58 protein-coding genes and 2 pseudogenes (2 of these 60 cut by a window edge) are annotated in these 55,593 nt (G+C 71.7%); 31 read left to right on the top strand and 29 right to left on the bottom strand.

Annotation, left to right across the window (positions count from 1 at the left end; all coding sequences use genetic code 11):
- On the top strand, window positions 1-1,045 hold the 3' portion of the coding sequence (locus V1227_RS10290) for a cytochrome P450 (RefSeq protein WP_236218602.1). 272 nt of this gene lie to the left of the window's left edge; only the last 1,045 of its 1,317 coding nucleotides appear in the window; its start codon lies beyond the left edge, outside the window; it ends in the stop codon at window positions 1,043-1,045.
- A gap of 212 nt (window positions 1,046-1,257) precedes the next feature.
- Here the strand turns inward: V1227_RS10290 and V1227_RS10295 are convergent, their stop codons facing one another.
- From V1227_RS10295 to V1227_RS10305, 3 genes are all read right to left on the bottom strand, one after another.
- Window positions 1,258-1,515: a hypothetical protein gene (locus tag V1227_RS10295; RefSeq protein WP_329792279.1), complete on the bottom strand. Its 258-nt coding sequence runs from the start codon at window positions 1,513-1,515 to the stop codon at window positions 1,258-1,260.
- 67 nt (window positions 1,516-1,582) lie between these two features.
- A complete protein-coding gene (locus V1227_RS10300) occupies window positions 1,583-4,075 on the bottom strand; it encodes an FtsX-like permease family protein (protein ID WP_329792280.1) in 2,493 nt (830 codons plus the stop codon).
- Window positions 4,076-4,172: 97 nt separating this feature from the next.
- Window positions 4,173-4,904 carry an ABC transporter ATP-binding protein gene (locus V1227_RS10305; RefSeq protein ID WP_329792281.1) on the bottom strand — a complete coding sequence of 244 codons (732 nt, stop codon included), beginning with the start codon at window positions 4,902-4,904 and terminating at the stop codon, window positions 4,173-4,175.
- A 235-nt stretch (window positions 4,905-5,139) separates the two neighbouring features.
- Between V1227_RS10305 and V1227_RS10310 the strand changes: the two genes are divergently transcribed.
- The 5 genes and pseudogenes from V1227_RS10310 to V1227_RS10330 all read left to right on the top strand — a co-directional run.
- Window positions 5,140-5,346 carry a hypothetical protein gene (locus V1227_RS10310; protein WP_329792282.1) on the top strand — a complete coding sequence of 69 codons (207 nt, stop codon included), beginning with the start codon at window positions 5,140-5,142 and terminating at the stop codon, window positions 5,344-5,346.
- Window positions 5,346-6,410 carry a M20 family metallopeptidase gene (locus tag V1227_RS10315; protein ID WP_329792283.1) on the top strand — a complete coding sequence of 355 codons (1,065 nt, stop codon included), beginning with the start codon at window positions 5,346-5,348 and terminating at the stop codon, window positions 6,408-6,410. Before V1227_RS10310 ends, V1227_RS10315 begins: the two co-directional genes overlap by 1 nt.
- A complete protein-coding gene (locus tag V1227_RS10320) occupies window positions 6,407-7,213 on the top strand; it encodes a GNAT family N-acetyltransferase (RefSeq protein ID WP_329792284.1) in 807 nt (268 codons plus the stop codon). Before V1227_RS10315 ends, V1227_RS10320 begins: the two co-directional genes overlap by 4 nt.
- Window positions 7,210-8,313 carry an o-succinylbenzoate synthase gene (menC, locus tag V1227_RS10325; RefSeq protein WP_329792285.1) on the top strand — a complete coding sequence of 368 codons (1,104 nt, stop codon included), beginning with the start codon at window positions 7,210-7,212 and terminating at the stop codon, window positions 8,311-8,313. The genes V1227_RS10320 and menC overlap by 4 nt, the downstream gene beginning before the upstream one ends.
- 120 nt (window positions 8,314-8,433) lie before the next feature.
- Window positions 8,434-8,744: pseudogene (locus V1227_RS10330) on the top strand (lysine 2,3-aminomutase); the annotation flags it as partial.
- Here the strand turns inward: V1227_RS10330 and V1227_RS40620 are convergent.
- The 5 genes and pseudogenes from V1227_RS40620 to V1227_RS10350 form a co-directional block, all read right to left on the bottom strand.
- On the bottom strand, window positions 8,684-9,454 hold the full coding sequence (locus tag V1227_RS40620; RefSeq protein WP_442916481.1) for a pyridoxal-dependent decarboxylase: 771 nt from the start codon (window positions 9,452-9,454) through the stop codon (window positions 8,684-8,686). The pseudogene V1227_RS10330 and the gene V1227_RS40620 overlap by 61 nt on opposite strands.
- Window positions 9,394-9,891 (bottom strand): annotated as a pseudogene (locus V1227_RS10335) (pyridoxal-dependent decarboxylase); the annotation flags it as partial. The gene V1227_RS40620 and the pseudogene V1227_RS10335, both read right to left, overlap by 61 nt.
- A gap of 16 nt (window positions 9,892-9,907) precedes the next feature.
- Window positions 9,908-10,888 (bottom strand): aldo/keto reductase, encoded by a 981-nt coding sequence (locus V1227_RS10340; protein WP_329792287.1) that lies wholly within the window; start codon window positions 10,886-10,888, stop codon window positions 9,908-9,910.
- On the bottom strand, window positions 10,885-11,196 hold the full coding sequence (locus V1227_RS10345; RefSeq protein WP_236224545.1) for an L-rhamnose mutarotase: 312 nt from the start codon (window positions 11,194-11,196) through the stop codon (window positions 10,885-10,887). Before V1227_RS10345 ends, V1227_RS10340 begins: the two co-directional genes overlap by 4 nt.
- Window positions 11,197-11,203: 7 nt before the next feature.
- Window positions 11,204-11,860 carry a sugar phosphate isomerase/epimerase family protein gene (locus tag V1227_RS10350; protein ID WP_329792288.1) on the bottom strand — a complete coding sequence of 219 codons (657 nt, stop codon included), beginning with the start codon at window positions 11,858-11,860 and terminating at the stop codon, window positions 11,204-11,206.
- Window positions 11,861-11,905: 45 nt separating this feature from the next.
- Here V1227_RS10350 and V1227_RS10355 point away from each other — a divergent pair, with 45 nt between their 5' ends.
- On the top strand, window positions 11,906-12,097 hold the full coding sequence (locus tag V1227_RS10355; RefSeq protein WP_329792289.1) for a hypothetical protein: 192 nt from the start codon (window positions 11,906-11,908) through the stop codon (window positions 12,095-12,097).
- 55 nt (window positions 12,098-12,152) lie between these two features.
- On the opposite strand, the gene V1227_RS10360 is transcribed toward V1227_RS10355, so the two are convergent.
- Window positions 12,153-13,484 (bottom strand): D-arabinono-1,4-lactone oxidase, encoded by a 1,332-nt coding sequence (locus tag V1227_RS10360; RefSeq protein ID WP_329792290.1) that lies wholly within the window; start codon window positions 13,482-13,484, stop codon window positions 12,153-12,155.
- 2 nt (window positions 13,485-13,486) lie between these two features.
- A complete protein-coding gene (locus tag V1227_RS10365) occupies window positions 13,487-14,518 on the bottom strand; it encodes an NAD-dependent epimerase/dehydratase family protein (RefSeq protein WP_329792291.1) in 1,032 nt (343 codons plus the stop codon).
- Window positions 14,519-14,781: 263 nt separating this feature from the next.
- On the opposite strand from V1227_RS10365, the gene V1227_RS10370 reads away from it, so the two are divergent.
- The 3 genes from V1227_RS10370 (at window position 14,782) to V1227_RS10380 (ending at window position 18,121) form a co-directional block, all read left to right on the top strand.
- Window positions 14,782-15,333 carry an NUDIX domain-containing protein gene (locus V1227_RS10370; RefSeq protein ID WP_329792292.1) on the top strand — a complete coding sequence of 184 codons (552 nt, stop codon included), beginning with the start codon at window positions 14,782-14,784 and terminating at the stop codon, window positions 15,331-15,333.
- Between the two features lie 393 nt (window positions 15,334-15,726).
- On the top strand, window positions 15,727-16,179 hold the full coding sequence (locus V1227_RS10375; protein WP_329792293.1) for a hypothetical protein: 453 nt from the start codon (window positions 15,727-15,729) through the stop codon (window positions 16,177-16,179).
- A 349-nt stretch (window positions 16,180-16,528) separates the two neighbouring features.
- Window positions 16,529-18,121 (top strand): PucR family transcriptional regulator, encoded by a 1,593-nt coding sequence (locus V1227_RS10380; RefSeq protein ID WP_329792294.1) that lies wholly within the window; start codon window positions 16,529-16,531, stop codon window positions 18,119-18,121.
- 4 nt (window positions 18,122-18,125) lie between these two features.
- On the opposite strand, the gene V1227_RS10385 is transcribed toward V1227_RS10380, so the two are convergent.
- Window positions 18,126-18,983: a LysR family transcriptional regulator gene (locus tag V1227_RS10385; RefSeq protein WP_329792295.1), complete on the bottom strand. Its 858-nt coding sequence runs from the start codon at window positions 18,981-18,983 to the stop codon at window positions 18,126-18,128.
- 69 nt (window positions 18,984-19,052) lie between these two features.
- On the opposite strand from V1227_RS10385, the gene V1227_RS10390 reads away from it, so the two are divergent.
- Complete coding sequence (locus V1227_RS10390; protein WP_329792296.1) at window positions 19,053-19,643, top strand: short chain dehydrogenase; 591 nt, start codon at window positions 19,053-19,055, stop codon at window positions 19,641-19,643.
- Here V1227_RS10390 and V1227_RS10395 read toward each other — a convergent pair.
- The gene (locus V1227_RS10395; RefSeq protein ID WP_329792297.1) at window positions 19,631-20,212 is read right to left on the bottom strand and encodes a TetR/AcrR family transcriptional regulator; all 582 of its coding nucleotides are present in this window, start codon (window positions 20,210-20,212) and stop codon (window positions 19,631-19,633) included. The genes V1227_RS10390 and V1227_RS10395 overlap by 13 nt on opposite strands.
- Window positions 20,213-20,314: 102 nt before the next feature.
- Between V1227_RS10395 and V1227_RS10400 the strand changes: the two genes are divergently transcribed.
- The 3 genes from V1227_RS10400 (at window position 20,315) to V1227_RS10410 (ending at window position 24,664) form a co-directional block, all read left to right on the top strand.
- The gene (locus V1227_RS10400; RefSeq protein WP_329793996.1) at window positions 20,315-21,838 is read left to right on the top strand and encodes an MDR family MFS transporter; all 1,524 of its coding nucleotides are present in this window, start codon (window positions 20,315-20,317) and stop codon (window positions 21,836-21,838) included.
- A 13-nt stretch (window positions 21,839-21,851) separates the two neighbouring features.
- Window positions 21,852-22,337: a universal stress protein gene (locus V1227_RS10405; protein ID WP_329792298.1), complete on the top strand. Its 486-nt coding sequence runs from the start codon at window positions 21,852-21,854 to the stop codon at window positions 22,335-22,337.
- Between the two features lie 77 nt (window positions 22,338-22,414).
- Complete coding sequence (locus V1227_RS10410) at window positions 22,415-24,664, top strand: glycoside hydrolase family 95 protein (RefSeq protein WP_329792299.1); 2,250 nt, start codon at window positions 22,415-22,417, stop codon at window positions 24,662-24,664.
- 130 nt (window positions 24,665-24,794) lie between these two features.
- On the opposite strand, the gene V1227_RS10415 is transcribed toward V1227_RS10410, so the two are convergent.
- A complete protein-coding gene (locus V1227_RS10415; RefSeq protein ID WP_329792300.1) occupies window positions 24,795-25,799 on the bottom strand; it encodes a LacI family DNA-binding transcriptional regulator in 1,005 nt (334 codons plus the stop codon).
- A gap of 116 nt (window positions 25,800-25,915) precedes the next feature.
- Here V1227_RS10415 and V1227_RS10420 point away from each other — a divergent pair, with 116 nt between their 5' ends.
- From V1227_RS10420 to V1227_RS10440, 5 genes are read left to right on the top strand one after another with little or no spacing between them, the layout of a single operon-like run.
- A complete protein-coding gene (locus V1227_RS10420; RefSeq protein WP_329792301.1) occupies window positions 25,916-27,784 on the top strand; it encodes a discoidin domain-containing protein in 1,869 nt (622 codons plus the stop codon).
- Window positions 27,785-27,826: 42 nt separating this feature from the next.
- Window positions 27,827-29,644, top strand: a complete 1,818-nt coding sequence (locus V1227_RS10425) for a ricin-type beta-trefoil lectin domain protein (protein WP_329792302.1) — start codon at window positions 27,827-27,829, stop codon at window positions 29,642-29,644.
- A gap of 44 nt (window positions 29,645-29,688) precedes the next feature.
- Window positions 29,689-29,814: a hypothetical protein gene (locus V1227_RS10430; RefSeq protein ID WP_275676299.1), complete on the top strand. Its 126-nt coding sequence runs from the start codon at window positions 29,689-29,691 to the stop codon at window positions 29,812-29,814.
- A 27-nt stretch (window positions 29,815-29,841) separates the two neighbouring features.
- Window positions 29,842-30,159 (top strand): hypothetical protein, encoded by a 318-nt coding sequence (locus V1227_RS10435; RefSeq protein ID WP_329792303.1) that lies wholly within the window; start codon window positions 29,842-29,844, stop codon window positions 30,157-30,159.
- Entirely contained in the window at window positions 30,156-30,323 is a 168-nt protein-coding gene (locus V1227_RS10440; RefSeq protein WP_329792304.1) for a hypothetical protein, read from the top strand. The genes V1227_RS10435 and V1227_RS10440 overlap by 4 nt, the downstream gene beginning before the upstream one ends.
- A gap of 30 nt (window positions 30,324-30,353) precedes the next feature.
- On the opposite strand, the gene V1227_RS10445 is transcribed toward V1227_RS10440, so the two are convergent.
- From V1227_RS10445 to V1227_RS10475, 7 genes are all read right to left on the bottom strand, one after another.
- Window positions 30,354-30,626, bottom strand: coding sequence for a hypothetical protein (locus V1227_RS10445; RefSeq protein WP_329792305.1), 273 nt, complete (start codon window positions 30,624-30,626; stop codon window positions 30,354-30,356).
- A gap of 60 nt (window positions 30,627-30,686) precedes the next feature.
- Window positions 30,687-30,980, bottom strand: coding sequence for a hypothetical protein (locus V1227_RS10450; protein ID WP_329792306.1), 294 nt, complete (start codon window positions 30,978-30,980; stop codon window positions 30,687-30,689).
- A 4-nt stretch (window positions 30,981-30,984) separates the two neighbouring features.
- Window positions 30,985-31,236: a hypothetical protein gene (locus V1227_RS10455; RefSeq protein ID WP_090096971.1), complete on the bottom strand. Its 252-nt coding sequence runs from the start codon at window positions 31,234-31,236 to the stop codon at window positions 30,985-30,987.
- Window position 31,237: 1 nt separating this feature from the next.
- Window positions 31,238-31,405: a hypothetical protein gene (locus V1227_RS10460; RefSeq protein ID WP_329792307.1), complete on the bottom strand. Its 168-nt coding sequence runs from the start codon at window positions 31,403-31,405 to the stop codon at window positions 31,238-31,240.
- A 67-nt stretch (window positions 31,406-31,472) separates the two neighbouring features.
- Window positions 31,473-32,087: a hypothetical protein gene (locus V1227_RS10465; protein WP_329792308.1), complete on the bottom strand. Its 615-nt coding sequence runs from the start codon at window positions 32,085-32,087 to the stop codon at window positions 31,473-31,475.
- Between the two features lie 14 nt (window positions 32,088-32,101).
- Window positions 32,102-32,518 carry a phage holin family protein gene (locus tag V1227_RS10470; protein ID WP_329792309.1) on the bottom strand — a complete coding sequence of 139 codons (417 nt, stop codon included), beginning with the start codon at window positions 32,516-32,518 and terminating at the stop codon, window positions 32,102-32,104.
- Entirely contained in the window at window positions 32,505-33,197 is a 693-nt protein-coding gene (locus tag V1227_RS10475; protein ID WP_329792310.1) for a hypothetical protein, read from the bottom strand. Before V1227_RS10475 ends, V1227_RS10470 begins: the two co-directional genes overlap by 14 nt.
- 177 nt (window positions 33,198-33,374) lie before the next feature.
- Here V1227_RS10475 and V1227_RS10480 point away from each other — a divergent pair, with 177 nt between their 5' ends.
- Window positions 33,375-34,145, top strand: coding sequence for an alpha/beta fold hydrolase (locus tag V1227_RS10480; RefSeq protein ID WP_329792311.1), 771 nt, complete (start codon window positions 33,375-33,377; stop codon window positions 34,143-34,145).
- Between the two features lie 4 nt (window positions 34,146-34,149).
- On the opposite strand, the gene V1227_RS10485 is transcribed toward V1227_RS10480, so the two are convergent.
- The 3 genes from V1227_RS10485 to V1227_RS10495 form a co-directional block, all read right to left on the bottom strand.
- On the bottom strand, window positions 34,150-34,329 hold the full coding sequence (locus tag V1227_RS10485; RefSeq protein WP_329792312.1) for a hypothetical protein: 180 nt from the start codon (window positions 34,327-34,329) through the stop codon (window positions 34,150-34,152).
- A 60-nt stretch (window positions 34,330-34,389) separates the two neighbouring features.
- On the bottom strand, window positions 34,390-34,803 hold the full coding sequence (locus V1227_RS10490; protein WP_329792313.1) for a DUF6292 family protein: 414 nt from the start codon (window positions 34,801-34,803) through the stop codon (window positions 34,390-34,392).
- Window positions 34,804-34,918: 115 nt separating this feature from the next.
- Window positions 34,919-35,470: a helix-turn-helix domain-containing protein gene (locus V1227_RS10495; protein WP_329792314.1), complete on the bottom strand. Its 552-nt coding sequence runs from the start codon at window positions 35,468-35,470 to the stop codon at window positions 34,919-34,921.
- Window positions 35,471-35,480: 10 nt separating this feature from the next.
- Here V1227_RS10495 and V1227_RS10500 point away from each other — a divergent pair, with 10 nt between their 5' ends.
- From V1227_RS10500 to V1227_RS10510, 3 genes are all read left to right on the top strand, one after another.
- Window positions 35,481-36,335, top strand: coding sequence for an alpha/beta hydrolase family protein (locus tag V1227_RS10500; protein WP_329792315.1), 855 nt, complete (start codon window positions 35,481-35,483; stop codon window positions 36,333-36,335).
- A 130-nt stretch (window positions 36,336-36,465) separates the two neighbouring features.
- On the top strand, window positions 36,466-40,674 hold the full coding sequence (locus V1227_RS10505) for a SpoIIE family protein phosphatase (protein WP_329792316.1): 4,209 nt from the start codon (window positions 36,466-36,468) through the stop codon (window positions 40,672-40,674).
- Window positions 40,604-40,894, top strand: coding sequence for an STAS domain-containing protein (locus tag V1227_RS10510; RefSeq protein ID WP_329792317.1), 291 nt, complete (start codon window positions 40,604-40,606; stop codon window positions 40,892-40,894). The genes V1227_RS10505 and V1227_RS10510 overlap by 71 nt, the downstream gene beginning before the upstream one ends.
- On the opposite strand, the gene V1227_RS10515 is transcribed toward V1227_RS10510, so the two are convergent.
- Together V1227_RS10515 and V1227_RS10520 are read right to left on the bottom strand one after the other, a co-directional pair.
- Window positions 40,878-41,711: an alpha/beta hydrolase gene (locus V1227_RS10515; RefSeq protein WP_329792318.1), complete on the bottom strand. Its 834-nt coding sequence runs from the start codon at window positions 41,709-41,711 to the stop codon at window positions 40,878-40,880. The two genes, V1227_RS10510 and V1227_RS10515, sit on opposite strands and share 17 nt — an antisense overlap.
- Window positions 41,708-42,694: a hypothetical protein gene (locus V1227_RS10520; RefSeq protein WP_329792319.1), complete on the bottom strand. Its 987-nt coding sequence runs from the start codon at window positions 42,692-42,694 to the stop codon at window positions 41,708-41,710. Before V1227_RS10520 ends, V1227_RS10515 begins: the two co-directional genes overlap by 4 nt.
- A 90-nt stretch (window positions 42,695-42,784) precedes the next feature.
- On the opposite strand from V1227_RS10520, the gene V1227_RS10525 reads away from it, so the two are divergent.
- The 3 genes from V1227_RS10525 to V1227_RS10535 are packed head-to-tail and all read left to right on the top strand — an operon-like array spanning window position 42,785 to window position 45,782.
- Window positions 42,785-43,255 (top strand): (2Fe-2S)-binding protein, encoded by a 471-nt coding sequence (locus V1227_RS10525; RefSeq protein WP_329792320.1) that lies wholly within the window; start codon window positions 42,785-42,787, stop codon window positions 43,253-43,255.
- On the top strand, window positions 43,252-45,282 hold the full coding sequence (locus V1227_RS10530; protein WP_329792321.1) for a xanthine dehydrogenase family protein molybdopterin-binding subunit: 2,031 nt from the start codon (window positions 43,252-43,254) through the stop codon (window positions 45,280-45,282). The genes V1227_RS10525 and V1227_RS10530 overlap by 4 nt, the downstream gene beginning before the upstream one ends.
- A gap of 26 nt (window positions 45,283-45,308) precedes the next feature.
- Window positions 45,309-45,782 carry a MarR family winged helix-turn-helix transcriptional regulator gene (locus tag V1227_RS10535; protein ID WP_236218722.1) on the top strand — a complete coding sequence of 158 codons (474 nt, stop codon included), beginning with the start codon at window positions 45,309-45,311 and terminating at the stop codon, window positions 45,780-45,782.
- A 94-nt stretch (window positions 45,783-45,876) separates the two neighbouring features.
- Here the strand turns inward: V1227_RS10535 and V1227_RS10540 are convergent, their stop codons facing one another.
- Window positions 45,877-46,908, bottom strand: coding sequence for a LacI family DNA-binding transcriptional regulator (locus tag V1227_RS10540; protein WP_329792322.1), 1,032 nt, complete (start codon window positions 46,906-46,908; stop codon window positions 45,877-45,879).
- 239 nt (window positions 46,909-47,147) lie between these two features.
- Between V1227_RS10540 and V1227_RS10545 the strand changes: the two genes are divergently transcribed.
- From V1227_RS10545 to V1227_RS10560, 4 genes are read left to right on the top strand one after another with little or no spacing between them, the layout of a single operon-like run.
- Window positions 47,148-48,404 carry an ABC transporter substrate-binding protein gene (locus V1227_RS10545; protein ID WP_329792323.1) on the top strand — a complete coding sequence of 419 codons (1,257 nt, stop codon included), beginning with the start codon at window positions 47,148-47,150 and terminating at the stop codon, window positions 48,402-48,404.
- Window positions 48,405-48,413: 9 nt separating this feature from the next.
- Window positions 48,414-49,334, top strand: coding sequence for a carbohydrate ABC transporter permease (locus V1227_RS10550; protein WP_090096988.1), 921 nt, complete (start codon window positions 48,414-48,416; stop codon window positions 49,332-49,334).
- Window positions 49,335-49,338: 4 nt separating this feature from the next.
- Window positions 49,339-50,226 carry a carbohydrate ABC transporter permease gene (locus V1227_RS10555; protein WP_329792324.1) on the top strand — a complete coding sequence of 296 codons (888 nt, stop codon included), beginning with the start codon at window positions 49,339-49,341 and terminating at the stop codon, window positions 50,224-50,226.
- A 21-nt stretch (window positions 50,227-50,247) separates the two neighbouring features.
- A complete protein-coding gene (locus V1227_RS10560) occupies window positions 50,248-51,597 on the top strand; it encodes a GH1 family beta-glucosidase (RefSeq protein ID WP_329792325.1) in 1,350 nt (449 codons plus the stop codon).
- Here V1227_RS10560 and V1227_RS10565 read toward each other — a convergent pair.
- A complete protein-coding gene (locus V1227_RS10565) occupies window positions 51,594-51,890 on the bottom strand; it encodes a hypothetical protein (protein ID WP_329792326.1) in 297 nt (98 codons plus the stop codon). The genes V1227_RS10560 and V1227_RS10565 overlap by 4 nt on opposite strands.
- A gap of 178 nt (window positions 51,891-52,068) precedes the next feature.
- Here V1227_RS10565 and ppk2 point away from each other — a divergent pair, with 178 nt between their 5' ends.
- Window positions 52,069-53,028 (top strand): polyphosphate kinase 2, encoded by a 960-nt coding sequence (gene ppk2 / locus V1227_RS10570; protein WP_329792327.1) that lies wholly within the window; start codon window positions 52,069-52,071, stop codon window positions 53,026-53,028.
- 87 nt (window positions 53,029-53,115) lie between these two features.
- Here the strand turns inward: ppk2 and crtI are convergent, their stop codons facing one another.
- A complete protein-coding gene (gene crtI, locus V1227_RS10575) occupies window positions 53,116-54,576 on the bottom strand; it encodes a phytoene desaturase family protein (protein ID WP_442916482.1) in 1,461 nt (486 codons plus the stop codon).
- Between the two features lie 26 nt (window positions 54,577-54,602).
- Window positions 54,603-55,593, bottom strand: partial view of a polyprenyl synthetase family protein gene (locus V1227_RS10580; RefSeq protein ID WP_329792328.1) — the 3' portion only. 86 nt of this gene lie beyond the right edge of the window; only the last 991 of its 1,077 coding nucleotides appear in the window; the start codon falls outside the window, past its right edge; the stop codon is at window positions 54,603-54,605.

The following is a 55,593-nucleotide window of genomic DNA, read 5'->3' on the forward strand; positions in this document are numbered from 1 at the left end:
CGACTCCGAGGCGTTCAGCAACGACTTCGGCCACCTGCGGGAGCTCGGGCTGTTCTCGGACGAGGCGCCGGGCGGGCTCGGGTTCAGCGACCCGCCGGAGCACACGCGGCTGCGCAGGGTGCTGACGCCGGAGTTCACCATGCGGCGGCTGTCGCGGCTCGTGCCGCGGATCGAGCAGATCGTCGCGGACCAGCTCGACCTGATGTCCATGAAGGACGGCGCGGTCGACCTCGTCGAGCACTTCGCGATGACGGTGCCGGCGCTCACGATCTGCGAGCTGCTGGGCGTGCCCGCGAGCGAGCGCGAGGAGTTCCAGCGGCGCAGCGTCTCGCGCTTCGACCTCGGCGGGGCGGCCACGACGTCGTTGTCCGCGGTGTCCGAGTCCATCGTGTACTTCCGCGAGCTCGTGCGGGCGCAGCGGCTCGCACCGACCGACGGGCTGCTCGGTGAGCTCGTGCGCAAGCACGGCGACGAGTTGGACGACGACGAGCTGGCCGGTCTGGCGGACGGGCTGCTGACCGGTGGCTTCGAAACGACCGCCAGCATGATCTCGCTCGGCACGCTCGCGATGCTGCGCAACCCGGTGCTGTGGGAGCAGGCGCTCGGTGACGACAAGGCCGTGAACGGGCTGGTCGACGAGCTGCTGCGACACCTCAGCGTCGTGTCGGTGGCGTTCCTGCGGATCGCCCGGCGCGACATCGAGATCGCCGGGACGAAGGTCAGGGCGGGCGACATCGTGGCGTGCTCGCTGTCGCAGGCGAACCGCGACCCGAGCGTCTACGCGACCCCCGAGCAGATCCTCCCGGAGCGGGCCGCGGGTCAGCACCTCGCGTTCGGCTACGGCGCGCACCGCTGCATCGGGGCCGAGCTCGCCAAGATGGAGCTGCGGATCGCCTACCCGGCGCTCGCCAAGCGGTTCCCGGAGATGCGGCTCGCGGTCGAGCCGGGCGACCTGGCGTTCCGCAAGCTCTCGATCGTCTACGGGCTGCACTCGATGCCGGTCCACCTCGGTCAGCAGCCCAGCCCCATCCAGCAGGTTCTCTGACGGAGTCGCGTGGGGGACGGCCTGATACACCCAACTTCTCCCCGTTGGGGTTGAGGGTCCATCCCTCATGCCTTCTCGCAGCCGTTCGAACAGTCTTGCCTACCAACGCATTCCGCGAACGGAAGGTAAAGACCATGATCCGCCGGGCCATCATCGCCGCCACCCTCTCGACCATCGCGCTCCCGGCCGTCGCCGCTCTACAACGTGCTGCACTACTGGGCCCACGAGAAGAACGCGCCGGTCGGGTGGCTGACCACCAAGGTCAAGAACCTGCGGACCGCGTGGACCATCGCGACCAAGTCGGCGCGGGACGCGGTCACCGACGGCGTCAGCACCCACACCACTCCCGACTTCGGCGGTGAGATGACGAAGAAGCTGGCCCGCGGCCCGGTGCAGATGATCTGCGGCCGGTACTCGGCGGGACCGCGGAACAGCCTGCAGCGCGGCGGTGGCCACATCGTGACCGTCACGGCCGGTCGGCTGACGACACGACGGGGAAGGGCCACCTGGACGTCCAGGTGGCCCTTCCCCGTGTTCCTACTCCCTGATGCCGATGGCGTCGATCGGCTTGGCGCGCAACGACAACCGCGTCGAGATCGCGATCGACACCACGCCGAGCACCGCGGCACCGGCGAGCGCGCCCAGGTAGACGGCGATCGGGCCGGAGGGCAGCGGGGTGCCGGTGAGGCCGACCGCCAGCACGGCCAGCGGGACCGCCGCCACCAGCGAGCCGAGCACGGCGGCCAGTCCGACCGTGAGCAGGGCCTCGGTCCGCATCATCCGCACCACCTGCCGCCGTCCGGTGCCGACGAGCCGCAGCAGGGCGAACTCGCGGCGGCGGGCCGCCGTGGACATCACGAGCGTGTTCGACACCGAGATCGCCACGTAGCCGAGGATCACGCCGACGGCGACGAGGTTCAGCAGGAACTGGGTGCGCTCGGCGTCGCGGTCCTGCGCCGCCACCCGGTCCGTCACCCGCAGGCCGGGATAACGGCCGGTCAGGCCCTGCAGGGCCGTCGTGTCGGCGGCCCGCACCAGGACGGCGCTGTCCATGCCCGCGGTGGTGTGGGCACGGGCGTCGGCGGCCGAGAGCACGTAGTCGCCGAACGCCAGGTCGTGGTCGTAGGTCGCGACCACCCGCAGCCTCGCCGGGCTGCCGTCGGCGAACCAGAACTCGACGGTGTCGCCGATCTTCTTGTCCTCCCAGGAGGCGTGCGAGTCGCTCAGCGCCACGGTGCCCTCGGCGAGGTCGTCGAGGCTGCCGGAGACGACGCCGAGGTCGACCAGCCCGCCCGCCGTCCGGTCGAGGCCGTTGGCCGGGCGGCTCTGCACCTCGACGGTCTCACCGGTCCTGTTCGCGGTGATCACCTGCGTGCGCACCAGCGAGGTGGCGGTGACACCGGGGAGCCGCCGTGACGCGTCCGCGACTTCGGCCGGCACTCCCGCGACACCGGTGACCACGTGGCCCGCGGTGATCGACCTGGTGGTCTCCTGGCCGACGGCGGCGGTGAACGTGGTCTGGCTGTAGTAGTTCACCACCGCGAAGCCGATCGCGAGCATCAACGGCGTCACCGCCGCGGCGAGGCGCCGGGAGTTCTTCAGCACGTTCGCCGCCGCCAGGTAGCCGCTCACGCCGGACGACCTCGCGAGCACCGGGGCGATCACCCGCACCGCCGCCCCGATGACGCGCGGGCCGGTGAGCGCCAGGCCGATGATCAGCACGAGCGCCGCCATCACCGACATCGCGGCGCCGAGCTGGCCGCGCAGGAACAACGGCAGCGTCGTCGCGCCGAGCCCGAGACCGACCAGCGCCCAGCCGATCGCGAGCCTCATCCTCCCGGCGTCGCGCTTCTGCACCGCGGCCTCGCCCAGCGCCTCGACCGGGTTGATCGACGACGGCCTGCGCGCGGCGCTCCAGGCGGCGAGACGTGCCGCGCCGACCCCGATCAGCAGTGCCGCGACCAGCGGGATCGGGCTGATCGAGAGCGCGAAGTCGTCCGGCACCACGCCGATCCTCGCGAACGCGGCGCGCAACCCCTGGCTGACGAAGATGCCCAGCAGGCTGCCGGCCACACCGGCGACCACGGACACCACCGTCGTCTCCACGCCGATGAGCCTGCGGATCTGCCGCGGCGTCGCGCCGACGGCCCGCAGCAGGGCGAACTCGCGGCGGCGCTGCTCGACGGTCAACGCCAGGGTGCTGGCGACCACGAAGATCGCGACCAGGACCGCGTACCCGCCGAACGAGCCGGCCAGGATTGCGAGGATCGACTTGGTCCGGCTGACGTCGTCGAACTCGGCCGCGCTGCGGTCGGCGCCCTCCGACACCGTGACGCGCTGGCCCTTCAGCGCCTCCTCGACCCGGTCCGCGTTCGCGCCGAGCACCCCGATGGCGCTCACCTGGTCCGCACGCCCGGCGAGCTCGGCCGCCTTCGCCTCGCCGAAGAACATCGCCGCCTGACGGGCACGGCCGGGTGCCTCGGCGATGCCGGCGACGCGGTGGGTCACGGGCGCCGAACGGGTCATCACCCGCACCTCGTCCCCCACCGCGACCCCCGCCTCGGCGGCGAGCGCCGAGTCGAGGACGACCTCGTCGCCCCGGGGCGCGTTCCCCTCCTTCAGCGTGAACGGCGCCAGCACGGCGGAGTCCCAGTTGTGGCCGAAGGACGGCTTGCCCGCGAGCGGCTGCCCGTCCGGCCCGACCACCACGGCCTGGAAAGTCCGCTGCGGCACCGCTGCCTCGACGCCCGGCACCGCGGCGATCTTCGCCGCGAGGGCGGCCGGGATGCCCGGCTGCTCGGCGGCGTGTTCGAACGCCAGGACGTCGGCGCCGGGCGGCCGGACGATCCGGTCACCGGTGACGACCACGTCGGCGGCGGCGTAGCGCTGCGTCGGGACGCCGCCGCGCAGGCCGGACTCCATGAGGATCCCGCAGGCCGCGACGAGCGCGGTGCCGCAGAGGATCGCGACGAAGGCCCCGGCGAACCCGCCGGTGCGGGCCTTGACGGTCTGCCAGGCGAGAGTCAGCACGACTTCGCACCTCCCACGAGCCGCCCCACGAGGACCGCCGCGCAGACCGGCAACTCGACGCCGAGCACTCCGCCCGGCTGCGTCAGGTGCAGCACGCTCACCACTCCCCCAGGTGCGTCATCCGCTCGGCCACGCGCTCCGGCGTCGGCCCGGTGAGCTCGCCCGCCAGCCGTCCGTCGGCCAGGAACAGCACGCTGTGCGCGGCAGAAGCGGCGACCGGGTCGTGCGTGACCATCAGGACCGTCTGGCCCATGTCGTCCACAACGGACCGCAGCAGCGTCAGGACCTGGTGCGCGGTGCGCGAGTCCAGGGCACCGGTCGGTTCGTCGGCGAGCACCACCTCGGGCCTCGCCACCAGGGCGCGGGCGATCGCGACGCGCTGCTGCTGACCGCCGGACAGCTCGGAGGGCAGGCGGTCGAGCCGTCCGTCGAGACCGACCCTGCCGACCACCTCGCGCAGCCACCGCCGGTCGGCGGCCCGGCCGGCGAGGCGCAGCGGCAGGGTGACGTTCTGCTCCACGGTCAGCGACGGCAGCAGGTTGTAGGCCTGGAACACGAACCCGATCCGGTCGCGGCGCACGGCGGTCAGCGCGGCCTCCTTCAGGCCACCGAGGTCGGTGTCGCCGAGCAGCACGCGCCCGGACGTCGGCCGGTCCATGCCCGACGCGCAGTGCAGGAAGGTGCTCTTGCCCGAGCCGGACGGGCCCATCACCGCGGTGAAGGTGCCCCGCCGGATGCCGACGGTCACCTCGTCCAACGCCGTGACCGCTCCCGCACCCGAGCCGTACACCTTCCGCACCGCCTGCAGCGACAGCGCGTCTGCCCTCATCACGTTCTCCTTGCTCAGCAACGACTTCCTGAGGCAAGAACGTAATTTCGCCGACCGCGCGGAACGATCACGCAGACTGCCCGGCCGGAGGTGGAGCAGGCTCCACCCGCGACCGGCTTCGTCCGCGCCGACAGATCGCGGAGGCCGGATTCGTCGGCCGGGACGAGGCGTGCGCGGGGGCGCCGACCCTAGCGTTGCCGGTGACCGGAGTCACGTCGACGTGGATGAGGCGCGGATGTCCCAGCTCAACGAGATCAGCGACTGGCTGCAGGAGAACCTGCCGCGACTGGTGGCCGAGCACGGCGTGCCCGGTGCCGCGGTGGCCGTCACGGTCGGCGACGAGGTCGCCGAGGCGGCCGCGGGTGTGCTGAGCAGGAACTCGCTGCCCACCGGGGAGCAGTACGTGCACATGGGTGTCCGCGCGACGCCGAAGGTCTCCTGATGAACCTGTTGAACGACATCGAGCGGCTCGTGACCTGCGAGTCGCCGTCCACCGACCTGGCCGCGGTCGCCCGCAGCGCGGAGGTCACCGCCGAGGTGGGCTCCGCGCTGCTCGGCTCGCCGCCCGAGCGGATCGTGCTCGACGGCCGCACGCACCTGCGCTGGCGGCTGGGCACCGGGCCGCGCAAGGTGCTGCTGCTCGGCCACCACGACACCGTGTGGCCCATCGGGACGCTGGACCGCATCCCGTTCGGCGTACGGGACGGCGTGCTGCGCGGGCCCGGCTGCTTCGACATGAAGACCGGCGTCGTGATGATCTTCCACGCCATCGCCTCGCTCGGGTCCCCCGACGGCGTCACGGTGCTGATCACCGGTGACGAGGAGATCGGCTCGCCGTCGTCGCGCGGGCTGATCGAGACCGAGGCCGTGGAGCACGCGGCCGTCCTCGTCTGCGAAGCCTCGGCGGACGGCGGCGCGCTCAAGACCGAGCGCAAGGGCACCTCGATGTACGAGGTGACCCTGCACGGGCGGGCCGCGCACGCCGGGCTCGAACCCGAGCGCGGCGTGAACGCCACGGTCGAGGCCGCGCACCAGGTCCTCGCGGTCACCCGGCTGGCCGATCCGGCCACCGGGACGACCGTCGTGCCGACCGTCGTCTCCGCCGGCACGACGACGAACACCGTTCCCGCGCGGGCGAGGTTCATGGTCGACGTGCGCGTGCGGACCACCGCCGAACAGCTCCGCGTCGACGAGGACTTCCAGGCGCTGCGGCCGGTGCTCGACGGCGCGAAGGTGGAGGTGGCGGGAGGCCCGAACCGCCCACCGCTCGAGCTGTCGGCGTCCGGCGCGTTGTTCGACCTGGCGTCGGGGTTGCTGCCGGGTCTCACGCAGGCCTCGGTCGGGGGTGCCTCGGACGGCAACTTCACGGCGGGCGTGGGCGTTCCGACGCTCGACGGGCTCGGCGCCGTCGGCGGAGGAGCGCATGCTGAGAGCGAGCACGTGCTGGTGTCGGAGATCGGTCCGCGCACCGAGCTGCTCGCGGCGCTCGTGAGGGAGCTGACATGACCCTGGTGACCCGGAACGTCGTGGTCCGGCAGCTCGCGGACCACGCGGAGCTCCTCGCCACGCAGCGGCTGTACGAGTCGATCTGGCGGCCGACCGGTCCGGGCGGCGCTCCCCCGGTCACCGCGGAGCTGCTGCGCGCCATGACCAAGGCGGGCAGCTACGTCGCGGGCGCGTTCGACGGCGACGACCTGGTGGGTGCCTGCATCGGCTTCTGCTCACCCCCGGCGGCGGGCGCGCTGCACAGCCACATCGCCGGGGTGGCGGCGGGCATGCGCGGCCGCAACGTCGGCTACGCCCTCAAGCTCGACCAGCGGACGTGGGCGCTCGAACGCGGGCTGAGCGAGATCACCTGGACGTTCGACCCGCTCGTGCGCCGCAACGCCCACTTCAACCTGGGCAAGCTCGCCGCCCGCGCGACCGAGTACCTGCCCGACTTCTACGGCCACATGGACGACGACGTCAACGGCGGCGGCGAGACGGACCGGCTGCTGGTCAGCTGGAAGATCGCCTCCCCCGAGGTCGTCGCCGCGTGCGCCGGGCAGCCGCACGCCGTCAGCGCGTCGGGGGTGGTCGGGCTCGGGATCTCCGAGGACGGCCTGCCGGTGCGGGGCGGGTGCTCCGCGGACACGGTGCTCGTCGCCGTGCCGCCGGACGTGGAGGCGCTGCGGGCCACGAACCCGGCCGCGGCGACCGAGTGGCGTTACGCCGTGCGGGAGGTGCTCGGTGGCCTGCTCGCCGCCGGCGCCCGCGTCACCGGGTTCGACAGGTCGGGCTGGTACGTCGTGGAGAGGAGTGGTTCGTGAAGCTGGACGGGGTGGAGATCCGCTGGGTCGAGATGCCGCTGAGGTCGCCGTTCCGCACCTCGTTCGGCACGCAGACCGTGCGGCAGCTGTTGCTGCTGCGCGCCGTCACGGACTCCGGGGAGGGCTGGGGCGAGTGCGTCGCCATGTCCGAGCCGGTGTACTCCTCGGAGTACCTGGAGGGCTGCGCCGACGTCCTGCGGCGGTTCCTGGTGCCCGCGCTGACAGGTCCCGTCGACGGCATCTCGGTGGCGCCGCGCCTGAAGAAGTACCACGGGCACCGGATGGCCAAGGCCGCGCTGGAGATGGCCGTGCTCGACGCCGAGCTGCGGGAGCGGGGGGTGTCGTTCGGCCGCGAGCTGGGCGCCGTCCGCGACCGCGTGCCGTGCGGCGTGTCGGTCGGGATCATGGACTCGATCCCCGAACTGCTGAGCGCGGTCGGCGGGTACCTCGACGAGGGCTACGTCCGGATCAAGCTCAAGATCGAGCCGGGCTGGGACGTCGAACCGGTGCGGGCCGTGCGCGAGCGGTTCGGCGACGACGTGCTGCTGCAGGTCGACGCGAACACCGCCTACGCGCTCGGCGACGCGCGGCACCTCGCGAAGCTCGACCCGTTCGACCTGCTGCTGATCGAGCAGCCGCTGGACGAGGAGGAGCTGCTCGCCCACGCGGAGCTCGCGAAGGTGGTGAAGACGCCGATCTGCCTGGACGAGTCGATCACCTCGGCGTCCTCGGCCGCCGACGCGATCCGGCTCGGCGCCTGCCAGGTCGTCAACGTCAAGCCCGGCAGGGTCGGCGGGTACCTGGAGGCGCGGCGCATCCACGACGTCTGCGCCGCGAACAACATCGCGGTGTGGTGCGGCGGGATGCTCGAGACGGGCATCGGCCGGGCCGCGAACGTGGCGCTCGCGGCGTTGCCCGGCTGCACCCTGCCCGGCGACACCTCGGCGTCGGACCGCTACTACTCGATGGACGTCACCGAGCCGTTCGTGCTCGACGACGGCCATCTGACCGTCCCGACAGGACCCGGGCTGGGGGTGACGCCGCTGCCGGACGCGCTGGACGCGGTCACGGTGAAGACGGAGTGGATTCCTGTGGCATGATCGCTGCACTGACCTGCGGAAATGCAACTCTTGCAGGTCAGTGCGGCTCCGTTCGAATTCGTTCAGGTACGTACTGGCAAGTTCACCGCATGGTTCTGCTCCCGGATCGTGCTCCCACAGCCGCGAGACATGTGCGACATGGTCCCCAACGCAGAACATCGGAGGGTGCCCGTCTGGGAAGCCCAAGAACTTCAGCACGCGATCATGGGCAACCTGCCTGGGTACGCGACGCCACGGATCGTGTGCGACGTGCCGTACGTGGGCAAGCGGTGAGTGCACCAGCTTGCCGAGTACGGCCGTGAGCTGGGCATTTCCCACCGGACCGGATCGAGCTCGAGGACCCCGAGGCGTTGGACCGCCGGTACCCGTACTACGACCCGATCTCCACGCTCGGTGAGGCCGGCCAGAAGTGGTGGTCCGACCAGACCTGACAGGTCACGATGGGGCCATTTTCGGGACATCTTCCGAAGGCGGCCCCATCAGCATGGTCCGCCTCGCCAGAAGGTCCTCGAAGGACAGCATCACCCATCCACATTGGACGGTGGCAGTCGTGGACTGGTCCAGCGCCGGGCGGACACGCCCCAAGCTGACTCAGTCCCTCACCTCGCGGACGAGGCTGAGCAACGAGCGCCAAGTCTTCACCGACGAGCTTGCCGAGTTCTGGGGTTGCTACAGGCGCGGTCGCGAACTCGTCTCCGACCTCATCGAGTGCTCGGACGGTGCCGTGGACCTGGTCGCCGACAAGCCGATGCCGCTGAACCTGAAGGAGGTGATCTTCGGTTGCGGTCGTCGGGCAGCTCACCTGTGGCAGGAGCACCATGTTGATCGAGCTCACCCTGGGCAGCCGGAAGTCCCAGGCCAGCGCGGGGTCCGGGAACGGTGCCACCATCCCGCCGGAGGCCGCGTCGACGTGCACCGGCACGTCCACGCCGTCGCGGGCGCACCGCCGGTCCAGCGCGGCGCACACCTGCCGCACCGGTTCGTAGAAGCCGTCGAAGGTGGTGCCGAGCACGTCACCACGCCGATGGTGTTGTCGTCGCACATCTCGGCCGCGGTGTGCGGGGCGATGCCGGAAGCGCCTTCCCGCACCGGGATCTGCCTCGCCTCGACGTCCCAGCAGGCGCAGAACTTGGCCCAGCACACGTGCACGGCGGTGCTCATGACCAGGTTGGGCCGACCGCGGGAACTGCCGGCGCGGGAGCGCCACAGCATCAGCATCGCGAGCCCGGCGAGCATGCAGGCCTCGCTGGAACCGCCGGTCGACGTGCCCACCGCGCTGTCCGGGTCGGGAGCGTGCCACAGGTCGGCGAGCGCCGCGACGCACCGCTGCGCCAAGTCGGCCGTGTGCAACGGCTGCACGCCGTCGACGGTGTTGTGGTACAGGAAGTCGGTCATCAGCCGTTCGGCTTCCGGTTCCATCCCGGTGGTGATGAACGTCGCCGGGTTCAGCTGCGGCCGCACGTCCGGGCGCAGCTCGTCCTGCACCGCCCGGTACACCGCACCCGCCGTCGTCGGCTCCTGCGGCAGCCGCCAGCCCGTGGAATTTCCTTGGCGCTCAAACAGCACCACACCCCACATGAAGATCGAAGGAACATCAGCCGGCCGCCTTCTCGAAGCCCTTCGGCAGCGGCACGGGAACGGTCGGGGAGAGCAGGTCCTCGGCGCGCAGGTCGGACCAGACACGGGCGGGCACCTCGCCGGCGGCCATCGCGATGTTCTCGGTGACCTCCGCCGCCGACCGGGCACCGACCACGACCGCCCGCACCGCCGGGTGCCCGAACGGGAAGTGCAGCGCCGCCCGCGGAAGCGGGACACCGTGCCGCCGGCAGATCCCGGCGATCCTGCGGGCGCGCTCGACCAGCGCGGCCGGTGCCGTCGTGTAGTCGTGCGTGGCGTCGGCCGGGACCTCGTGGCGGGCCAGCAGCCCGGAGTTGAAGACACCGGCCGCCACGACGGAGACGTCCCGTTCCGCGCACAGCGAGAGGAAGTCCGCGGTCGCGGCGTGTTCGAGCACCGTGTACCGGCCGGCCAGCATGACGTGGTCCAGGGGATGCCCCAGCACGAACCGCTCCGCCACCTCCCACCGGTTCACGCCCACGCCGATCCCGCGGATCACGCCCTGCGCCTTCAGCTCCGCCAGGGCCGGCAACGCCTCGCGCAGGACCTGCTCGCCGTGGTCGTCCGGGTCGTGGACGTAGACGAGGTCGACCCGGTCCAGGCCGAGCCGGGCCAGCGAAGCCTCCAGCGAACGGCGCACCCCGTGCGCGCTGAAGTCCCACACCCGGCGGTGGGTCGCGGGCACGGCGAAGCCCTCGGCCAGGTCGTCGCCGCCGCTGTCGCAGGGCTCCAGCAGCCTGCCGACCTTGGTCGAGATGACGAACTCCGACCGGGGCCGGTCCGCGAGCGCCGCACCGAGCCGCCGTTCCGACAGGCCGAGGCCGTAGTGCGGAGCGGTGTCGAAGTACCGGACGCCGGCCTGCCACGCGGCGTCGACGGTGGCACGGGCGTCCAGATCGGACACGGGGCGGTACAGGTTCCCCAGTGCGGACCCGCCGAGGCCGAGGCGGTCGATCACGGCAGCTCCCACACGAACTTCGCGTCCGAGCGGCCCGAGTCGTAGTCGAGCGGGGCGTCGAGGAACTCGTCCATCCTCTTCTGCCACGGGACGTCCGCCGGGTGCCCGTGCATCTGTTCCATCATGGCCGCGTAGTCGTCCACCTCGACGACGTGGAACAGGTCGAGACCGCTGCGCCAGATCCGCCACGACCGCACCCCCGCCGCGCGCAGCGCCGCGTCGAGGTCGTCGGGAATCCGGGCGTGCGCGGCCTCGTAGGCGGCTTCCTTGCCCGGCTTGAGCCTGGTGTGCAGAGCGACTGTCTCCATCGTGCCGTTACCTTCCGTTCGGGTTGCCGGGCCGCGGTTCAGGGTGCGAGGGTCGTCGCCGTGGACGCGGCGGCGCGTTCGGCGCACTTGCGTGCCACCGGCGGTTTGAGGAACGCGAGCCCGGTCCGCGCGTCGTGGTCGGGGTCGATCCCGCGGCGGTGAACCCCGTCTCGGCCGTGAGGTGGCCGTCGAAACCCGTGTCGAGCGGGGCGTCGACCAGGCCCTCCCGGTCCTCGTCCCCGAGACCGGTGGGCAACCGCGTCTGCGTTCCCCTGGTGTCGGCGCTGTGGATCCGGTGCAGGTCCGCGCCCATCAGGTGGACCTGATCGGTGAGCGACTCCCGCCGGTAGCGGACGTGGCCGCAGTCGAACATCACCTTCACGTTCGGCCGCGTGATGTCCTCCATCAGCTCCATGGCGTCCTCGCCGCTCTCGCACAGGTTCGAGTTCTCCGCGAGCGGCTCGACCAGCACCGTGAGGCCGTACTGCGCCGCGTTGTCGGCGACCCGGGCCAGGCATTCGCGCGACCACGCCCAGGCCTTCCGCCGCCGGGTGCCGAAGACGACCCAGCCGGGCAGGTAGACCACCGCTCCGGCGCCCCGCTCCGCGCACAGTTCGTCGATCGCCCGGTAGTGCTCCACGGTCGCTTCGCGTTCCTCGGCCACGGGAGTGTTCGGGTTGCAACCGGGTCCCCCGGTGGGCGCCGGCCGATGCCCGAGACCTCGATGCCGTGGTCGTCGAGCAGGCTGCGCACCTCGCGCCGCCTGGCCGGGCTCAGGTACGGCGGACAGGCGTGCGGTGCGGCGGCACCGATCTCGACGCCGCCGAAGCCGATCCGCGCCAGTCGCTTGACGGTCTCGTCCGACGGGTACGCGGGGACCCAACTGCCGAAGCTGGAGTAGGACCAGGTGTGGTGGTCGAACTTGATCGCCATGAGCGTCCGCCTCTCGAGAGGGGTCAGCGTTCGAAGAGCTCTCGGAGGTGCCCTGCGAGGAAGACGCCGTCCGGGTCCCAGGCCCTGCGCAGGTCCTGGAACCGGTCCCACTCCGGGTAGCGCCCGGCCAGCTCCCGGCCAGTGCGGAAGTGGACCTTGGCCCAGTGCGGGCGGCCGCCGAAGTCCCACAGCACCGAGTCCACGGCGCGAAGCGGTGCGACCCACCCCTCGGGGTCTCGCACCGACACGGGGTGCGTCACGCCGATGTGGCAGGTGAGTGCCTGCCTGCTCGGGCTGAGCCAGGCGGTGTCCGCGGCGGTGAAGCGGACGTCCACCGGTGCGCAGACGCGCAACCCTCCTCGGCGCACTTCTCGTGCCAGGGCGCGGATCGCGTCGGCCGCCCGGTCGAACGGGACGCTGTACTCGGTGCCCTGCACGGGCGGCGGGAGGTGGTGCAGGAGTGCGTCGTCGCAGCGCATGACCTGCGCACCGCCCCGTCCGGCGGCCACGGCGGCCGCGTAGTGCGCGGCGCCCGCCACCCGCGGCGGCCAGGAGTTGTTGTACAGCAACGAAAGCAGCGCACCGGGCGGTCCCGGTGGCGAGGTCGGTGGCTCGTCCGTCGGCGCGGCCTCCCAGACGATCGCCTGCGAGGTGTGCGGGTACCACCAGAAGCCGCCGAAGCGGACTCCGCGGAACTCGTCGAGGTTCGCCAGCACCTCCGCCAGCGGGCGGCGCCGGACGACCTTGCGCAGCCGGTGGCCGGGCACGACGGCGAAGGTGAGGTCCAGGACCACGCCGAGGCACCCCAGGTGCACGCGGACGCCGTCGAGCTCCGGGTCGTCCTGCGTGATCGTGCGCACCCGGCCGTCCGCGGTGAGGATCCGCGCCGCCACGACGTGGCTGGAGAGCGTGCCGTGCCGGGGACTGCTCCCGTGGGTGGCCGTGGCCACGACGCCGGCGACGGTCTGCTCGTCGATCGCGCTCTGGTTCGGCAGCGCGAAGCCCGCCGCGGCGAGCTCCCGGTTCAGCTCGCGCATCGTCGTGCCCGCCTTCACCGTGACCGTCATGGCCGCCGGGTCGACGGCGACGACACCGCGGTGGTGGCGCAGGTCGAGCAGCGTCCGGCCGGTCGGTGCGACGAGGTTGGCATACGAGTGCCCCGACCCCACCACGCTGATGCCGCGTGCGCGTGCGGTGTCGTCGAGCACGACCTCGCGCAGCCGGTCCGCGGTGTCGGGAGCGAGGAGGCGGTCCGCGATGCCGCGGACCGCCCCGCTCCAGTTGGACCACGCCGTGCGCCGGCGTTCCCCGGCGGTGATCTCCGGTCCTGGTGTCAACCGCGGTGCGTCGGTCATCTCTACCTCGTGGTCAGCCGCTCGGCGAACTCGTCCGTCGTCATCCGCTCCGCCTGCCGCGACTCGAAGTACCACTCGGTGAGCCTCTTGAGGCCGGTGTGGAACGGCACCTCGGGCGTCCAGCCGAGCCGTTCGAGCGCCATGGCCGCGGACGCGACCCGGTTGTAGGGGCCGGTCGGCTTGTCCGGCAGCGGCTTGATCTCCGTGTCGGCCTGGCCGGTGAACTCGAGGATCATCCTGGCCGCTTCCCTGACCTGGATCGGCTCCTCGGTGCCGAGGTTGATCGCGCTGCCGTCGTGGACACGTTCTCCGGCGAGGACCAGACCGCGCACGATGTCCGTGACGTAGGTCCAGTTGCGGATCTGGGTCCCGTCGCCCCAGACCTCGAAGGGCTTCTGCTGGATGAACGCCCGGCCCACCATGGCGGTCAGGGCGTGACTTTCCGGGCAGCGCTCGCCGTAGACCGTGAACAGGCGGCACGACACCGACGGGAACCCGAGCTCGCTGTGGAGCGCGGCGAGCCGCTGCTCCGTCATCAGCTTGGCCCAGCCGTAGATCCCGTCCGCGTGGAAGGGCGGCCCCACCTGGGGTTCGGTGAGCCGCACCTCCTCGTTCACGTCGGCCTGGAGGTCGACCGGGTAGACGCAGCCGGAAGAGGCGAAGACGAAGTTCTCCACTCCCGCGTCGACCGCCGCCTGCGAGACCACGCCGTCCAGGACGAAGTTGCGCGAGCACGCGGCCTGGTGCAGCTCGATGAACCCCCTGCCGCCGTGGATCGCGGCGAGGTGGAAGACGACGTCGACACCGCGCACCACCTCGGCGGCGAGCCGCGGGTCACAGAGGTCGCCCTCCACGAACTCCCAGGCGGACTCCGGAACGGCGCTGAGGTTCTCCAGGCGTCCCGAACTGAGGTCGTCGGCCACGCGCACCCTGGCACCGGCACCGACGAGGTGCTCCACCAGGTGCGATCCGATGAACGAGCAGCCACCGGTGACCAGCACTCGTTTACCGCGCCAGAATTCCTGCTGGGTCATGGGGGTTTCCATTCGTGAGATCGGGCTGTCGTATTTTTCTCCGCAGCTGCCGATGGGAGTTCCCGATCGGCAGCCGCTTGTCGACTGAAGGGAGTGTGGGACATTTGGCACCGATCATTCAGAGCCCGTTCCAATGCGCGGAACGGAGTTCAGGCCGGGCCGGCGGAGCGGAGTTCGTTCCGCCGAACGGGACGGGAGGTGGTCCGATCCGCACCAGGTCCATACCTTCCACCGGGGAGGCGATCACCGGAAGGCGGAGGACGATGCCTGGACCGCTCAACCCCGTGCAGTCGGATGCACTGCCCGCAGCACCCGTGCTCGACTGGCGCGACGGCCGCGGCGCCGGGGGCAACGCCTGGGTGCCGGAGGAGCTCTACCGCGAGATCCTGGAACGGATGCCCGTCGTCTGCGTCGACACGCTCGTCGTCCGCGCCGGCGAGGCGTTGCTCACCCGGCGCACCCAGGAACCCCAGGCGGGTTCCCTGTGGTTGCAGGGCGGCCGCATGCGCAAGGGCGAGCAGCTCGCCGAGGCCGCGGTGCGCACGGCCGAGCAGGAGTCCGGGCTGAGCTTGACCCTGCGTGGTGTGCTGGGGACCTTCTCCACCGTCTTCGAGGCCTCAGCGCACGGCGACTCCTCCACCCACACCGTCAACGTCACCTTCCTCGCCCACGCCGAGCACGACGCCCGGCCGCGGGTCGACAACACGCACGACGACTTCGTCTGGTGGCCGCTGACGGAACCCACCGGGAACGCCTACCTCGACCAGCTCTTCGCGCTGGCGACGAAGCAGCTGGACGTTGCCGGTCGGAGCTGAATTCACTCGTGTCGCTGTTCGGTAGATATGCGCCACATTCCAGGATTCGCCATTTGCGATTCTTCCGGCTGACCCGACGGTTGGAATGCAAGCTTCTGGCTTTGCTGCTGTGTCATCAGCGCGGCCTCCAATTCTGCTCCGCCCGTTCGCGGGCGCGTCGAAACGGAGTCCTCGGTGTTCGCAGTGCATGTCGTTCCAGACGATCTCGGCCGATTCGCTGAAACGAGCGGCGATCTCAACGGTTGCCCCTGGACGCGGACTACGCGTCCAGGAGCGGGTTCGGCGCGGAGGTGGCGCAGGGCGCGCTCACGGTCCTCATGCCTTGGCGGGTCTGTCCGCGCAGGACGCTGCGGACGTGCGGCGTGTCCGGGCGCGCAGACCTGGCAGCACTACGTGGACGCCAAGCGCCGCTGCGAAGAGCCGCTGCGCACGACGATCAGCGAGCACCCCGGCCTCGGCGGGCTCGTCCTGCGGCCCCCGAGGATGGACACCGGGTTCTCACCGACGGTCCGCGGGGTCGTCGACGGGCTCGCCGTCGAAGCGGTCGCCGCCGCGGCGGTGGCCGGACTCGGTCGGGTGAGCGCCGGCCGGGTCGAGGTGCTGGAGTCCTTCGCACCCGCAGCTGAGTCGTCGACGGCGGACGGCGCCGTGCTCGCCGTCGCCGCGACCTTCACCCCCGACCCGCTGGCACCCCCGACGCGATGGCGGAGCCCCTCACCGCGTGGTGCCGCGACCTCGGTCTCGGCCTGCGTCCGGTGCTCGCGCCGTTCGGGCAAGTGTTCCAGGAGCTGCTCGACCCCGCGAGCACCCCCGGGTCCGCGCGGTCGGGATGTGCGGTGGTGCTGATGCGCTTCGACGACTGTCCGGCCGAGGAGACCGAGCGCACCCTGTGCGAGCTGGCCGAGGCCGTGCGGTCGTTCGCCGCTCGGGCACGCGTCCCGCTGCTGCTCCGCGTCTGCCCCAGCCCGTCGGCCCTGGCGTGGATCCGGGCCGGCAACGGCTTTTCGACGGCCTGGGCATCGCGAACGTGTTCGTCACTCGTGCTCCCACACTGCTCCCGATTTGCGCGAACGCTCGGGCACACCCGGAGCCGCTGAAGGACATCTGACCAGCCTGAACGCGCTGGTGGGTCAGTAGACTCCGGTCGTTGAGCACTTAATGGATTCCTCTGTAGACGGTGGGCAGGGTGGTGGACATGAGCCCGCGAACAGGCCTCACCCGCGTGCTGGACGACCTGGGCACCACGCTGATCGACCTCGTGCGCGGCGACCCCGGCCGGTCCTCGGACATCGGCGGCGTCGTGATCCACGACCCGGACGACGACCAGGCGCTGCCGCCGTCCGCGCTGGTGCTGGGCGTCGGCGTGCGCGAGCCGGCCGGGCTGCTCGACCTGCTGGGCGAGCAGGACGCGGCGGCGCTCGTCGTGCGCGGCCCGGTCGTGGTGACCGACGAGGTCGCCGCGGCCGTCGACCGGTCCGGGGTGGCGCTGCTCGGCCTCGCGCCGGGCGCGTCGTGGAACCAGCTCGCGGCGATGCTGCGCTCGCTGCTCGCCGAGGGCGAGGTCGACCCGTCCGAGACCCTCGGCGGCGTGCCGGCCGGGGACCTGTTCGCGCTGGCCAACGCCGTGGCGTCGTTGATCAGCGCCCCGGTGACGATCGAGGACCGCAGCTCGCGCGTCCTCGCGTTCTCCGGCCGCCAGGACGAGGCGGACGCGTCGCGCGTCGAGACGATCCTGGGCAGGCAGGTGCCGGCGCGCTTCTCCCAGCTGCTGGAGGCGCGCGGGGTGTTCCAGCAGCTCTACCGCAGCGACGAGCCCGTCACCGTCGAGGGCCTGCCCGCCGACGACGGCACGTTCTGCCTGCCGCGTGTCGCCGTGGCCGTTCGCGCGGGCGACGAGTTCCTCGGCTCGATCTGGGCCGCCGTGCGCTCCCCGCTCTCGCCCGACAGCTCCGCGGCCTTCCGCGACGCGGCCAAGCTCGTGGCGCTGCACATGATGCGCCAGCGGGCGGGCGCGGACGTCGAACGGCGGCTGCGCGCGGACCTGGTGTCGACGGCGGTGGAGGGCGGTCCGGGCGCGGCGGAGGCGGTCCGGCGTCTCGGACTCGCCGACCAGGCGTGCGTGGTGCTCGCGTTGGCCTTGGCCCACTCGCACGGCGACGACCCGGCCGCCCACGCCCGTCTCCTCGCCGAACGCCAGCAGGTCGCCGACGCGTTCGCCATGCACCTCACGGCCGTGCACCCGCGCGCGGCGGCCGCGTTGATCGGTGACGTCGCCTACGCGATCCTGCCCGCCGAGTCCGAGGACCGGGCGTTGCGGATCGCGGCCGACTTCCGCACCCGCATCGGCAACCAGGTGCTCGTCGGCGTGGGCGAGGTGTCGGACGGCCTGACGCTGTCGCGCTCGCGGGCCGGCGCCGACCTGGTGCTGCGGGTGCTGCGGGCCGGCCGTGCCTCACGTCCGGTCGCGCGGGTGTCCGATGTGCACAGCGAGGGGTTGTTGCTGGAGCTGTCGGACCTGATCGCCGAACGCGGGGACGCGCTGACCGGGCCCGTCGCGCGGCTGATCGCGTACGACCGCAAGCACAACGCGTACCTGGTCGAGACGCTCTCCGCGTGGCTGGACGCGTTCGGGGACGTGGCGGCCGCGTCCGCCGCCGTGTTCGTGCACCCCAACACGTTCCGGTACCGGCTGCGGCGGTTGTCGGAGGTCGGGGGGATCGACCTGGGCGACCCGAACGCGCGGTTCGCGGCGATGCTGCAGCTGCGGTTGTGGCGGCCGGACCGCTGACCCGTCAGGGCTGGGACGTCCGCACGTGCCGTTGTGCCAGCGCCACGAACGCCTCCGTCGACGGGTGCGCCGCCCCGGCCGGCCACGCCAGGTGCACCGAGACGGGGTCGGCGTCGGTCAGCGGCAGGTAGGTGATGCCGGGCTGCGGGTGGTGGTGACGGGTGCCCGCCGCCGTGACGCCGACCGTCGTGCCGGTCGCGATGGACGTCAGCCACTCGACCACGCCGGGCACGTCCACCGTCCGCGGCCGTGCCCCGGCGGGCCAGAGGTCGGCGCTGGTGGTCGCCGCCGTCTCGCACACCGCGACGCATTCGCCCACCAGGTCGTCCAGGACGAGGGCTTCCCGGGACGCGAGCGGGTGGTCGTCCGCGACCGCCGCGATCCGCGGTTCCTCGACCAGCGTCACGTGGCCGAGGCCCGTGTCGGCGGGTTCGGTGCGCAGGACGGCCACGTCGGCCGCGCCGCGCCGCAAAGCCGCCTCGGGGTCGTCGGCCTGCCGGATGCGCACGAGGACGTCCGGGTGCTCCGCGCGCCACTCCCGCAGGAACGGGATCGTGAACCGGCCGAGCGCGGCCCACGCGAACGTCAGCCTGATCGGCTGCGGCTGGACGACCTGCGCCAGCGCCGAGTCGAGCGAGGTGAGGATGCGGTGGCTGTGCTCCCACAGCCGGTGCCCGGCGTCGGTCAGGGCGACGTGCCGGGTGGTGCGGTCGACGAGCCGCACGCCGAGGCGCCGTTCCAGTTGCTCCAGCGTCCGGGAGAGCGCGGGCTGCGTGACGTGCAGCGCCCGCGCGGCCGCGGTGATCGACCGGTGGTCGCCGATCGCGGCGAGCGCCCGCAGGTGACGCAGCTCCACATTCATGACCACCGATCATAAGTGCTGCACGAACGGCATTTCACAGGCGCTTCGAGCGGACCTAGCGTCGACGGCATGAGGATTTTGCTCGTAGGAGCCACCGGCCTGCTCGGCACCGCCGTCCACCAGGCGCTCACCGAACGCAAGCACGACGTCGTGACCGTCTCGCGCACCGGAGGCGATCTGCGGTTCGACGTCACCGACCCGGCGCAGGTCGCCGAGCTCTACCGGACCGCGGGGCAGGTGGACGCCGTCGCGTCGGCCGCCGGGCACGTGCCGTTCAAGCCGTTGCGCGACCTGTCGGTCGCGGACTACCAGGCCGGGGTGACCGGGAAGGTGCTGTCCCAGGTCGCGCTCGTGAGGGAAGGGCTCGCGCACGTCACCGAGTCGTTCACGCTGATCACCGGCGTGCTCGCCCGCGAACCGGTCGTCACGGGCGCCGCCGCCTCGCTGGCCAACGGCGCCGTCGAGGCGTTCGTGCGGGCGGCCGCCATCGAGATCGCGCCGCAGCGGATCAACGCCGTGAGCCCGACCGTGTTCACCGAGGCGCTCGACGTCTACGGCGACTACTTCCCCGGCATGAAGCCGGTGCCGCTGGCCGACGTCGCGCGGGCGTACGTCCGTTCGATCGAGGGCCGGCAGACCGGGCAGGTCTACGTGCCCTGAACCCGCACCCGGCTCAGCAGGCGGTCCACCAGGCCGGGCAGCTGCTGCTCCCCCGCCCCTTCGAGCCACAGCCCGATGCCGGTGCGGATCGTGGTGAGGAACGTCGCCGCCATCAGCCGGGCGACCTCCTCGTCCGGCTCGCGCGGGACCAGTGCGGCGGTCAGGTCGCGTTCCAGCGCCACCTGACCGCCTGCCTGGCGCGCGAGCAGTGACGGGTGCCGGCGCAACAGCCGCAGCTGGGCCATCCACTCGACGTCCGGGAGCGGCCGGACGCGGTACAGCTCGGCCGTGGACGCGCGCAGGGCCTGCCACGCCTCCTCGTCCGCCGGACGCGCCTCGACGAGCGAGATCAGCGCCCTGAGCCGTTCGCGGTCCGCGTCCAGCACCGCGTCCTCCTTGCTCGCGAAGTAGTTGGAGAACGTCCTGCGGGACACCCCTGCCTCGTCCGCGATGTCCTCGACCGTCACCCCGTCGAGCCCGCGTTCCACCGCGAGCCGCAGGGCCGCGCCGGCCAGCGCCCGTCTGGTCACCGCCTTCTTCTGCTCGCGCAGCGTGGTGGGGCTCTCCATGCGGATCAGCGTAGCGGGTGTAAGTTGCTCATTGCGCAAATTTGCACACCGCGCAAGAATTAGGGCGACGAAGGGGCGGACGTGACGATCGAGACTCGGGCGATGGGGCACCGGCAGGTGCTTGAGTCGCTGTCCGGACTGCTGCTCGCGCTGTTCGTGGCCATGGTCAGCTCCACGGTGGTCTCCACCGCGCTGCCGCGGATCATCGGCTCGCTGAACGGCACGCAGACGCAGTACACCTGGGTGGTCACCGCCACCCTGCTCACGGCGACGGCCACGACCCCGATCTGGGGCAGGCTCGCCGACCTGTTCAACAAGAAGACGCTGGTGCAGGCCGCGATCGTGATCTTCGTGATCGGCTCGCTGCTCAGCGGCTTCGCCCAGGACACCGGGCAGCTGATCGCCGCCCGCGCGTTCCAGGGCCTCGGCGTCGGCGGCCTGCAGGCGCTGGTGCAGGTCGTGATCGCCGCGATCATCCCGCCGCGCGAGCGGGGCCGCTACAACGGCTACCTCGGCGCGGTCATGGCCGTCGCGACGGTCGGCGGCCCGCTGCTGGGCGGCCTGATCGTCGACGTGTCGTGGCTCGGCTGGCGCTGGTGCTTCTGGGTCGCCGTGCCGATCGCCGCGCTGGCGTTCGGCGTGCTGCAGGCCACCCTGAAGCTGGAGACCGTGCGCCGCGAGAACGTCAAGATCGACTACCTCGGCGCCGTCCTGATCGCCGCCGGCGTGAGCGTGCTGCTGATCTGGGTCTCGTTCGTCGGCAACTCGTTCGACTGGCTGTCGTGGCAGACCGCGGCCATGGTCGGCGCCGGTGTCGCGCTGCTCGGCGTCGCGGTCGCCGTGGAGCTGCGGGTCGGGGAACCCGTCGTCCCGCTGCACATCGTCGCCCGCCGCACCCCCGCCCTGGCGATCATCGCGAGCCTCGCGGTCGGCATGGCCATGTTCGGCGGCGCGGTGTTCCTCGGCCAGTACTTCCAGATCGGCCGAGGCTACTCCCCGACCGAGGCTGGCCTGCTGACCATTCCGATGATGGCGGGCGTGCTGGTGTCGTCCACGGTCTCCGGCCGCATGATCAGCCGCACCGGCAGGATCAAGCCGTACATCGTCGCGGGCACGATCATCCTGGTGCTCGGCTTCCTGGGCCTGGGCTTCGTCGACCACGCCACCGCGCTGTGGATCGTCGGTGCCGCGATGGCCGTCGTGGGTGTCGGTGTCGGCATGACGATGCAGAACCTCGTGCTGGCCGTGCAGAACAGCGTGCCGCTGAGCGAACTGGGCGCCGCGAGCGCGACCGTCACGTTCTTCCGCTCGCTCGGCGGCACGATCGGCGTCTCGGTGCTCGGCGCCGTCCTCGCCAACCGCGTCACCGCCGACCTCTCCGCCGCGCTGCACGTGCCGGCGGGCCAGTCGACCGGCAGCACCAGCGCCCTGAACCTGCAGGCGCTGCCACCCCAGGTCCAGACGGTCGTGCACACCGTCTACGGCGACGCGACGGCCCACATCTTCCTGATCTCCGCCGCGGTCGGCGTGGTCGGCATCGTCGCGGCACTGCTCCTCAAGCCGATCACGTTGCGCACGACGATCGACCTCGAGGAGAAGGAAGCAGACTCAGCGGTCGCGCGATGACCGAGGAGGAACCATGAGCGCCGGCCCGAACAACGCCTTCCAGTCCGCGGTGGACGAGTTCGGTCCCGCTCCCCTGCCGTCGTCGCGGACCATCATGGTCGGCGTCGACGGCTCGGACACGGCGATGCGCGCCGCGGCCGCCGCCTTCGGCCTGGCCCGCCGCCAGGGAGCCCGGCTGGTCGTCGCCTTCGTGGCGTGCCACTCGTCCCTGGCGGCGTTCAGCCCGGCCGTGGCGTCGGTGTTCGAGCACGAGGCCACGGCCCGGCTGCACGCCGAGCTCAGCGACCAGACCCGTCGCGCCGCCGAGGAACTGGACGTGCCGGTGACGTTCGTGAAGGCGTTCGGCGACCCGTTCACGGTGCTGCGCGACTCGGCGGACCAGTGCCAGGCGGACATGGTGGTCGTCGGGGCGTCGCGGCAGGCGGGACACCGGTTCGCCGGGTCGGTCGCCACCCGGCTGGTCAAGACGGGGCACTGGCCGGTGCTCGTGGTGCCCTGACCCGGTTCCACCCCGGCAGCCACCACTCGGACGACTTTGACCGGGACGGGACAGCCCGTGCGTTAGGACTGGGCGCCATGGTCCTGCCCGCGTTCACCGCGCACCCCGCCCCCGAACGACCGACGAGCGACCCCCTCAACCCCACCCCGGCCACGCTCTGGTACCCGACTCCCGCCGACGAGGCGAAGATCATCGAGCAGGGCCTGCCGATCGGCAACGGCCGTCTCGGCGCCCTGGTCGGCGGTGGCGTCGAGAAGGACTTCCTGTACCTGACCGACGTCACCCTCTGGACCGGTGGCCTCAACGACACCCCCGACGCCGACGGCCAGCTCCCCTACGACTCCCCGCACTTCGGCACGTTCTCGCTGCTCGCCAGGCTCTACGTCGAGATGCCGTCCCACGCCGGCGCCACCGGCTACCGCCGCGAGCTGGACCTCGGCAACGGCCTGGTCACCACGGAGTACGCGCACGGCGGCAAGCGGTACCGCCGCGAGATGTTCTCGAGCCACCCGGACGACGTGGTGGTCGTCCGCCTCACCGGCCCGGACCAGTCCGGCACCGTCACCCTGACGGGCGCGCACGGCGAACCGACCGCCGGCGACACCACGCACACCGCCGCCGTCTTCACCGGCTCGTTCGCGAACGGGCTCGCGTACAGCGGCGTCGTCACCGCGTTCAGTCCGGACGGGACAGTCGCGGTCGACGGCACGAAGCTGACCTTCACCGGCTGCTCGGACCTCGTCGTCCTGTTCTCCGGCGGCACCAACTACGTCCCGGACGCCGCGGCCGGCTTCCTCGACCCGCGGGTCGATCCGGCCCGGACCGCCCTGCGGAAGGCGGCCGTCCGAGCCACCCCCGACGACCTGGTCCGCACGCACGTGGCCGACTACCGCGAGCGGTACGACCGCCAAGAGCTCGACCTCGGCCGTTCCACCGACGCCCAGCGCGAGATGGACACGTGGACCCGCCTGCGGGCGAGGGCGGCCGGCACCACCCCGGACCCCGAACTGGAGGCGAGCTACCTCCAGTTCGGCCGCTACCTGGCCATCACCGGCTCACGCGACACCCTGCCGATCACCCTGCAGGGCCTGTGGCTGTCGGACAACGACCCCGCCTGGCACGGCGACCACCACACCGACATCAACATCCAGATGAACTACTGGCTGGCCGACCGAGCCGCCCTGCCCGACACGTTCGAAGCCCTCGCGAACTACTGCACCGCCCAGCTCCCGGCGTGGACCGGCACCACCCGGTCGGTGTTCCAGGACCCCCGCAACAGGTTCCGCAACACCGGCAACCGCGTGGCGGGCTGGGCGGTCGCCTTCTCCACCAACATCCACGGCGGCAGCGGCTGGTGGTGGCACCCCGGCGGCAACGCCTGGCTGTGCATGTCGCTCTACGAGCACTACGAGTACACCCTCGACCGCGACTACCTGGCCAAGATCTACCCACTGCTCAAGGGTGCCTGCGAGTTCTGGGAGGCCCGCCTCGTCGAAACCCCGCAGGGCCTGGTCGACGACCACGACTGGTCACCGGAACACGGCCCGCAGGACACCCGCGGCATCACCTACACGCAAGAGCTCGTGCACCACCTCTTCGGCAAGTACCGCACCGCCACCGACGTCCTGCGCCGAGACCAGCCCTACGGCCGCAAGATCGCAGCCCTGCGAGACCGCCTGCACCTCCCGGAGGTGAGCCCGAAAACCGGAATGCTGCAGGAGTGGATGTCCCCCGACGACCTGGGCGAGACCACCCACCGCCACCTCTCCGCGCTGGTCGGCTTCTTCCCGGGCGACCGCATCAACCACGACGACTCCCCCACCACCCTGCTCGACGGCGTGCGGCAGCACCTGATCAGCCGGGGCATGGAGAGCTTCGGCTGGGGCCTCGCCTGGCGAGCGGCCTGCTGGGCCCGCCTGAAAGACGCCGACCGCTCCTACGAACTCATCCAGAAGGTCATCCGCCCGTCGATCGACAACGCGAACGGCACAGCCCCGAACTTCTTCGACATGTACAGCTTCGGCGACAGTTCGACCTTCCAGATCGACGCGAACCTCGGCGCCCCCGCCGCCATGCTGGAAATGCTGCTGTACTCCCGCCCCGGCGTGATCGAGCTGCTCCCCGCGCTGCCTTCGGCGTGGAAGACGGGCTCGGCCACCGGCATCGGCGCACGCGGCGGCTTCTCGGTGGACATGGCGTGGAAGGACGGCGAGGTCACCAGCGCGACCGTCCGAAGCGTGGGCGGCACGGAGACCGAGGTGCGCTTCGGCACCTGGCGACGGCGGATCACCCTGCGGGAGGGCGAGTCCACGACCCTGCGCCCCTAGCCGCGAGGCCGAAGGCGAGCAGGCTTGGCTTGGCTTGGCGCGAGGCCGAAGGCTGAGCCGAGCCGCTTCCGGCTTTCAGCAAGGCCTGCCGCACGCACCTGCGCGACAGGAACCCGCACACAGGGGAACGCTACGCAACCGCAGCCGTGGACCCCCGAACCACCAACCCGGTGGCCAGCTCGATGTGCAACGCCTCCAACGCCTGTCCCTCCACCATCCGGATCAACTGGGCCACAGCGATCCGCCCCATCTCCTCCAACGGCTGCCGAACGGTGGTCAACGGCGGCGAGGTCGCCTCGGCCAGATCGATGTCGTCGAACCCGGCGACCGACAGATCGGCAGGCACCCGAAGCCCCAGCTCCCGAGCAGCCTGCAAAGTCCCCACCGCCACCTTGTCGTTGAAGCAGACGATGGCCGAGGGCCGGGGCGAGCCCTGCAACAACTCGGCGGCGGCACGACGGCCATGCGCGGTGGTCGGCTCCACGTGCCGCAACCGATCAGCCCGCAGCAGCACCCCGGCCTGGGCCAGCGCCGCCCGGTGCCCGGCCAGCCGGGCGTCCCCCGCCAGCCACTCCTCCGGCCCGGCGATCACAGCGATGTCCCGGTGCCCCAGCGAGATCAGGTGGTCCGCCACAGCCCGAGCCCCGGCGAAGTGCGCAGCGGACACCGAGGCGATGTCCGGCAACGGCGGCACCCGCGGATCCAGCACCACGAACGGGAACCCGGCCCGGGACAGCGCGAGCAGCTCCTCCCCGTCCTCGGGAGGCAGGATCAAGATCGCCGCGTCCACGTCACCGGTCTCGGGCAACGACCGCAGGACGGAGGATCCCTGCCCGGACTCCCCGGCGTCCAGCACCAGCCGCAGCCCGTGCAGCTTCAACCCTTCGGCGACCGAGGACACGAGCAACCCGAAGTAGTCCGTCAGCACGTACGGACACCGGACGTAAACGGTACGAGTCCGCTGTGAGGCCACCGCGCGCCGCTCCACGGCCTGCAACACCAGGTCACGGGTCCGCTGGGCCACGTTCACGTGGTCGTTCAACACGCGGGAGACGGTCGCGATCGAGACACCGGTCTCCGCCGCGATGTCCCGCAGGCTCGCGCGTTGTTTCACGTTCTCGATCTTGCGTTCCACCAGGTCACTGTACCGGAACTCCACCAGACCATTGACGCTCGCCACGACCGGGTGTTTCATCCTGAAACACAGACGTTTCACAGTGACGAACACCGTTACAAGGCCGAAGGACGGCGATGAGAACTACTGCGATCGTGGCTCTGGTAGCCGCCCTGACGGCTGTGCCGGCCGCTGAGCCCGCTTCGAGCGCACCCGGCTCGGCCCGGGTGCGGGTGTGGGTCACCACGCCGGACCGGGCGGAACTGATGCACGAACGCCCACGCGTCACGTTCGGCAAGCAGCGGTCAGCGCACCCGACGATCGTGGTCGACCCCGGTCGCCGCTACCAGGAGGTCGACGGCTTCGGCGCGTCCATCACCGACTCGTCGGCGGAACTGCTCGCGAACCTCCCGCCCGCCACCAGGGCCGACACGATGCGCAAGCTGTTCGACCCGAAGACCGGCATCGGCGTCAGCTTCCTGCGCCAGCCCGTCGGCTCGTCCGACTTCACGGCGGCGAAGGAGCACTACACCTACGACGACGTGCCTGCCGGGCAGACCGACTTCGCGTTGCGGCACTTCAGCATCCGGCACGACGAGGCGAAGATCCTCCCGTTGCTGCGCGAGGCGAAGCGGCTCAACCCGAGGCTGAAGGTCATGGCCACGCCGTGGAGCCCGCCGGCGTGGATGAAGACCAACAACTCGCTCGTCGGCGGTCAGCTCAAAGACGACCCGGGGATCTACGACGCGTACGCGCGTTACCTCGTGAAGTTCGTCCAGGCGTACGCGAGGGCCGGTGTGCCGGTCGACTTCCTGTCGGTGCAGAACGAGCCGCAGAACCGCAAACCCGACGCCTACCCCGGCACCGACATGCCGGTCGCGCAGCAGGTGCGGGTGATCGAGGCGCTCGGCCCGAAGCTCGCGCAGGCGAGCCCGCGCACCAAGATCCTCGGCTTCGACCACAACTGGGCCACGCACCCCAACGACGGCACGGCGGAGGCCGACTACCCCTACCAGGTGCTGCGCAGCAAGGCCGCGAAGTGGGTCGCGGGCACGGCGTACCACTGCTACTACGGCGATCCGAGCGCGCAGGCCGCGTTGCACACCGCGTTCCCGGACAAGGGGATCTGGTTCACCGAGTGCTCGGGGTCCAGGGGCGCCAACGACCCGCCGGCCAAGGTCTTCAGCGACACGCTGCGCTGGCACGCCCGCAACGTCGTCCTCGGCACCACCCGCAACTGGGCGCGCAGCGCGGTGAACTGGAACATCGCCCTCGACAGCACCGGCGGCCCGCACCTCGGCGGCTGCGGCACGTGCACCGGTCTCGTCACCGTGCAGCCGGACGGCTCGGTCGTCACCGACGCCGAGTACTACACGATCGGGCACCTGTCGAAGTTCGTGAAGCCGGGTGCGCGGCGGATCGGGAGCACGTCGTTCGGCACCACCGGCTGGAACGGGCAGATCATGGACGCCGCGTTCCGCAACCCGGACGGCTCCACGGCCCTGGTGGTGCACAACCAGCACGACGACCCGCGCTCGTTCGCGGTGGACCTCGGTGACCGGACCTTCGAGTACACCCTGCCCGGCGGTGCGCTGGCGACGTTCACCTGGACCACCCAGCACCGGAGCAGGCTCGACCAGGTGCCGCTGACGGGTGCCACCGCGTCGCCCGACGGCGCGGCGGCCATCGACGACGACGTCTCGACCCGCTGGTCCAACGGCGCCGCCCAGGCCCCCGGCCAGTTCCTGCAGGTCGACCTGGGACGTCGCAGGGACTTCCGGCGCGTGGCGGTCGACTCCGGCGGCAACCTCGGCGACTACGCCCGCGACTGGGAGCTCTCGGTCAGCGACGACGGCACGTCCTGGCGCTCGATCGCGTCCGGCGAAGGCACCGGCCAGCTGACCACGATCGACGTCCGCCGCACCACCGCGCGCTACCTGCGCATCACGTCCACCGGGAGCGCGGCCAACTGGTGGAGCATCGCCGATTTCCGCCTCTACAACTGAAAAATCCGCTGTCGGGCGCCCAAACCCCTGCAAGGAGCGCTTATGTCGAAGATGACACAACGGTGGCGCGGCATCGCACTGGCGGCAGTCGCGGTGACGGCGGGAAGCACCCTGGTCTCCCCCGCCGCCACCGCCGCGACCAACGCGAGCGTGTGGCTCACGACCGGTGACCGGTCCGCCCAGCTGACCCGGCAGGCGGACGTGGCGTTCGGCTCGGGCGGCTCCGGGTCGACAATCACCGTGAACCCGAACACCACCTACCAGTCGATGGTGGGCTTCGGTGCGTCGTTCACCGACGCGGCGGCGTGGAACGTCTTCAACTCCCCGCGCCGCAACGAGATCATGAGCAACCTGTTCGACCGGAACACCGGCATCGGCATGAGCTTCATCCGGCAGCCGGTCGGCGCGACCGACTTCTCGCGCAGCTTCTACACCTACAACGACGGCGCGGCGGACCCGTCTCTCTCGCGGTTCTCGATCGACCACGACCGGCCGTACATCCTGCCGCTGCTGCAGCAGGCCAAGCAGATCAACCCGCAGCTCGCCGTGATGGCGACGCCGTGGAGCGCGCCCGCGTGGATGAAGAACAACAACAGCCTCATCCAGGGATCCCTCAACGACGGCCGGATCGGTGTCTACGCCGACTACCTGGTCAAGTTCGCGCAGGCGTACAGGGCCGCGGGCATCCCGATCGACTACCTGAGCGTGCAGAACGAGCCGAACTTCGAACCGCCGGGCTATCCCGGCATGAGGATGTCGGCACAGCAGCAGGTCAACGTCATCAACACGCTGGTGCCGAAGCTGCGTGCGGCCGGCGAGCAGGCAAAGGTCCTCGGCTACGACCACAACTGGGACGACACGACCTACCCGCAGACCGTGAACAGCGGCGCCGGCGGCAACGTGATCGGCTCCGCGTGGCACTGCTACGGCGGCAACCCGAGCGGCCAGTCGGTGGTGAAGAACAACCAGCCGGGCAAGGACATCTTCTTCACCGAGTGCTCCGGCACGAAGTCGGCCAACGACGCGGCGACGTTCCGCGACACGTTGCGCTGGCAGGGCATCAACCTCGCCATCGGCGCGACCCGCAACCACGCGCGCACGGTGACGACCTGGAACATGGCGCTGGACCAGAACAACGGCCCCGTGATCGGCAGCTGCACCAACTGCACAGGCGTCGTCACGACCAGCGGCAGCAACGTCACCTACAACGCCGAGTACTACGTGCTGGGCCACCTGTCGAAGTTCGTGCAGCCCGGCGCGGTCCGCGTCGACTCGACGGGCTACGGCGAGGGCGGCGTCCAGAACGTCGCGTTCCGCAACCCGGACGGCCGGATCGTGCTCGTCGCGCTGAACTCGGGCGGCCAGCAGGACTTCCGCGTCTCCTACGGCGGCCAGACGTTCGGCTACACCCTCCCCGCCGGAGCCATGGCGACCTTCACGTGGCCCGGCACGCTCGACCCCGGCACCCCACCGGCCGGGCGCACCGGCGCCATCACCGGCCTGGGCGGCAAGTGCCTCGACGTCACCGGCGGCTCCACCGCCAACGGCACCCTGCCGCAGCTGTGGACCTGCTTCAGCGGCCCGAACCAGACGTGGACGCTGGCCTCCGACGGCACGGTGCGCGGCCTGGGCAAGTGCCTCGACGTCACCGGCAACGGCACGGCGGACGGCACCGCGGTCCAGCTGTGGGACTGCTTCGGCGGACCGAACCAGAGGTGGACCGCCACCAACGGCACGTTGGTGAACGTCGGCTCCAACAAGTGCCTCGACGTCATCGGCCACAACACGGCCGACGGCGCGAAGCTGCAGATCTGGTCGTGCACGGGCGGGGCCAACCAGAGGTGGACCGTCCCCGCGTAGGTGACGGTGGGCTTGAGGTCGTGCCGTGCGGGTAACCGCGCGGCATGACCGATCCCGTGAACCCCGAAGCACCTCATTCCCCGGGAACGCCGAGCCTCGACGACCTCGAGACCCCGGAGCCGGAGATCCCGCAGGAGACGACCGAGGACGAGAGCGAACCGCCGGACTAGGCCGCCGCGCAGCGGCTATCCCGTGCCATGGACAACGACGAACTCCGGCGCTTCGTCCTCGACCGCCTGGACGAGGACGAGCGGCGCCTGGCCGACGGCGAACTGCCCCTGCTCGACGAGGCCGAGGGCAGGGGCAGGCTGCGCATCACGCGGTCCGACGACGGCGCCGGCCTGCTCCTGCTGCCCGGTCCGATCCAGGCGGCGGAGGAACGACACCCGGTGCCGTTCGGCGAGAAGGTCGCGCTGCTGCGCACCGAGGTCGAGCGCACCGAGGACGAGGCCGCGCTGCGCCTGCTGGCCGAGGCCTTCGACACCCACCACGACTGGCAGGAGGAGTGGCGATGACCGCGCCCGAGCCCGATCGAGTGACCGCGGAGAGCGAGCTGGAGGACGCGGACATCGGCGGCGAGCACACCCGCCCGACGTTCGCCGACGAGAACCCCGGTGGACCGCACCGGGGCCCTGACGAGTCGGAACCCCACGACGAGGGAGGCATGGACCAGCGGTAGGGCCACCCCCGCTCGGTGCGGGGAGTGTCCTCAGGCGCGCGCGGCGACCACGGCCCGGCGACCGGGCAGGAAGCCGCGCGCCGCCGTGAGCAGCGTGCGTGCCTCCATCAGCTCGCCGTATTCGAGGTGTTCGTCGGCCGCCGCGATGTGCGTCAGCGCCTGCCGGGGCGCGTCCGGTGCGTCCGTGACCGCTCGGGCCAGGCACTTGCGCGCCTGCTCGGCCTGGTCGACGAGGTCCGCACCGGGCGTGGTCCGGATGAGGGCGAGTGCGTCGCAGATGGCCCTGTCGAGTGCGCTGTGCATGGGATGGCCGCCTTGGGACAGTCGGGGAGGGGGCGCGCCGGCTGCTTGACGCGGCACCGGCTACCCGGGCCTCCGGCGCGCCAAACGCGAGGGGCGGTCCTTTTTCGGACGGGTCGCCGCGGTGCAGCGGCGGCACAGCCCCATCACGGGGGCGTCGGCGTCCGTCTCGGCCACCCACACCGCGTCGATCCACAGCACTCCGGGGAAGCGGGCGAGCCGCGCGCGGCTCAGCGGCACCCCGCACAGCGTCTGGTTCTGGCCCGGCCACCACGCGTGGACGTCACCCGACGGCATGCGCGTGCCCTCGTCGTCGCGCCAGCTGCTCGACGCGGCCACCGACGGCGTCGCGGGCATCGCGTCACCCTCCCAGGTTGTCCACCGCGGAGCTCAGCGCCGCGGCCGCCTCCTCGAGGGCGCGGTCGGACACCGGGCCCGCGCCGACGCGTTCGACCAGGTCGTCCTTGGTCACCACGGTCAGCGCCCCGCGCAGGGCGTCACCGTCCAGGTCCTCGCCTCCGGCCACCACGTAGTCGCCCTCGACGAGCACCAGCGCGGCGTCCGGGCGGGTCGACCCGAGCAGCCTCTTGAGGTCCTGCACCGGAACGGGCACGTCAGCCGTCCTCGCCGTAGCGGCCGCCGCCGTCCAGGCCGGCGCCGGGACCGGAGTCCCCCTGGCTCGGCGGTCGCTTCGACGCCTCCTCTTCGGTCGGCGTCAGCGGGGCACCGCTCCGCTCCTCCGCCGCACCGCGTTCGACGTGGTCGTGCTCGGGTTCGGTCATCGCTTCCTCCCTCTTGTCCTCGAAGGGGTCCGGGCCGCCCGCGCAACGCGGGCGGCCCGAACCGGTGTCACTGCCCGGAGATCCGCTGTCCGGACTCGCGCGCGTGGCCGCCGACGTCCTGCGCGGCCTCCTTCGTGTGCGCGGCCGTGGTCTGGGCCGCGTCGGCGGCGACCTGCTTCACCTCGCCGGCCGCGTCGCTCACCGAGGACTGCAAGTCCTCCTTGAGGCTCTGCGCCGACTCCGCCACCGCTTCCTTCGCCGGCTCCAGCACGTCCGAGAAGCTGTCGGAGAGCTGTTGCACCGCCTGCTGTTCCGCGTCGGTGCGGGGCAGCAGCGCCGCGAGCAGCAGGCCGCCGCCGAACGCGATCAGGCCGGCCGCCAGGGGGCTGCCCTGCGTCTGCTGGGCGATGCGCTGCGGTGTCTGCTGCACGGCGTTCGCCGCCTGCTCGGCCCGTTCGGTCACGGCGTTCGCCGCCTGTCCGGCCCGTTCGGCCACGGCGGTGCCGGCGTCCTGACCCTGTTCCCGCACGGCCGACGTGACCTGCGTGGCGGTTCCCATCACTCGCTCCTTCACCGAGACCAGCCCGCGCCGCACCCCTCGGACGCGCCGCTGGGCGATGGCCTTCGGACTCGTGTGGTCGACCAGGCGGTTGGCGTCGGCCCGCAGCTCCGCACGGGTCACTTCGATCTCACGCCTTATTTGGTCGGGTGTTTCGCCCATTCCGCGTCCTCCTTCAACGTTGCGACGGTGCGTTCCGGCTTCGGGTTGACGGTGCGCAGCTTGGCGCGGCCGGAGGTGTAGAGGACCGCTCCGGCGATGCCCCACAGCGCGGCGACGATCAGCGCGGCCCAGCCCAGCGGCATGACCGCGCCGAGCGCGAACACCAGCGCGAAGCTCAGCAGCACGGTCGTCAGGTAGCCCGCGAACCCCGCGGCGGCGAGCATTCCCGTCGCCTTGCCCGCCTTGGACGCCTCCTCGCGGAGCTCGGCCTTGGCGAGCTCCAGCTCCTGGCGCATCAGCTTGGACAGGTCACCGGTCAGCTCGTTGAGGAGATCACCGAGAGACTCGCCGGTGGTGTCCACTCGCGACGGCGGCATCTCAGGGCTCGACATGCGGCACCCCCGCCGGGGGAACAGCGGGCGCCGGGGGCACGGCGGGCCCCGCCGGAGGAACAGCGGGCGCAGCCGGGGGCACGGCGGATGCCGCGCTCGGCGTCAAAGGTGCGCCGTAGCCCATTGGCACATCAGTGCGTTCCGAGGCCACGGGAACCACGCCGCCCTGCGGACGCTGCGGTTCCGGGCTCCCGCCGGACGTGCTCCCACCGGACGCGCTCTTGGCGACGCGACCGATCAGGAAACCCGCCACGGCCGCACCCAGCAGGAACGTGCCGGGCTTGCGCCGGGCGTAGTCGCGCGCCGAGTCGAGCAGCCCCTGCGCACCCCGTTCGTCGAGGAAGCGGGCGGCCTGCCTGCTCGTGTCGGCCGCGCTCTGGATCGCTCCCGCCGACATCGAGTCGGGCGGCGCGCTGCCCGCCATCTCACCCAGCTCGTCGGCGATGCGCCCGAGCTGCTTCGACACCCGCGTCGCCTGCTGTTCCGCCTCCGCGGCAACACGTTGCCGCACGTCGTGGACGACGTGGCGGGCCTGGTCCTTGGTCTCGCGGGTCACGTGCGCTGCCTGGTCGCGGACGGTGGATCCGACCTGACCAGCAGCTTCCTTGGCGTGCTGCGCGACCTCGGAGCCCTCCTCCTTGGCCGCCGTGCGCACTCCACCCATCTGGTTTTCCGTCACGGCTGACTCCTCAGCTCGTTGTCGTGTGCTGGCCATCGAGCTACCCGGACAGCGGCGGCGCAAACGACGCAGAGCGCCGAAATTCGTTCTTGTTCCGGCAAACGTGAGCGAGCCGGCTGTTTGGCCACGCCCCGCCCGGCGAACTCCCACTGCACGCCGGAACACAGGAGTGAACACATGACGAGCACGACCGGACAGCTGCGGTCCCTGGCGCGGGAGCACGTCGCCGTCGCGGCACTCACGATCCCCCGCCTGCTGCGGCACCGGGTGTGGCGCGAAGCCGATCCGCACGAGGGCGCGGGTCTCGGCGTCGTGCTGGTGCCCGGCTTCGGCGCGGGCGAGTTCAGCCTCACCTTCGCCACGACGTGGTTGCGGGACAGGGGCTACGTGCCGGCGGGCGCCGGCGTCGGGTTCAACGTCGGCTGCACCTCCGAACTGGTCGACCGCGTCGAACAGCGGCTGGAGGAGCACGCGGAGGAGACCGGCGGACCGGTCGTGCTGCTGGGGCAGAGCCGGGGTGGCGGACTCGCCAGGCTGGCCGCGGCGCGCAGGCCGGACCTGGTCCGCGGCCTCGTGATGCTGGGCAGCCCGCTGCTCGACCCGATGGGCGCGCATCCGCACGTGCTGCTCGCGGCTCGCGCGCTCGCCCAGCTCGCTTCCATCGGCGTACCGGGTCTGATGAACGCGGAGTGCCTCAACGGCACGTGTTTCGAGGACAACGTCGCCTCGATCACCGCACCGCTGCCCGACGACCTGCCCGCGGTGTCGATCTATTCCAAGTCGGACGGCATCGTGCCGTGGGAACTCTCCCTCGACCCGTCCGCCGAGTGGGTCGAGGTGCACAGCACGCACACCGGCATGGGTCTCGACCCGGACGTCTACCTGGCGCTGCGGCCCCGGCTGGCTTCGTGGGCGGCGGAACGCTTCGACCTGCGTTCCGCCGGGTGACACGTCAGCCCTGGTCCGGGTCGTCGGACACGGAGTAGTCGGAGAGCCCGACGTTGCCCGTCGGGTTCGGTTCGGGGTGGACGGAGCCGGAGCCGCTGCGTCCGGGAATGGTGTCGTCGCTCTCCGTCGACTCGTCCAGCGGTGCCTTGCTCGTCGCTTCGTCGTAATGACGTTCGGTGTTCATGGCGAACGGCTACCCCGGCGCGGCGGTCCTGAACGTGCGCCGGGGCTCGGGAGAGACGGCTCAGGAGAGAACGGCACCGCGCGGCGCCGGCACGAACGCGCCGAAGTCGCGGTTGCTCGGCTCGTGGGCGAACTCGGTCTGCAGGAGGCCGGCGACCCAGCGGGCCACGACGGCGGGCATCGGCATCGGGTCACCACCCAGGCGAGCCACCTCGACCAGCTGCCCGATGCGGTCCTCGACCGCGGCCGACCAGCCGGTCCCCTCCTTCCACAGCAGCGCCACGTCGTGGTCGGGGAAGTCGGGCATGCGCCCGTCGAGCGCCACGTAGGCGGCGGGGCGCGGGTCGACCTCGACGAACGAGCTGTCACCGCGCAGCCCCAGGCCCGCGACGACGTCGTGGACGTAACGCGCGATGCGGCGAGCCGCCGAATCGTCGAAGTCGATGTCGAAGTGGATGTCGGTCTCGATGCTCATCTCACGGTCCATGGCTGCGGTGCCTCCATCGCCGAACGCCCTCACGATGCAGGCGTGAATACCCCGCCGGGGTGTCTTCAAACCTGATCGGGTGATGTGATCCGCGACGCTCCCGTCACCGGACCGGGTGGCGCTCCCGCAGGTAGTTGCCCGGTGTCGTGCCGTACCATCGCCGGAAGGCGTGGATGAAGCTCGCGGCCTCGGCGAACCCCAGCCGGGTGGCCACCTGGTCGACCGACGCGCCGGCCCCGGTGAGCAGCACGACGGCGCGCTCGGCCCGCACCTCGTCGAGCACGGCCTGGTAGCTCGTCCCGCACTCGGTCAGCCTGCGGCGCAGCGTGCGCGGGCTGAGGCCGAGCGAGCGGGCCACGACCGGCATGGACTCCCCGAACCGCTCGGACAGCTCCAGCACCCGCCGCAGCTCCCCCGCGACGCCCGGCCTCCTGCGGCGGCGGGCGGCCAGGTCCTCGCACTGCCGTTCGGACAGCGCGGTGCCCTCCGGGCTCGCGAGCGGGAGCGCCCGCAGCAGCACCGAAGCGTCCACAACGGACCTGTTGTGGCACTGGGAGAACCGGGGCCGGACACCGAACACCTCCTCGTGGTCGCCGGTGTCCGGCGGAGCGGCGTGGGCGAGGCCGACGGACAGGACCGGGACCTCTCCCGCCACCAGCTCGGTCGTGGCCGCCCCGACCGCGTTAGCCGCGCCGCCGGACTACGGGCTCCCCGGCTCGTACCCGGTGGCGTACAGCGATGTCACCGCCGTGGCGGGCGGCCGGTCCGTGCCCGCCCGCGTCCACTACCCCGCCACCGCCGCCGGCGCGGACCAGCCGGTCGCGGCGGGACGGTTCCCCGCGATCGCGTTCGGCCACGGCTTCTTCCAGGCCACCTCCAAGTACACGAGCACCGGCAACCACCTCGCGTCGTGGGGCTTCGTCGTGGTGGTGCCGACCACCCAGGGCGGGTTGAGCCCGAGCCACAGCGCGTTCGCCGACGACCTCAACACCGGCCTGACCTGGCTCGTCGCCCAGGACACCACCAGCGGGTCGCGGTTCCGCGACCACAACAGCACCGCGGCGCTGGGCGTGTCCGGTCACTCGATGGGCGGAGGGGCCGCCGTCCTCGCGGCCGCCCGCAACCCGAAGGTCAGGACCGTCTCCACCTACGCCGCCGCCGAGACGACCCCGTCGGCCAAGGCCGCCGCGGCGACCCTGGCGGCACCGGCCCAGTTCCTCGCGGGGTCGCAGGACACCATCACGCCGGTCGCGGACCACCAGCGGCCGATGTTCACCGCCAAGCCGCCGTCGAAGCAGCTGCGCACCATCACCGGCGGCTTCCACTGCGGGTTCATGGATTCCTCCGGCCTGTTCTGCGACAACGGTTCCATCACCCGCGCCGCCCAGCTCGCCGCCGCGAAGCGGGTCATGACGTCGTGGTTCCGCCACTACCTCACCCAAGACCCCTCGGCGCGCGACTTCGTCTGGGGGCAGCCCGCCCGCACTGACACCGCCGTCGTCTTCGAGGGCACCGAGTAGCACCGTCCACACCACCCGGTGGTGAGCGGTGCCGTGACGCACGCCGCTCACCACTGGTCGTGCAACCGCCGTGGATACCGGGCACCCTGGACGGGTCAACACCTGTCGAGTCCGGTGGAGGGAACGGTCGGTGACGAGCTCTGACGGCATCGGGCACAGACAGGACGAGCCCGGACCCGCCGGCGTGTTCGCCGGAAGCGGGGAGATCGGCCGCGGCCTGGCCGCGGTGGACTGGGCCGCGACGCCCGTCGGACCGCCGGACGAGTGGCCGCAGAGCCTGCAGACGGCCGTGAGCATCCTGCTGTCGTCCCGGTTCTCCATGTGGATGGCGTGGGGACCGGAGCTGACGTTCTTCTGCAACAACGCCTACCGGCTCAACACGCTGGGCCGCAAGTACCCGTGGGCGCTCGGCAGGCCGGCGGCGGAGGTGTGGGCGGAGATCTGGGACGACATCGGTCCGAGGGTGGACAGCGTGCTCACCACCGGCAGGGCCACCTGGGACGAGGCGCTGCTGCTGTTCCTGGAGCGGTCCGGCTACACCGAGGAGACGTACCACACCTTCTCCTACAGCCCCCTGCGCGACGAGAGCGGCGCGGTGGCCGGGATGTTGTGCGTCGTCAGCGAGGAGACCGAGCGCGTCATCGGCGAGCGCCGGATGGCGACCCTGCGGGACCTCGGCTCCAACCCCAGCGTCGCCCGCGACGAGCGGGAGGTGCTGGCGTCCGCCTGCGACCAGCTCGACCGCAACCGGTACGACCTGCCGTTCACCCTGACCTACCTCTTCGACGACGGCCACGCGCGGCTGGCCGGGTCCACCGGGGTCGAGCCGGAGCACCCCGCGGCGCCCGCCGTCATCCGCGACGGGGAACCGGTGTGGCCGGTGGGAGCCGCCCGGCGCGGCGAGTCCACCGTGGTCGAACTGGGCGCGACGGCCGGTCTCCCCGCCGGGCCGTGGCCGAGGCCGCCCGCCCAGGCGCTGGTCGCCCCCCTGCAGCGTCCCGGCCGCACACCGCACGGGTTCCTGGTCGCGGGCCTGAACCGGCACCGCCCGCTCGACGACGGCTACCGCGGCTTCGTGGAGCTGGTCGCGGGCCACCTCGCCGCCGGTGTCGCGGGCGCGAGGGACTTCCGCGCCCAGCAACGCCGTGCCGAGGAGCTCGCCGAACTCGACCGGGCGAAGACCGCGTTCTTCTCCAACATCAGCCATGAGTTCCGCACGCCCCTGACGCTCATCATGGGCCCGGTGCAGGAGCTGCGCGACCGGCTGCCCCTGCAGGACCCTCAAGCGGCCGGGGAGTTGGAGGTCATTCACCGCAACGGGTTGCGGCTCGGCAAGCTGGTCAACACCCTGCTCGACTTCTCCCGCCTCGAGGCGGGCCGCATGCAGGCGAGCTTCCAGCCGGTCGACCTCCCGGCGGTGACCGCCGAGCTGGCGAGCGTCTTCCGCTCGGCGGTCGAGAAGGCGGGGCTGGCGTTCGAGATCGACTGCGCTCCACTGCCGGCACCGGTGCACGTCGACCTCGGGCTGTGGGAGAAGGTCGTCCTCAACCTGCTGAGCAACGCGCTCAAGTTCACCGTGGACGGTGCCGTCGGCGTCTCCGTGCGGGCCGGCGCGGGCGGGGCGGTCGTGACGGTCAGCGACACCGGGGTCGGGGTGCCCGAGCACGAGATGCCCCGGCTGTTCGAGCGCTTCCACCGCATCGAGCACTCCTGGTCGCGGTCCAAGGAGGGCAGCGGCATCGGTCTCGCGCTCGTGCAGGAGCTCGTCGGCCTGCACGGAGGCACCATCCGCGCCGAGAGCACGGAGGGTGTGGGCACCCGCTTCACGATCGAGCTGCCGTTCGGCACGGACCACCTGCCCGCGGACGCGATCTCCCAGGAGCCGGTGCCGCCGACGGTCACCGACATCGCGGCCCCGTACGTGCAGGAGGCCCTGCGCTGGCTGCCGGATCCCGGCCAGGCCCCCGACGAGCTGCCGCGCAGCACCTCCGCGGGCGGCGCGCCGGAGGCGCTCGCCACGGTCCTGGTCGCCGACGACAACGCGGACATGCGGGAGTACCTGACCCGGCTGCTGCTGAGGGCGGGTTACGAGGTGCGCACGGTCAACGACGGTGTCGCGGCGCTGGAGGCCGTGCGCGCCCAGCCGCCGGACCTCGTCGTCAGCGACGTGATGATGCCGCGCATGGACGGCCTGTCGCTGGTCGCCGCCCTGCGCGCCGATCCGCGCACCATGGCCGTGCCGGTGCTGCTGCTGTCGGCGCGCGCCGGGCAGGAGGCGTCCGGCGAGGGACTGCGGGCCGGCGCGGACGACTACCTGGTCAAGCCGTTCGCCGCGGCCGACCTGCTGGCCCGCGTGCGGGCGAACGTGGACCTGGCCCGGCTGCGCGGGCGGCACGCCCGCTGGCGCGACGCCCTGATCGACTCGTTGCAGGAGGCCTTCTTCGTCTGCGACGACGAGGGCACGGTGGTCGAGATCAACTCCGCGTTCACCGAGATCCTCGGCTACGGGCCCGAAGGCCTGCCCTACCCCGCGCCGCACCCGTGGTGGCCCGACGCGGAGACCGAACCAGAAGAGTGCAAGCAGTTCACCGACGCCTTCGAGGCGCGGTCCGGACATGACCACCACGGCCTCACGGTCCCGGTCACCCACCGGGACGGCCGGCGGCTGTGGATCAACGCCATGATGAACCCCGCCCGCGACCCGGACAGCGGCCGGACGATGACGGTGGGGACGTTCCGCGACGTCACCGCCGAGCACCACGCCCGCCGGCGCGAGATCGCGCTCGCCGAGATGAACATGAGGCTGTCCCGCGCGACCAGCGCCGCCGACGCCCTCACCGCCGCGCTGGAGCAGATGGAGAGGCTCTGGCGGGCCGAGCACGTGCTGGCCGTCGTCTTCGACCGGCACTCCGCACCCCGGGTCAGCGGTGCCACCTCCCGCCTGGTCTGGGAGGAGCTGCCGGAGGACCGGCGTGCGGCGCTCACCGCGCTGAGCCGCAACGGCGCGCTGATCCCCGTGTTGCTGGACGACGGAGCCATCGCCGTCACGGTCGAGCACCCCGACGGCCCGATGGTGCTCTGGCTGCGTCTCGACGCGCGGCACCACTTCACCGAGCAGGACGAGCTGCTGCTGGCGTTGCTCGCCGGTCACCTCACCCAGGGGCTGGCCCGCGCGCGGCAGATCGACCAGCAGCGGGAGACGGCCCTCGCGCTGCAGCGAGCGATCCTCGGCCCCTCGCGCCTGCCGGGAGGGTTCGCCGTGCGCTACGAGCCGGCCGCGCGCCTGGAGGTCGGCGGCGACTGGTACGACACGTTCCCGCTGCGCGACGGCAGGATCGGCATCGTCGTCGGCGACTGCGTGGGCCGCGGCCTGTCCGCCGCGGCGGTGATGGGCCAGCTGCGCAGTGCCTGCCGCGCCCTGCTGCTGCAGGAGATCGGTCCCGCCCGCGCGCTCACGGCGCTCGACCAGTTCGCCGCCGGTGTCCCCGGTGCGCTGTGCACCACGGTGTTCTGCGGCGTCCTCGACCCCGCCACCGGCCGCCTCGTGTACTCGAGCGCCGGGCACCCGCCCGCGATCCTGGCGCTGGCCGACGGCACCACGCAGCTGCTGGAGGAGGGCCGGTCGATCCCGCTCGCGGTCAAGCTGGACTTGCCGCGCACGGAGGCGCAGTGCGTCCTGCCGCCGCGCTCCACCCTGCTCACCTACACCGACGGCCTGGTGGAACGCCGCACGAGCTCGTTGACCGAGGGCATCGAGAAGGCCGCCCACGCCGTGCAGAAGGGTCGCGCGAACGGGCTGGAGGACCTCGCCGGTCAGATCATGGAGGACCTCGCTCCGGAAGGCGGCTACGACGACGACGTGGCCCTGCTGCTGTACCGGCACCCCGCGCCCCTGGAGGTGGTCTTCCCCGCCGAGGCCGGCGAGCTCCACGGCGCGCGGAACACGCTGCGCGCCTGGCTGGACCAGTGCGGCTTCTCCACCTCGCTCGCCCAGCGCGTGCTGCTCGCCGTCGGCGAGGCGTCCACGAACGCCATCGAGCACGCCTACCGGGACGTGGTGCGCCGAGGTGTCCGGCTGCGGCTCGAGACGGCGGGCGACCACCAGTTGCTCGTGACCGTCGCGGACACCGGCACCTGGAAGACTCCGAGCGCCGATCCGGCGGAGCGACGCGGCCGCGGGACAGCGATCATGGAGAAGATGATGGACGAAGTCGCCATCCTCCCCGACCCCACCGGTACCACTGTGACGATGCAGGTGATGATTCCGCATGACGACGCCGTTGACGCTGACCAGATCCGAGGACTCGCAGGGCAGGTCCCTCATCACGGCGAAGGGTGAGATCGACCTGAGCAACACCGGAGCGTTCGCGAGCGCCCTCGCGGACGTCGAGGGACCGCTCGTGGTCGACCTCACCGGCGTGACCTACGTCGACAGCGCCGGGATGAGCGTGCTGTTCACCGAGGCCGAACGGCTGGAGATCATCGCGACCCCGCTGCTCGGCCCTCTGCTGGAGATCTCGGGCATCACCTCCATGGCCACGATCAGGGGTCTGGAGTAGCCAGTTCCCCGAGAGCCGCGGCGGTGTGCGCGACGATCCGCTCCTGCGCCTCGGCGCGCGAGGTCGTGGGCACGCCATCGCCCGGCTGGTCGCCGTAGTCGCCGAAGAAGGCGTGCACGGCACCGGGGACGGGTTCGAACCGCGTGTCCGCCGGCAACAGCTCCCGCGACTCGGCGACGTCCTGCGGGGTCGTGAACCCGTCCCGGTCGCCGTGGATCGACCACGCCCTGAGCCCGGTGCGGCCGGAGAGGTCGTCGACCGGGTAGGACGCCCAGAGCACGAGTCCGCGCACCGAGCTGTCGGCGACGACGTCCCGTCCGGCGGCGACGCCTCCCAGCGAGTGCCCGCCGACCGCCCAGACCGGCACCTCGGGGTGCTCGGCGCGCAGGGAGGCCGTGTCGCCGCCCAGCAGGGCGAAGTTCAGCGGTTCTTTCACCACCACCACGAGGAACCCCTGAGCCGCAACACGCCGGAGCAGCGGAACGTAGGCGCGGTAGTCCACCCGGGCTCCGGGGTGGAACACGAGTCCGGCGCGCACCGGCCCGTCCGGGCGCAACACCGTCGCGTTGTCGGTGTCGCCCGTGGCCGCGAACGGCTGGAGGTACACCAACGGTGCGACGAGGACGACGGTGAGCGCCACCGCCGGCCACGGCGGTGTGCGCTTCCACAGCACGACGGCTGTGCCCACGACGGCGACCACGCCGAGCAGCACCGGCTGTGCGGGATGTCCCGCGGTGAGCGGACCCCACCCGGCGACGAGGAGGACGAGCGGCACGCCGAGGCACGCGGCGGCCGCCGTCCCGCGCGGCCAGGTCACCTCCGGACCAGGGCGGTGAGCCGGATGCCCGCCCACATCAGCAGGGCGAGCACGGCCACCAGCAGGTACTCGATCGCCGGGATGCGCACCACCTCGTCGATCTTGCCGAAGCCGCGCCACGAGTAGACCGCGAGGGCCGCCACGACGAACGTGCCGCCGATCCACCACCGAGCCGTCGTGCTGAGCCCCACGCCGTGCATCTGGGTGAGCACGAAGATCGCCACGAACCCGAACAGGAACATCGGCCAGATGCCGTTCGGGCCGGAGTTCATCACCGCGACAAGCGTGCCGTGCAGGGCGACCATCAGTTCCAGCGTCATCGTCCACCAGCGGTTGGTGTGCGCACGGGTGAACATCAGGCTGCTCTGCACCAGCAACAGGAACATGTAGAAGAAGCCGATGAGGTGTCCGCTGGACGACTCCATGGGGTGGTACCAGAACGTGTAGATCGCGGCCCAGCTGAACAGGTAGCCGTGGTAGCGGCGCGCGAACGAGACCACCTGCGCGGAGATCGGCGCGGACCAGGTGAGGACGAGCCCGCGGCGGCGGCTCTCCATCAGCAGGACCCACACGAGCAGCAGGACGACCGAACCCTGCGAGCTGAAGATCGAGACGTCCTGCGCGAGGCCGTCGTAGAACAGCTGCGTCTGCAGGGCGTGCAGGGCGATGAACCCGCTGTTCGCCGCGAGGGCGATGTAGTTGATGCGGTGCAACCCCGACGTGTACCGGCGGATCCGCGTCTGGGCGTAGTAGATCAGGCCCCAGGACACCAGTTGGTGCGCCGCGTAGCCCACCCAGGCGGACGCCCTGGTCCAGAAGGTCGGATCGGGCAGCTTCCAGTAGTACCAGGACGCGCCCTGGTCGGGCAGCAGGGCGATGCCGTGCAACCGCTGTCCGAGCAGCCACACCAAGCCGGTGAGCAGCGCACTCGCCACCACACCCCACACCAGCACGTCGCGGCCGGCCCGCGTTTCGTTCAGCACGCTGAGCATTATGCAGACGTTCAGCACGCTGAACAAACCCTTCCCCGCCGTGCTACGTTCAGCGCACTGAGCAAATCAGGAGGACCCCAGGTGGCCCGATACACGTTGCGCGTCAACGGTGAACGACGCGAGGTCGACGTCGACGGCGAGACTCCCCTGCTGTGGGTGTTGCGCGACGAGCTGGGACTGACGGGCGTCAAGTACGGGTGCGGTGTCGGCCTGTGCGGTGCCTGTACGTCCCATGTGGACGGTGAGGCGGCGCGGCCGTGCGTGAAGACGACGGCCGAGAGCGTGCGCACGAGGATCACCACCGTCGAGGGGTTGTCGCGCGACGGCGACCACCCGGTGCAGCGGGCGTGGCGGGAGCTCGACGTGGCGCAGTGCGGCTACTGCCAGCCCGGCCAGGTGATGGCCGCGGCGGCGCTGCTCGCCCGCGACCCCGACCCCGACGACGCCGCGATCGAGGAGGCGTTGCGCGACAACGTCTGCCGCTGCGGCACCTACCCGCGCATCCGCGACGCCGTGCGCCGCGCGAGCCGGATCATGAGGGAGCAACGGTGATCAGCAGGCGGACGTTGTTGCGCGGCGCGGGAGTCGGCGCGCTGGTCGTGGCGGTGCCGATCCCCGCGCTCGCCTCCTCCGGCGGGCTGGTGCCGAACGTGTTCGTGCGACTGGACGACTCGGGCCGGATCACCGCGACCGTGCCCCGCCCGGACACCGGTCAGGGCGTGCGCACCGTGGTGGCCCTGATGGTCGCCGAGGAACTGGCGGTCGGCGTCCGCGACGTCGCGCTGGAGCAGGCCGCCGGCGACACGGAGCGGTACGGCTCGCAGGCGGTGGCGAACTCGACGTCCGTGCGGCAGCTCGCCACACCGATCCGCACCGCCGCGGCGACCGCGCGCTGCCTGCTCGTCACGGCCGCCGCGCAGCGCTGGGGCGTGCCGGTGGCCGAGTGCACCGCTCGCGACGGCGCCGTGCGCCACCCACGCCGGGGCAGGCTCGCCTACCGGGCGCTCGTCCCCGCGGCGGCCGCGCTCGACCCCGCCACCGTGCCCGTCGAGCTCACGCCGCCGGAGAGGTGGCGGCTGCTGGGCAAGACCCGGGACGGGCGGGTGGACGCCCGCGACATCGTCACCGGCCGCACCCGGTACGGCATCGACTCCCGTCCCGCCGGCTCCCTGGTCGCGGTCGTGGCCCGTCCGCCGTGGATCGGCGCGACGCCGCAGTCCGTGGACGACACCGCGGCCCGCGGCCTGCCGGGAGTGGTCGACGTCCTGACGCTCACAGCGCCCGCCGACGGTCAGGGCGGTGTCGCGGTGATCGCGAGGTCGACCCACCAGGCGTTGCGGGGCAGGGACGCCCTGAAGATCACGTGGGGTGGCGGCACCCCCACCGCGGACAGCCGCACGTGGCTCGCGGACCTGCGGGCGGCGTTGCCCGCGCAGAGCCCGGTCACCGGCTTCGAGCGCGTGTACGAGATGCCGTTGCTCGCGCACGCGCCGATGGAGCCGATGAACGCCACGGCGCACGTCCGTCCGGATGGCGTGGCCATCTGGGCGCCCACGCAGGACCCCGGCGGTCTCCGCACCCAGCTCGCCCGCCAACTCGGTCTGCCCGCCACGGCCGTACGGGTGGAGACGACGACCTCAGGCGGCGCGTTCGGTCGTCGCATCGAGCCGGACCCGGTGCTGGAGGCCGTGGCCTGCTCGCGTCGCGTCGGCGCTCCCGTGCAGGTGTTGTGGACGCGTGCCGACGACATGCGGCACGACTCGTACCGGCCGATGTCGGTGCACCGCCTGTCGGCCGAGATCGGCGCGGGCGGCGTGCCCGTGCGGCGCGCGCACGAGGTCGCGACGTGGGGCCTGACCGTGCTGCCGTTCTTCAGCAACCCGGCGTTGATCAAGGCCAGCGGCGACCACTTCCCGTACGGCGTGCCCGGTGACGTCACCGTCACCGTCCGGCCGGCGCCGCTGCGCACCGGGTTCTGGCGGGCCGTGTACGCGGGCCAGTTCGTCTACGCCGAGGAGAACTTCCTCAGCGAGATCGGCGCCCGGTCCGGCCTCGACCAGGTGGCGCTGCGCCGCTCGTTGCTCCCGGCGGGCTCGCGCCTGCACCACCTGCTCGACACCGCGGCCGAACGGGCCCGCTGGACCAGGCCGCCCGCACGGGGCACCCACCGCGGTGTCGCGTGCCTGGAGGAGTACGGCTCGGCGATCGCGGTGATCGCGGTGGCGGACCCGTCCGCGCGCCGGGTGCTGCGCGTGCACGCGGCCGTCGACGTCGGCGTGGCGCTGCACCCGTCCGGCGTCCGCGCGCAGGTCGAGGGCTGCGTGGTCGACGCTCTGTCCACTGTGCTCGGTGCGCAGATCACGGTCCGGGACGGACACGTCGCGCAGTCGTCGTTCGGTGACTACGCGTGGGCGCGAATCGGGCAAACACCCGAGATCGACGTGACCATCGTGCAGTCGAACGCCCCGCTCGGCGGCCTCGGCGAACTCGCCTACCCCCCGGCCGCCGCCGCCATCGCCGCGGCACTGGCGGGCGAGGGACCGGTGACCGGCATGCCGTTCGGGACCGACGTGGGGTGATCGGGCGGGTCTGGGATGATGGGGCCGTGGCCGAGGGAGACGAGCTGGCGGTGGCGCACCGCCCGGACCAGGTGGGCGCGGACGTCGCCTCCTGGCCGACCGGCAGGCTCCTGTCGGTCGCGGCCCGCGTCGTCGAGAAGCGCTTCGAGGACTTCCTGGCGGGTCGCGGCCTCACCCACGCGGGCATGATCACCCTGCACCACCTGGCCGACGGCCCGCGTTCGCAGCGCGAGCTGGCCCTGCTCTGCAGGGTCACCGACCAGACCATGAGCCGCACGATCGAGCACCTCGACCGCGGCGGCCACGTGGTGCGCAGCCAGGACCAGAAGGACCGCAGGCGGACGTCGGTGAAGATCACGCCGGCGGGCCGCCGCGCCCTGGCCGCCGCCCGCCGCGAGGAGCGCGAGTCGGACACGCTGCTCGGCGCCGTGGACGACTACGAGCACTTCCGGCGGCAGCTGATCGCGCTGATCGCGGCGGCGACGTCCACAGAGGACTGAGGGCGGGTCTCCCCACCGGCGGCGGACCCGGTCGGAGGTCCTCCGCGAAGCCGGCGGCGAACCACGACCTGCCGCACTCCGCGCAACCGGGCGTTCAGCCTCCGCAGGACTCCCGCACCACCAACGTCGTCGGCAGCACGAGGGGCCCCTCCTTCTCCGCCCCCGTGATCATCGCCATGATCGCCTTGGCCGCCGCCACCCCGAACCCCGGCTTGTCCTGCGACACCGTCGTCAACGCCGGCTCCACCACCGACGCGACCTCGATGTCGTCGAACCCCACCAGCGCCAGGTCGCGTGGCACCACCAGCCCGGCGGCACGGGCGGCGAGCAGCGCCCCCACCGCCATCTCGTCGCTCGCCGCGAACACCGCCGTGGGCGGCTCGTCCAACGCCAGAAGCCGTTGCATCGCGGCGGTTCCGCTGGCCCGGTAGAAGTCCCCGGCCACGACGTAGTCGTCGCGCGACGCGATCCCCGCCTCCCGCAAAGCCCTGCGGTAGCCCGAAACACGGGCCCGTGAGGGCTGGTTCCCCTCAGGTCCGGTGATCGTGGCGATCCGCGAGTGCCCCAGCGACACCAGGTGCCGGACCGCCGACCAGGCGCCGCCCTCGTTGTCCGACGTCACGTACGTCGCCCGGGGCCCTTCGACCGCGACGTCCAGCGCCACGCACGGAACACCGGACTGGGCGAACGCCTCGAAGGCCTTGGCGTCGGAGCCGCTGTCGATCAGCACCAGGCCGCCGAGGTGGTGGCGCCGCGTCATGTTCACGTAACCGACGGGGTCGGCCAGGGAGGCGCCGACCTCGCGGGCGTCGCCGCTCGTCGCGAGCATCAGCAGGTGGTAGCCGTGGGCGCTCAGCGCGGACTTCAGGCCGATCAGGAGGTCCTGCAGGTACGGGTGCCGCCAGCCGGGCCTGCGGTGGTCGGTGTCCCAGACGAGGCCGATCATCGTCGACTGCTTGGTCGACAACGCGCGGGCGGACTCGTTCGGCCGGTAGTCCAGCTCTTTCGCGACCCGCAGCACTCGTTCGCGCGTTTCCTCGTTGACCGTTCCCGGCTGGTTGAAGACGCGCGACACCGTCGCCACGGACACCCCGCAGAGCTGGGCGATCTCACGCCCGGTCGCCATCGGGCCTCCGTTTCACCGTAAGCGGTTACATAGACCCTACGAGCAGCACTTCCGCTCGTCAAACAGCTGCGCCGCGAGCGGAGTTTATGAATCTGTTACTTGACTCATGGCGCGTAACCCCGTTGTCATAGTCGCCACACATCTTCGGCCGGCGATTTCCGATCCACGCCGGTTCACCTGTTCGAAAAGAACCACCTCTCCAGCTTCAACGCGCCCAAAAATCGACGGAGGCCTGGAACATGCGCCCCAAATCCCTCGCCCTCGGCTGCGCCGTGATGGCGACCGCCCTGGTGCTCAGCGGGTGTGGCAGCGGCACCGCGTCCGGTGGCAAGACCAAGCTCACGATCGGCCTGTTCGGCAACTTCGGGTACGCCGAACTGCTGAAGGAGTACCAGGCCGCCCACCCCGACATCGAGATCAGCGACAGGACCGCGTCCTACTCGGACCACCACAAGAACCTCGCCGCGCACCTCGCGACCAGCAGCGGCACGGCGGACATCGAGGCGGTCGACACCGGCTACGTCAACCAGTTCAAGGCGACGCCGGACAAGTTCGTGGACCTCAACACCAAGGGCGGTGACCAGCTCAAGGACCGCTGGCTGCCGTGGAAGTGGGAGGGATCGCTGAGCAAGGACGGCAAGCAGATCGGCTACGGCACCGACGTCGGCGGCCTCGCCATCTGCTACCGCCGCGACCTGCTGCAGAACGCCGGGCTGCCCGCCGACCGAGACCAGGTCGCCGCGCTGTGGCCGACCTGGCAGGACTTCATGGCCGCGGGCAAGAAGTTCCAGGAGAAGGCGCCGGAGGGCGTCAAGTGGTTCGACGGCGGTCCGACCGTCCTCAACGCGATCGTCGGCCAGGCGTCCGTCGGCTACTACGACAAGACCGACAAGATCGTCGTGGGCGACAACAAGGAGATCAAGGACGCCTGGGACCTCGTCGTCGACGGGGTGAACTCGGGGCTGTCCGCGAAGCTGCTGTTCTCGACGCCCGTGTGGAACACCGGCTTCAAGCAGGGCCAGTTCGCGACCGTGACGTGCCCCGCGTGGCAGATGGCGAAGATCAAGGACCAGGCCGGTCCCGAGGCCGCGGGCAAGTGGGACGTCACCGCGGTTCCCGGCGGTGGCGGCAACTGGGGCGGCTCCTACCTGACCGTGCCCAAGTCGGGCAAGAACATCGACAAGGCCGTGGAGCTGGCGGCGTGGCTGACCGCGCCCGAGCAGCAGGCCAAGGTCTTCAAGAGCGCCGGGCTGCTGCCGTCGACGCCGAAGCTGTACGAGGACCCGTCGATCGTCGACTACAAGAACCCGTACTTCAACGACGCCCCCATCGGCAAGCTGTTCACCGACGCGGCGAAGAAGCTGAACCCGCAGTACCAGGGCCCGAAGGCCGGCGACATCCAGACCGCCATCGGCAACGCGATGCAGCGCGTCGAGCAGGGCAAGCAGAACGGCGAGGACTCGTGGCGCCAGTTCGTCGGCGACGTGCAGAAGTGATCCGCTGACATGGCTGTGATCGACAAGACGGTCCGCAGGCACCGCTGGGACACGAAGTTCGCGCCGTACGGGTACGTGGCGCCGTACTTCCTGATCTTCGGTGTCTTCGGGCTGTTCCCCCTGCTCTACACGATCTGGGTCTCGCTGCAGGACCGCAACCTGCTCGAGTCCGACGCGGCGACCTTCGTGTGGTTCGACAACTACGCGGCGCTCATGGCGGACCCGTACTTCTGGAACGCCATGGGCAACACGCTGAGCCTGTGGCTGCTCACGACGGTTCCGCAGATCCTGTTCGCGCTGGTCATCGCGCAGCTGCTGAACCGCAAGGTCCGCACCCGCACGCTGTTCCGGATGGGCGTGATCCTGCCGAACATCACCTCGGTGGCGGCGGTGACGATCATCTTCGCGCAGCTGTTCGGCCGGGACTTCGGTCTGTTCAACTGGCTGCTCGGCCTGTTCGGCGCCGGGCAGATCGACTGGCAGGCGGGCACCGCCACCTCGCACATCGCGATCGCCGTGATGGTGGTGTGGCGCTGGACGGGCTACCACGCGCTGATCTTCCTGGCCTCCATGCAGGCGATCTCGCCGTCGCTGTACGAGGCGGCCACCCTGGACGGCGCGAACGGCCGCCAGCAGTTCTGGCGCATCACGGTCCCGTTGCTGCGGCCGCAGATCATCTTCACGACGATCATCGCGACCACCGGCAACATGCGGCTGCTCGCCGAGCCGCTGCTGTTCAACCCCGGCGCCGCGGCCGCGACCGGCGGTTCCGACCGGCAGTTCCAGACCGCGGCGCTGTACCTATACGAGCAGGGCTTCACGAAGTACGACTTCGGCTACAGCTCGTCGATCGCGGTCGTGCTCGCCATCGCCACCGTCGTCGTCGCCGGGTTCGGCTACCTGGTGACCAAGCGGATCCGGACGGAGTGACCCCATGACCGCAGTGCTGGAACGCCCCGCGCCGGCGCCCCCGGCCGGCCCCTCGACGAGGGCGCGCAGGCTCGCGAGGCGGGTGGCCGGTCCGTGGACCTACGCCGCCCTGATCGCGATCCTCGCCGGGTCGGCCTTCCCCGTGTACTGGTCGTTCGTGGTGTCCTCGCAGACACCGGACGCGATCGACAGCGTGCCGCCGGTGCTGGTGCCGGGCGGCAACCTCTTCGCCAACATCGCGCGGGTCTTCGACACCACGGACTTCGCGCTGGCGCTGATGAACTCGATCTTCGTGTCGGGCACGGTGACCATCTCGGTGGTGCTGTTCTCGACGCTCGCGGGATTCGCGTTCGCCAAGCTGAAGTTCCGCGGCCGCAATGTCCTGCTGCTGCTCGTCATCGGCACCCAGGCCATCCCGACCGAGCTCGGCATCATCCCGCTCTACATGATGATGGCCGAGTTCGGGTGGGCCGGCGAGATCCACGCGGTGATCGTGCCGGGGCTCGTGACGGCGTTCGGCGTGTTCTTCATGCGCCAGTACTTCGAGCGCGCGATCCCGGACGAGCTGCTGGAGGCGGGCCGGATGGACGGCTGCCACTCGCTGCGGCTGTTCTGGCACGTCGCGCTGCCCGCGGCCCGCCCGGCGGCCGCGGTGCTGGGCCTGTTCACGTTCATGCAGGCGTGGAACGACTTCTTCTGGCCGCTGGTGGTGCTCACGCCGGAGAACCCGACCGTGCAGACCGCTCTGTCCACTTTGGCCAGTGGGTACACCACCGACTACACGCTCGTGCTCACCGCCGCGACCATCGGCACGGTGCCCGTGCTGGCCGTGTTCCTGTTGTTCGGCCGCCAGATCGTCGGCGGCATCATGTCGGGCGCCGTCAAGGGCTGACCCCTCGCAGAGGAGACTGTTGTGAGTTTTCCGGCCGGCTTCCGCTGGGGTGTGGCGACCTCGGCCTATCAGATCGAAGGCGCGGCCCGCCTCGACGGCCGCGGCCCGTCCATCTGGGACACCTTCGCGGCGGTTCCCGGGGCGGTCGCGAACGGGGACACCGGTGACGTGGCGGCGGACCACTACCACCGCTGGGAGGAGGACCTGCGCCTGCTCAGCGACCTGGGCGTCGACGCGTACCGGTTCTCCGTCTCGTGGTCGCGGATCCTGCCGGAGGGCAGGGGACGCCTCGAACAGCGCGGCCTCGACTTCTACCGCCGCCTCGTGGAGGGGTTGCTGGGCAGGGGGATCGAGCCGTTCCTCACCCTGTACCACTGGGACCTGCCGCAGGCGCTGGAGGACGAGGGCGGGTGGCGCAGCCGCGACACCGCGCACCGGTTCGCCGACTACGCCGCTCTCGTGCACGACTCGCTCGGCGACGTGGTCCGCAAGTGGACCACGCTGAACGAGCCGTACTGCTCCTCGATCGTCGGCTACGCCGAGGGCCGGCACGCTCCCGGCGCACGGGAGGGCCACGGGGCGCTGGCGGCGGTGCACCACCTGCTGCTGGGCCACGGCCTCGCCGTCGGGGCGATGCGGGCGAACGGACGGGCCGAGCAGGAGTTCGGCATCGTGCTCAACCAGTCCCCGGCCGTGCCGGTGACGGACTCCCCCGCCGACGTCGCCGCCGCGACCCGCCAGGACGTCCTGCTGCGCAGGCAGTTCACCGACCCGCTGTTCGGCGGGGCGTACCCGGAGGAGTCGCAGTCGGTGTTCGGCGACATCACCGACTTCTCGTTCCGGCGGGAGGGCGACCTGGCGATCATCGGCGAACCGCTCGACTACGTGGGCCTCAACTACTACTACCGGCTGCACGTGGCCGACGCGCCGCACCGGGAGCCGGACCCGGCCAAGCGCACCGCCCACGACATCGGCGTCGACACGACCCGGCTCCCGGACGTGCCGCGCACGGGCATGGGCTGGCCGGTGGAGCCCGTCGGCCTCACCACGGCGCTGACGGACCTCAAGCGGAGGCATCCCGGCCTGCCGCCCGTGTACGTCACGGAGAACGGATGCGTCTACCCGGACGTGGAGGGCTTCCAGGACGACGACCGCATCTCCTTCCTGCGCGACCACATCGCGGCCGCCGGGGCGGCCGCGGAGGCGGGCGTGGACCTGCGCGGGTACTTCTGCTGGTCGCTGCTCGACAACTTCGAGTGGGCGCACGGCTACAAGCACCGGTTCGGCCTGGTCCACGTCGACTACGCCACGCAGGAACGCACCCCGCGCGCCAGCTACCACTGGTACCGCTCGTTCATCGGGGCTCGCTAGCGGGACAGCCGCCCGCCGGGACCTCCGGGGTCAGGGTGGTCGTGGCGCGCGCCGAGGACGAAGGTCTTCGGCGCGCGCCCGGCGCCCAGGCGGTGCGGCGGGTTGGCGGGCGGCCCGGTGACGTGCGACCGCGAGGCCGCTGCGCTGCCCCGCGGCCCGTCCCGGCCCAGGGGCACGCCGAAGGTCCCGCACTCGCCGCCGGGGTCGTCCTGACCCGCCGCCCACGCGATCGGCCCTGGCCCCGCGCCCACCTCCGCCGCGAAGACCACCGACAGCACCACGGCCATGAACACCGCCGGGGTCGTCCTGACCCACCGCCCACGCAATCGGCACCGGCCCCGCACCCACCTCCACCGCCAAGGCCACCGGCGTCTCCCCGCCCCCGCACAGCCCCCGGCTCGGCCGCCGAGCGGCGGTACACGCCCCTGTCCGGCGGTTTTCCACTTCCGTACGTCGGGTATGTACGTTTTCGTGACAGACCTGACTCTCGAATCCGCGGACCTGTCCGTCGAGGGCTACACCGCCGAGTTCCCCGACGCCGACGAACCGGTCCTGCGCCGCGCCGACGGCAGCGAAGTGCTGACGTGGCAGGAGAACTACCCGTTCACCGAGCGGATGGGCCGTCCGGAGTACGAGCGGCAGAAGCGGCTGCTGCAGATCGAGCTGCTGAAGCTGCAGTACTGGGTCACCGAGACCGGCCAGCGGCTCGTGGTCCTGTTCGAGGGCAGGGACGCGGCCGGCAAGGGCGGCACGATCAAGCGGTTCACCGAGCACCTCGACCCCCGCGGCGCCCGCACCGTCGCCCTGGGCAAGCCCAGCGAGCGGGAGCGCGGCGAGTGGTACTTCCAGCGCTACGTCCGCGAGCTGCCCACCGCGGGCGAGATCGTGCTGTTCGACCGCTCCTGGTACAACCGCGCCGGCGTCGAGCACGTCATGGGCTACTGCACGCAGGAGGAGTACGACCGCTTCATGCGGCAGGTGCCGGAGTTCGAGCGCATGCTCGTCGATGACGGCATCCTGCTGGTGAAGCTGTGGTTCTCCGTGTCCCGCAACGAGCAGCGCACCCGGTTCGTCATCCGGCAGATCGACCCGGTGCGGCAGTGGAAGCTCAGCCCCAACGACATCAAGTCGCTCGACCGCTGGGACGACTACACCGAGGCGAAGGTCGCGATGCTGCGCGCCACGGACACCGAGATCGCACCGTGGACCGTGGTCAAGAGCAACGACAAGAAGCGCGCCCGCATCGAGGCCATGCGCAGCGTACTGTCCCGCTTCGACTACACCGACAAGGACGAGGAGGCGATCGGCACCCCGGACGTGCGCATCGTCGGGCCGGCCGCCACGTTGCTGGAGGAGGGCGAGGACGACACCGCCCTCAGCCCCACCCCGATCGCTCCCAGCGCGGAAGCGGGTCCCGGCTTGCACCCGTGACGGCTGCGAGGCCACAGCTCACAGCCCGAACGCTCGCCGACGGGGATGCGGCCACAGACCGTGCCCGCATCCCGGCGTGCAACCGTTCTACTCCCCCGGCCGCCGCAGCCTCTCCGCGGCCAGCCGGCCGGAGATCAGCACCGGTGGAATGCCCACGCCCGGCGTCGTCCCGCTCCCCGCCAGCACGACGTTGCCCCGCCGGAACGGCAGGTTGGTCGGCCGGAACGGCCCGGTCTGGGCGAAGGTGTGCGCGGCCGAGAAGGGCGTGCCGGCGGCCTGGCCGTCCCGCGCCCAGTCGTCCGGCGTCACCACGGCGAGCGGCTCGGCGTCGACGAGCAGCTTGCGCGCGGCCATCTCCTCCATGATCTGCTCGGCGTACCGCTGCGCCATCGCGTCCCAGCGCAGCGGCGCGGCGTCGAGGTTCGGGCACGGCGCCAGCAGGTACTGCAGGTGCCTGCCCTCGGGGGCGAGCGCGGGGTCGGTCAGCGACGGCGTGGTGAGCAGCAGTGACGGATCGCTCATCAGCTTGCCCTGCCGGACGATCTCGTCGAACGTGCTGTTCCACTTGTCGCCGAACGAGATCGTGTGGTGAGCGAGGTCGTCCACCACCCGCCGGGCGCTCAGGTGCACGACCACCGCGGACGGCGACCACCGCAACGGCAGCACACGGCGTGGTTCGCCGCGCAGCAGCCGCGAGCTCTGAGCGGGCCCGGTGGCGAGGACCACGGCGTCGCAGGGGATGCGCGAATCGGCCGTGCGCACCGCCGTGACGCGGGGGCCGGAGCGTTCGAGCTGCTCGACCTCCACCCCGTAGTGGAACGTCACGCCGGCCAGCGCGGCGGCGTCGGCCAACGCCTGCGGCATGGCGCGCATACCGCCGCGCGGGAACCACACGCCCGCGATGGTGTCCATGTAGGCGATGACGGCGTAGGCGGCGAGGGCGTCCTTCGGTGCGACGCCCGCGTAGAGCGCCTGGAACGTGAAGACGCGCCGGAGCCGTTCGTCCTTCAGGAACCGCCCGACCGCCTTGTCCAGCGAGCCGAACCCGCCGAGCCGGGTGAGCCGCACGAGGTCGCGGCCGACGAGGTCCAGCGGCGAGTCGAAGCTCGCGCCGATGAACCTGTCCTTCTCCACCTCGTAGAGCTCCGTCAGCCACGCCCGCAGCTCGCGGTACCCCTGCGCCTCCCGGTCGCCCGCGAAGTCGCGGACCGCCTGCTCCATGCGACCGGCGTCGGTGTGCACGTCGAGTGCGCTGCCGTCGGCGAACGTCGCGCGGTACGCCGGGTGCAGCGGCAGGAGCTCGAGGTGGTCCTCGTGCTTCTGCCCGACGGCGGCGAACGCGTCGTCCAGCAGCTCCGGCATGGTCAGCACGGTCGGACCCGTGTCGATCCGATGCCCGTCGACGTCGAGACGGCCCGCGAGACCGCCCGGATGCGGGTGCCGTTCGAGGACGGTCACCTCGTGGCCCGCGCCGCGCAGGTGCAGCGCCGCCGACAGTCCCGACAGGCCCGCGCCGACCACGACCACCCGGTCGGTGCGGCCTTTCACCACCTGAACCACTGCGTTCCTCTCGCTCAGGTCGTCCGCTGGACGGCCCGGTTGGCGAGGCGCACCAGTTCGCGGCGCGCCTCGTCGTCGATGACAGCACGGTCCAGCGCCGCCAGCCCGGAGGCCGCCAGCTTCTCGATGTGCTCCTCCACGGCGGCCACCGCGCCCAGCTCCACGAGCAGCGCGCGGACCTCGTCGACGGTCCGGTCGCTCACGCTGCTGCTCTCCAGGCACCGGCGAAGCAGCCGTTGCGCCGCGGGCATGTCCTGCGCGCGGGAGAACGCGATGGCCATCAACGGCGTCCGCTTGCCCTCCCGCAGGTCCTCGCCCACCGGCTTGCCGGTGACCGAGGCGTCGCCGAAGACCCCCATCAGGTCGTCGCGGAGCTGGAAGGCCACACCGATGTCGTGGCCGTACGCGCGCAGGCAGTCGACGACGTCCGCGCCCGCGCCCGCGAGGGCCGCCCCGAGGTGCAGCGGGCGTTCGACGGTGTACGCCGCGGTCTTCAACGCCGCCACGCGCACCGCGGCCTCGAGCGACTCCTCGCGGCGGGCGACGGCCAGCAGGTCCAGGTGCTGACCCATGATCATCTCGGTCCGCATGGCCTGCCACGGGCCCCAGGCGCGGCTCAGCACGTCGCTGGGCAGACCCGCCGTGACCAGGGCGTCGTCCGCCCAGGCCAGGGCGAGGTCACCGGCCAGGATCGCCGCCGAGTCGCCGTACTGGCGCGCGCTCGCGGCCCACCGCTCACGCCGGTGCTGCGCGGCGAACGACTCGTGCACGGACGGCCTGCCGCGCCTGGTCGCCGAACGGTCCATCACGTCGTCGTGCACGAGCGCGCAGCACTGCAGCAGCTCCAGCGCCACCATCGCCCGCACGACGGCGTCAGCCGGTGGCGACCCTCCTGCCGCGCGCCAGCCCCACCACGCGAACGTCGGGCGGATCCTCTTGCCACCGGCCAGAACGAGTCCGCGCAGCTCAGCGGAGAGCTCCGGCGCCAGGTCTTGCCTCGCGCGC

Origin of the sequence: Lentzea sp. DG1S-22 (assembly GCF_036321065.1) — a bacterium.
Classification (GTDB): domain Bacteria; phylum Actinomycetota; class Actinomycetes; order Mycobacteriales; family Pseudonocardiaceae; genus Lentzea; species Lentzea jiangxiensis.

Bases quoted from the DNA above. Each gene is read 5' to 3' on its own strand.
- V1227_RS10555 (WP_329792324.1), top strand. From the start codon at position 49,339: ATGACCGCAGTGCTGGAACGCCCCGCGCCGGCGCCCCCGGCCGGCCCC.
- V1227_RS10485 (WP_329792312.1), bottom strand. From the start codon at position 34,329: ATGAACACCGAACGTCATTACGACGAAGCGACGAGCAAGGCACCGCTG.
- V1227_RS10460 (WP_329792307.1), bottom strand. From the start codon at position 31,405: ATGACCGAACCCGAGCACGACCACGTCGAACGCGGTGCGGCGGAGGAG.
- V1227_RS10550 (WP_090096988.1), top strand. From the start codon at position 48,414: ATGGCTGTGATCGACAAGACGGTCCGCAGGCACCGCTGGGACACGAAG.
- V1227_RS10305 (WP_329792281.1), bottom strand. From the start codon at position 4,904: ATGAGGGCAGACGCGCTGTCGCTGCAGGCGGTGCGGAAGGTGTACGGC.
- V1227_RS10385 (WP_329792295.1), bottom strand. From the start codon at position 18,983: ATGAATGTGGAGCTGCGTCACCTGCGGGCGCTCGCCGCGATCGGCGAC.
- V1227_RS10400 (WP_329793996.1), top strand. From the start codon at position 20,315: ATGGGGCACCGGCAGGTGCTTGAGTCGCTGTCCGGACTGCTGCTCGCG.
- V1227_RS10545 (WP_329792323.1), top strand. From the start codon at position 47,148: ATGCGCCCCAAATCCCTCGCCCTCGGCTGCGCCGTGATGGCGACCGCC.
- V1227_RS10405 (WP_329792298.1), top strand. From the start codon at position 21,852: ATGAGCGCCGGCCCGAACAACGCCTTCCAGTCCGCGGTGGACGAGTTC.
- V1227_RS10510 (WP_329792317.1), top strand. From the start codon at position 40,604: ATGACGACGCCGTTGACGCTGACCAGATCCGAGGACTCGCAGGGCAGG.
- V1227_RS10315 (WP_329792283.1), top strand. From the start codon at position 5,346: ATGAACCTGTTGAACGACATCGAGCGGCTCGTGACCTGCGAGTCGCCG.
- V1227_RS10310 (WP_329792282.1), top strand. From the start codon at position 5,140: ATGTCCCAGCTCAACGAGATCAGCGACTGGCTGCAGGAGAACCTGCCG.
- V1227_RS10430 (WP_275676299.1), top strand. From the start codon at position 29,689: ATGACCGATCCCGTGAACCCCGAAGCACCTCATTCCCCGGGAACGCCG.
- V1227_RS10380 (WP_329792294.1), top strand. From the start codon at position 16,529: ATGAGCCCGCGAACAGGCCTCACCCGCGTGCTGGACGACCTGGGCACC.
- V1227_RS10360 (WP_329792290.1), bottom strand. From the start codon at position 13,484: ATGACCGACGCACCGCGGTTGACACCAGGACCGGAGATCACCGCCGGG.
- V1227_RS10365 (WP_329792291.1), bottom strand. From the start codon at position 14,518: ATGACCCAGCAGGAATTCTGGCGCGGTAAACGAGTGCTGGTCACCGGT.
- V1227_RS10390 (WP_329792296.1), top strand. From the start codon at position 19,053: ATGAGGATTTTGCTCGTAGGAGCCACCGGCCTGCTCGGCACCGCCGTC.
- V1227_RS10425 (WP_329792302.1), top strand. From the start codon at position 27,827: ATGTCGAAGATGACACAACGGTGGCGCGGCATCGCACTGGCGGCAGTC.
- V1227_RS10320 (WP_329792284.1), top strand. From the start codon at position 6,407: ATGACCCTGGTGACCCGGAACGTCGTGGTCCGGCAGCTCGCGGACCAC.
- V1227_RS10490 (WP_329792313.1), bottom strand. From the start codon at position 34,803: ATGAGCATCGAGACCGACATCCACTTCGACATCGACTTCGACGATTCG.
- V1227_RS10540 (WP_329792322.1), bottom strand. From the start codon at position 46,908: ATGGCGACCGGGCGTGAGATCGCCCAGCTCTGCGGGGTGTCCGTGGCG.
- V1227_RS10355 (WP_329792289.1), top strand. From the start codon at position 11,906: ATGCCCGAGACCTCGATGCCGTGGTCGTCGAGCAGGCTGCGCACCTCG.
- V1227_RS10470 (WP_329792309.1), bottom strand. From the start codon at position 32,518: ATGTCGAGCCCTGAGATGCCGCCGTCGCGAGTGGACACCACCGGCGAG.
- V1227_RS10410 (WP_329792299.1), top strand. From the start codon at position 22,415: ATGGTCCTGCCCGCGTTCACCGCGCACCCCGCCCCCGAACGACCGACG.
- V1227_RS10440 (WP_329792304.1), top strand. From the start codon at position 30,156: ATGACCGCGCCCGAGCCCGATCGAGTGACCGCGGAGAGCGAGCTGGAG.
- V1227_RS10345 (WP_236224545.1), bottom strand. From the start codon at position 11,196: ATGGAGACAGTCGCTCTGCACACCAGGCTCAAGCCGGGCAAGGAAGCC.
- V1227_RS10420 (WP_329792301.1), top strand. From the start codon at position 25,916: ATGAGAACTACTGCGATCGTGGCTCTGGTAGCCGCCCTGACGGCTGTG.
- V1227_RS10445 (WP_329792305.1), bottom strand. From the start codon at position 30,626: ATGCACAGCGCACTCGACAGGGCCATCTGCGACGCACTCGCCCTCATC.
- V1227_RS10450 (WP_329792306.1), bottom strand. From the start codon at position 30,980: ATGCCCGCGACGCCGTCGGTGGCCGCGTCGAGCAGCTGGCGCGACGAC.
- V1227_RS10370 (WP_329792292.1), top strand. From the start codon at position 14,782: ATGCCTGGACCGCTCAACCCCGTGCAGTCGGATGCACTGCCCGCAGCA.
- V1227_RS10435 (WP_329792303.1), top strand. From the start codon at position 29,842: ATGGACAACGACGAACTCCGGCGCTTCGTCCTCGACCGCCTGGACGAG.
- V1227_RS10395 (WP_329792297.1), bottom strand. From the start codon at position 20,212: ATGGAGAGCCCCACCACGCTGCGCGAGCAGAAGAAGGCGGTGACCAGA.
- V1227_RS10480 (WP_329792311.1), top strand. From the start codon at position 33,375: ATGACGAGCACGACCGGACAGCTGCGGTCCCTGGCGCGGGAGCACGTC.